General features: G+C 49.1%; 65 protein-coding genes and 2 tRNA genes (1 of these 67 running past the window's edge). 4 read left to right on the top strand and 63 right to left on the bottom strand.

Annotated features, from left to right (window positions below; all coding sequences use genetic code 11):
* Nucleotides 1-699 precede the first annotated feature (699 nt).
* The 42 genes from IPP75_00900 to IPP75_00695 all read right to left on the bottom strand — a co-directional run bounded on the left by IPP75_00900 (nucleotide 700) and on the right by IPP75_00695 (nucleotide 26,696).
* A tRNA-Tyr gene (locus IPP75_00900) sits at nucleotides 700-785 on the bottom strand.
* Nucleotides 748-1,164 carry a hypothetical protein gene (locus tag IPP75_00895; GenBank protein QQS69689.1) on the bottom strand — a complete coding sequence of 139 codons (417 nt, stop codon included), beginning with the start codon at nucleotides 1,162-1,164 and terminating at the stop codon, nucleotides 748-750. Before IPP75_00895 ends, IPP75_00900 begins: the two co-directional genes overlap by 38 nt.
* A gap of 49 nt (nucleotides 1,165-1,213) precedes the next feature.
* A tRNA-Thr gene (locus tag IPP75_00890) sits at nucleotides 1,214-1,290 on the bottom strand.
* A 55-nt stretch (nucleotides 1,291-1,345) separates the two neighbouring features.
* Nucleotides 1,346-1,999, bottom strand: coding sequence for a tetratricopeptide repeat protein (locus IPP75_00885; GenBank protein ID QQS69688.1), 654 nt, complete (start codon nucleotides 1,997-1,999; stop codon nucleotides 1,346-1,348).
* 23 nt (nucleotides 2,000-2,022) lie between these two features.
* Nucleotides 2,023-2,892, bottom strand: coding sequence for an AAA family ATPase (locus IPP75_00880; GenBank protein QQS69687.1), 870 nt, complete (start codon nucleotides 2,890-2,892; stop codon nucleotides 2,023-2,025).
* A complete protein-coding gene (locus IPP75_00875) occupies nucleotides 2,889-3,797 on the bottom strand; it encodes an RluA family pseudouridine synthase (GenBank protein QQS69686.1) in 909 nt (302 codons plus the stop codon). The genes IPP75_00880 and IPP75_00875 overlap by 4 nt, the downstream gene beginning before the upstream one ends.
* A gap of 31 nt (nucleotides 3,798-3,828) precedes the next feature.
* Complete coding sequence (locus IPP75_00870; protein ID QQS69685.1) at nucleotides 3,829-4,143, bottom strand: GIY-YIG nuclease family protein; 315 nt, start codon at nucleotides 4,141-4,143, stop codon at nucleotides 3,829-3,831.
* A 23-nt stretch (nucleotides 4,144-4,166) separates the two neighbouring features.
* Complete coding sequence (locus tag IPP75_00865) at nucleotides 4,167-5,270, bottom strand: tryptophan--tRNA ligase (protein ID QQS69684.1); 1,104 nt, start codon at nucleotides 5,268-5,270, stop codon at nucleotides 4,167-4,169.
* Nucleotides 5,271-5,284: 14 nt separating this feature from the next.
* A complete protein-coding gene (locus IPP75_00860; GenBank protein ID QQS69683.1) occupies nucleotides 5,285-5,956 on the bottom strand; it encodes a hypothetical protein in 672 nt (223 codons plus the stop codon).
* Complete coding sequence (locus IPP75_00855) at nucleotides 5,953-6,126, bottom strand: hypothetical protein (protein QQS69682.1); 174 nt, start codon at nucleotides 6,124-6,126, stop codon at nucleotides 5,953-5,955. Before IPP75_00855 ends, IPP75_00860 begins: the two co-directional genes overlap by 4 nt.
* 171 nt (nucleotides 6,127-6,297) lie before the next feature.
* Nucleotides 6,298-6,987, bottom strand: coding sequence for a class I SAM-dependent methyltransferase (locus IPP75_00850; protein ID QQS69681.1), 690 nt, complete (start codon nucleotides 6,985-6,987; stop codon nucleotides 6,298-6,300).
* Nucleotides 6,988-7,002: 15 nt separating this feature from the next.
* Entirely contained in the window at nucleotides 7,003-7,599 is a 597-nt protein-coding gene (locus IPP75_00845) for a hypothetical protein (protein QQS69680.1), read from the bottom strand.
* Between the two features lie 57 nt (nucleotides 7,600-7,656).
* Nucleotides 7,657-8,085, bottom strand: coding sequence for a 30S ribosomal protein S9 (rpsI, locus tag IPP75_00840; GenBank protein ID QQS69679.1), 429 nt, complete (start codon nucleotides 8,083-8,085; stop codon nucleotides 7,657-7,659).
* On the bottom strand, nucleotides 8,085-8,525 hold the full coding sequence (gene rplM, locus IPP75_00835) for a 50S ribosomal protein L13 (GenBank protein QQS69678.1): 441 nt from the start codon (nucleotides 8,523-8,525) through the stop codon (nucleotides 8,085-8,087). Before rplM ends, rpsI begins: the two co-directional genes overlap by 1 nt.
* Before the next feature lies 1 nt (nucleotide 8,526).
* The gene (rplQ, locus tag IPP75_00830; GenBank protein QQS69677.1) at nucleotides 8,527-9,069 is read right to left on the bottom strand and encodes a 50S ribosomal protein L17; all 543 of its coding nucleotides are present in this window, start codon (nucleotides 9,067-9,069) and stop codon (nucleotides 8,527-8,529) included.
* 1 nt (nucleotide 9,070) lies between these two features.
* Nucleotides 9,071-10,009, bottom strand: a complete 939-nt coding sequence (locus IPP75_00825) for a DNA-directed RNA polymerase subunit alpha (GenBank protein ID QQS69676.1) — start codon at nucleotides 10,007-10,009, stop codon at nucleotides 9,071-9,073.
* A 20-nt stretch (nucleotides 10,010-10,029) separates the two neighbouring features.
* On the bottom strand, nucleotides 10,030-10,647 hold the full coding sequence (gene rpsD / locus IPP75_00820; protein ID QQS69675.1) for a 30S ribosomal protein S4: 618 nt from the start codon (nucleotides 10,645-10,647) through the stop codon (nucleotides 10,030-10,032).
* A gap of 3 nt (nucleotides 10,648-10,650) precedes the next feature.
* On the bottom strand, nucleotides 10,651-11,052 hold the full coding sequence (gene rpsK / locus IPP75_00815; protein QQS69674.1) for a 30S ribosomal protein S11: 402 nt from the start codon (nucleotides 11,050-11,052) through the stop codon (nucleotides 10,651-10,653).
* Nucleotides 11,053-11,060: 8 nt separating this feature from the next.
* Nucleotides 11,061-11,450 carry a 30S ribosomal protein S13 gene (rpsM, locus tag IPP75_00810; GenBank protein QQS69673.1) on the bottom strand — a complete coding sequence of 130 codons (390 nt, stop codon included), beginning with the start codon at nucleotides 11,448-11,450 and terminating at the stop codon, nucleotides 11,061-11,063.
* Nucleotides 11,451-11,453: 3 nt separating this feature from the next.
* Nucleotides 11,454-11,570 carry a 50S ribosomal protein L36 gene (gene rpmJ / locus IPP75_00805; protein QQS69672.1) on the bottom strand — a complete coding sequence of 39 codons (117 nt, stop codon included), beginning with the start codon at nucleotides 11,568-11,570 and terminating at the stop codon, nucleotides 11,454-11,456.
* A gap of 258 nt (nucleotides 11,571-11,828) precedes the next feature.
* Nucleotides 11,829-12,050: a translation initiation factor IF-1 gene (gene infA, locus IPP75_00800; GenBank protein QQS69671.1), complete on the bottom strand. Its 222-nt coding sequence runs from the start codon at nucleotides 12,048-12,050 to the stop codon at nucleotides 11,829-11,831.
* Nucleotides 12,051-12,114: 64 nt separating this feature from the next.
* The gene (secY, locus tag IPP75_00795) at nucleotides 12,115-13,653 is read right to left on the bottom strand and encodes a preprotein translocase subunit SecY (GenBank protein ID QQS69670.1); all 1,539 of its coding nucleotides are present in this window, start codon (nucleotides 13,651-13,653) and stop codon (nucleotides 12,115-12,117) included.
* A gap of 114 nt (nucleotides 13,654-13,767) precedes the next feature.
* A complete protein-coding gene (gene rplO / locus IPP75_00790; GenBank protein QQS69669.1) occupies nucleotides 13,768-14,235 on the bottom strand; it encodes a 50S ribosomal protein L15 in 468 nt (155 codons plus the stop codon).
* A gap of 106 nt (nucleotides 14,236-14,341) precedes the next feature.
* Nucleotides 14,342-15,127, bottom strand: a complete 786-nt coding sequence (rpsE, locus tag IPP75_00785; protein QQS69668.1) for a 30S ribosomal protein S5 — start codon at nucleotides 15,125-15,127, stop codon at nucleotides 14,342-14,344.
* A gap of 122 nt (nucleotides 15,128-15,249) precedes the next feature.
* Entirely contained in the window at nucleotides 15,250-15,603 is a 354-nt protein-coding gene (locus IPP75_00780) for a 50S ribosomal protein L18 (protein ID QQS69667.1), read from the bottom strand.
* Nucleotides 15,604-15,739: 136 nt separating this feature from the next.
* The gene (rplF, locus tag IPP75_00775) at nucleotides 15,740-16,279 is read right to left on the bottom strand and encodes a 50S ribosomal protein L6 (GenBank protein ID QQS69666.1); all 540 of its coding nucleotides are present in this window, start codon (nucleotides 16,277-16,279) and stop codon (nucleotides 15,740-15,742) included.
* A 17-nt stretch (nucleotides 16,280-16,296) separates the two neighbouring features.
* Nucleotides 16,297-16,698 carry a 30S ribosomal protein S8 gene (gene rpsH / locus IPP75_00770; GenBank protein QQS69665.1) on the bottom strand — a complete coding sequence of 134 codons (402 nt, stop codon included), beginning with the start codon at nucleotides 16,696-16,698 and terminating at the stop codon, nucleotides 16,297-16,299.
* A gap of 157 nt (nucleotides 16,699-16,855) precedes the next feature.
* A complete protein-coding gene (gene rpsN, locus IPP75_00765; protein ID QQS69664.1) occupies nucleotides 16,856-17,125 on the bottom strand; it encodes a 30S ribosomal protein S14 in 270 nt (89 codons plus the stop codon).
* Between the two features lie 142 nt (nucleotides 17,126-17,267).
* Nucleotides 17,268-17,870, bottom strand: a complete 603-nt coding sequence (rplE, locus tag IPP75_00760) for a 50S ribosomal protein L5 (protein ID QQS69663.1) — start codon at nucleotides 17,868-17,870, stop codon at nucleotides 17,268-17,270.
* 136 nt (nucleotides 17,871-18,006) lie between these two features.
* The gene (gene rplX, locus IPP75_00755; GenBank protein QQS70136.1) at nucleotides 18,007-18,369 is read right to left on the bottom strand and encodes a 50S ribosomal protein L24; all 363 of its coding nucleotides are present in this window, start codon (nucleotides 18,367-18,369) and stop codon (nucleotides 18,007-18,009) included.
* A 42-nt stretch (nucleotides 18,370-18,411) separates the two neighbouring features.
* The gene (gene rplN, locus IPP75_00750; protein ID QQS69662.1) at nucleotides 18,412-18,780 is read right to left on the bottom strand and encodes a 50S ribosomal protein L14; all 369 of its coding nucleotides are present in this window, start codon (nucleotides 18,778-18,780) and stop codon (nucleotides 18,412-18,414) included.
* A 106-nt stretch (nucleotides 18,781-18,886) separates the two neighbouring features.
* Entirely contained in the window at nucleotides 18,887-19,189 is a 303-nt protein-coding gene (gene rpsQ / locus IPP75_00745; protein ID QQS69661.1) for a 30S ribosomal protein S17, read from the bottom strand.
* 124 nt (nucleotides 19,190-19,313) lie between these two features.
* Complete coding sequence (gene rpmC, locus IPP75_00740) at nucleotides 19,314-19,514, bottom strand: 50S ribosomal protein L29 (GenBank protein QQS69660.1); 201 nt, start codon at nucleotides 19,512-19,514, stop codon at nucleotides 19,314-19,316.
* Nucleotides 19,515-19,623: 109 nt separating this feature from the next.
* Nucleotides 19,624-20,037 (bottom strand): 50S ribosomal protein L16, encoded by a 414-nt coding sequence (gene rplP, locus IPP75_00735; GenBank protein ID QQS69659.1) that lies wholly within the window; start codon nucleotides 20,035-20,037, stop codon nucleotides 19,624-19,626.
* Between the two features lie 147 nt (nucleotides 20,038-20,184).
* On the bottom strand, nucleotides 20,185-20,814 hold the full coding sequence (gene rpsC, locus IPP75_00730) for a 30S ribosomal protein S3 (GenBank protein ID QQS70135.1): 630 nt from the start codon (nucleotides 20,812-20,814) through the stop codon (nucleotides 20,185-20,187).
* Between the two features lie 136 nt (nucleotides 20,815-20,950).
* Nucleotides 20,951-21,331: a 50S ribosomal protein L22 gene (rplV, locus tag IPP75_00725; GenBank protein ID QQS69658.1), complete on the bottom strand. Its 381-nt coding sequence runs from the start codon at nucleotides 21,329-21,331 to the stop codon at nucleotides 20,951-20,953.
* 108 nt (nucleotides 21,332-21,439) lie between these two features.
* Nucleotides 21,440-21,712, bottom strand: a complete 273-nt coding sequence (gene rpsS / locus IPP75_00720) for a 30S ribosomal protein S19 (GenBank protein QQS69657.1) — start codon at nucleotides 21,710-21,712, stop codon at nucleotides 21,440-21,442.
* Nucleotides 21,713-22,060: 348 nt separating this feature from the next.
* A complete protein-coding gene (rplB, locus tag IPP75_00715) occupies nucleotides 22,061-22,891 on the bottom strand; it encodes a 50S ribosomal protein L2 (protein QQS69656.1) in 831 nt (276 codons plus the stop codon).
* A 114-nt stretch (nucleotides 22,892-23,005) separates the two neighbouring features.
* The gene (locus tag IPP75_00710) at nucleotides 23,006-23,419 is read right to left on the bottom strand and encodes a 50S ribosomal protein L23 (GenBank protein QQS69655.1); all 414 of its coding nucleotides are present in this window, start codon (nucleotides 23,417-23,419) and stop codon (nucleotides 23,006-23,008) included.
* Nucleotides 23,419-24,078, bottom strand: a complete 660-nt coding sequence (rplD, locus tag IPP75_00705) for a 50S ribosomal protein L4 (GenBank protein ID QQS69654.1) — start codon at nucleotides 24,076-24,078, stop codon at nucleotides 23,419-23,421. The genes IPP75_00710 and rplD overlap by 1 nt, the downstream gene beginning before the upstream one ends.
* Nucleotides 24,079-24,217: 139 nt before the next feature.
* Entirely contained in the window at nucleotides 24,218-24,838 is a 621-nt protein-coding gene (rplC, locus tag IPP75_00700) for a 50S ribosomal protein L3 (protein QQS70134.1), read from the bottom strand.
* Between the two features lie 256 nt (nucleotides 24,839-25,094).
* Complete coding sequence (locus IPP75_00695; GenBank protein QQS69653.1) at nucleotides 25,095-26,696, bottom strand: hypothetical protein; 1,602 nt, start codon at nucleotides 26,694-26,696, stop codon at nucleotides 25,095-25,097.
* A 59-nt stretch (nucleotides 26,697-26,755) separates the two neighbouring features.
* Between IPP75_00695 and IPP75_00690 the strand changes: the two genes are divergently transcribed.
* A complete protein-coding gene (locus IPP75_00690) occupies nucleotides 26,756-27,598 on the top strand; it encodes a hypothetical protein (GenBank protein ID QQS69652.1) in 843 nt (280 codons plus the stop codon).
* A 9-nt stretch (nucleotides 27,599-27,607) separates the two neighbouring features.
* Here the strand turns inward: IPP75_00690 and rpsJ are convergent, their stop codons facing one another.
* The 10 genes from rpsJ to rpsL form a co-directional block, all read right to left on the bottom strand.
* Nucleotides 27,608-27,940, bottom strand: a complete 333-nt coding sequence (rpsJ, locus tag IPP75_00685; protein QQS69651.1) for a 30S ribosomal protein S10 — start codon at nucleotides 27,938-27,940, stop codon at nucleotides 27,608-27,610.
* Between the two features lie 221 nt (nucleotides 27,941-28,161).
* Entirely contained in the window at nucleotides 28,162-28,674 is a 513-nt protein-coding gene (locus tag IPP75_00680) for a hypothetical protein (protein ID QQS69650.1), read from the bottom strand.
* A 75-nt stretch (nucleotides 28,675-28,749) separates the two neighbouring features.
* The gene (locus IPP75_00675; protein ID QQS69649.1) at nucleotides 28,750-29,163 is read right to left on the bottom strand and encodes a DnaJ domain-containing protein; all 414 of its coding nucleotides are present in this window, start codon (nucleotides 29,161-29,163) and stop codon (nucleotides 28,750-28,752) included.
* A 68-nt stretch (nucleotides 29,164-29,231) separates the two neighbouring features.
* Nucleotides 29,232-29,489 carry a hypothetical protein gene (locus IPP75_00670; protein QQS69648.1) on the bottom strand — a complete coding sequence of 86 codons (258 nt, stop codon included), beginning with the start codon at nucleotides 29,487-29,489 and terminating at the stop codon, nucleotides 29,232-29,234.
* An 85-nt stretch (nucleotides 29,490-29,574) separates the two neighbouring features.
* Nucleotides 29,575-30,759 carry an elongation factor Tu gene (gene tuf / locus IPP75_00665; protein ID QQS69647.1) on the bottom strand — a complete coding sequence of 395 codons (1,185 nt, stop codon included), beginning with the start codon at nucleotides 30,757-30,759 and terminating at the stop codon, nucleotides 29,575-29,577.
* A 256-nt stretch (nucleotides 30,760-31,015) separates the two neighbouring features.
* Nucleotides 31,016-31,432, bottom strand: a complete 417-nt coding sequence (locus tag IPP75_00660; protein ID QQS69646.1) for a hypothetical protein — start codon at nucleotides 31,430-31,432, stop codon at nucleotides 31,016-31,018.
* An 18-nt stretch (nucleotides 31,433-31,450) separates the two neighbouring features.
* Nucleotides 31,451-33,538, bottom strand: coding sequence for an elongation factor G (gene fusA / locus IPP75_00655; protein QQS69645.1), 2,088 nt, complete (start codon nucleotides 33,536-33,538; stop codon nucleotides 31,451-31,453).
* A 37-nt stretch (nucleotides 33,539-33,575) separates the two neighbouring features.
* Complete coding sequence (locus IPP75_00650) at nucleotides 33,576-33,941, bottom strand: four helix bundle protein (GenBank protein QQS69644.1); 366 nt, start codon at nucleotides 33,939-33,941, stop codon at nucleotides 33,576-33,578.
* A gap of 40 nt (nucleotides 33,942-33,981) precedes the next feature.
* On the bottom strand, nucleotides 33,982-34,461 hold the full coding sequence (gene rpsG, locus IPP75_00645) for a 30S ribosomal protein S7 (protein QQS69643.1): 480 nt from the start codon (nucleotides 34,459-34,461) through the stop codon (nucleotides 33,982-33,984).
* Between the two features lie 154 nt (nucleotides 34,462-34,615).
* Nucleotides 34,616-35,029, bottom strand: coding sequence for a 30S ribosomal protein S12 (rpsL, locus tag IPP75_00640; GenBank protein ID QQS70133.1), 414 nt, complete (start codon nucleotides 35,027-35,029; stop codon nucleotides 34,616-34,618).
* 416 nt (nucleotides 35,030-35,445) lie between these two features.
* On the opposite strand from rpsL, the gene IPP75_00635 reads away from it, so the two are divergent.
* The 3 genes from IPP75_00635 (at nucleotide 35,446) to IPP75_00625 (ending at nucleotide 39,432) form a co-directional block, all read left to right on the top strand.
* A complete protein-coding gene (locus IPP75_00635) occupies nucleotides 35,446-36,432 on the top strand; it encodes a hypothetical protein (GenBank protein QQS69642.1) in 987 nt (328 codons plus the stop codon).
* A 50-nt stretch (nucleotides 36,433-36,482) separates the two neighbouring features.
* Nucleotides 36,483-37,790, top strand: a complete 1,308-nt coding sequence (locus tag IPP75_00630; GenBank protein ID QQS69641.1) for a nucleotide sugar dehydrogenase — start codon at nucleotides 36,483-36,485, stop codon at nucleotides 37,788-37,790.
* A 121-nt stretch (nucleotides 37,791-37,911) separates the two neighbouring features.
* Entirely contained in the window at nucleotides 37,912-39,432 is a 1,521-nt protein-coding gene (locus IPP75_00625; protein ID QQS69640.1) for a hypothetical protein, read from the top strand.
* Nucleotides 39,433-39,666: 234 nt separating this feature from the next.
* Here IPP75_00625 and rpoC read toward each other — a convergent pair whose 3' ends face one another.
* From rpoC to IPP75_00570, 11 genes are all read right to left on the bottom strand, one after another.
* A complete protein-coding gene (rpoC, locus tag IPP75_00620) occupies nucleotides 39,667-43,524 on the bottom strand; it encodes a DNA-directed RNA polymerase subunit beta' (GenBank protein ID QQS69639.1) in 3,858 nt (1,285 codons plus the stop codon).
* A gap of 157 nt (nucleotides 43,525-43,681) precedes the next feature.
* Entirely contained in the window at nucleotides 43,682-47,104 is a 3,423-nt protein-coding gene (locus IPP75_00615) for a DNA-directed RNA polymerase subunit beta (protein QQS69638.1), read from the bottom strand.
* Between the two features lie 495 nt (nucleotides 47,105-47,599).
* Nucleotides 47,600-47,794: a hypothetical protein gene (locus IPP75_00610; protein QQS69637.1), complete on the bottom strand. Its 195-nt coding sequence runs from the start codon at nucleotides 47,792-47,794 to the stop codon at nucleotides 47,600-47,602.
* A gap of 27 nt (nucleotides 47,795-47,821) precedes the next feature.
* Nucleotides 47,822-48,706 carry an EamA family transporter gene (locus tag IPP75_00605; protein QQS69636.1) on the bottom strand — a complete coding sequence of 295 codons (885 nt, stop codon included), beginning with the start codon at nucleotides 48,704-48,706 and terminating at the stop codon, nucleotides 47,822-47,824.
* 33 nt (nucleotides 48,707-48,739) lie between these two features.
* A complete protein-coding gene (locus IPP75_00600; GenBank protein QQS69635.1) occupies nucleotides 48,740-49,333 on the bottom strand; it encodes an ATP-dependent Clp protease proteolytic subunit in 594 nt (197 codons plus the stop codon).
* A 607-nt stretch (nucleotides 49,334-49,940) separates the two neighbouring features.
* Nucleotides 49,941-51,230, bottom strand: coding sequence for a trigger factor (gene tig / locus IPP75_00595; protein ID QQS69634.1), 1,290 nt, complete (start codon nucleotides 51,228-51,230; stop codon nucleotides 49,941-49,943).
* A gap of 38 nt (nucleotides 51,231-51,268) precedes the next feature.
* Nucleotides 51,269-51,733 (bottom strand): hypothetical protein, encoded by a 465-nt coding sequence (locus IPP75_00590; GenBank protein QQS69633.1) that lies wholly within the window; start codon nucleotides 51,731-51,733, stop codon nucleotides 51,269-51,271.
* Nucleotides 51,730-53,094, bottom strand: coding sequence for a histidine--tRNA ligase (locus IPP75_00585; GenBank protein QQS69632.1), 1,365 nt, complete (start codon nucleotides 53,092-53,094; stop codon nucleotides 51,730-51,732). Before IPP75_00585 ends, IPP75_00590 begins: the two co-directional genes overlap by 4 nt.
* A gap of 107 nt (nucleotides 53,095-53,201) precedes the next feature.
* Nucleotides 53,202-54,479, bottom strand: a complete 1,278-nt coding sequence (gene hisD, locus IPP75_00580) for a histidinol dehydrogenase (GenBank protein QQS69631.1) — start codon at nucleotides 54,477-54,479, stop codon at nucleotides 53,202-53,204.
* Entirely contained in the window at nucleotides 54,451-55,098 is a 648-nt protein-coding gene (locus tag IPP75_00575; GenBank protein ID QQS69630.1) for a hypothetical protein, read from the bottom strand. Before IPP75_00575 ends, hisD begins: the two co-directional genes overlap by 29 nt.
* Nucleotides 55,082-55,776, bottom strand: the 3' portion of a protein-coding gene (locus IPP75_00570) for a bifunctional phosphoribosyl-AMP cyclohydrolase/phosphoribosyl-ATP diphosphatase (protein ID QQS69629.1). It continues 79 nt past the right edge of the window; only the last 695 of its 774 coding nucleotides appear in the window; its start codon lies beyond the right edge, outside the window; its stop codon occupies nucleotides 55,082-55,084. The genes IPP75_00575 and IPP75_00570 overlap by 17 nt, the downstream gene beginning before the upstream one ends.

Raw genomic sequence — 55,776 nt, 5'->3', positions numbered from 1 at the left:
CCTAGGGTGTTGAGGAGGTTTTGGTAAACTTGTTCGCTAGTTTGGCTAACGATAGTTTACGGAGGTATGGCCAATTTGGTTTGCTTTTTTTCGCATTCCTCTTTGGTCAACAATTTGTAAGTGTTTCGGTTTTTTAACGCCGGAGCGCTTACTACAGGTACCATATCAAAGTGCTTGTGTTTTGTCAAGAGTTGTAATTCTGGAGCCCCAAACGGGATTCGAACCCGTGACCTCATCCTTCGCTTACACCTCATTTTTATGTATATATGAGGGCTAGACTGTATCTTAAGCATATTCGTGTTTTGTCGAATTTAGCTTCCCTTGTCAGTCGTTCGGGCCTTCTCAAAAAGAATGCCACGGTCTTGTCCCCGTAGGGATATTAACCGTTATTCGGGATTCACTTGCACAGTTTCCTGCAAAGTGGGCAAAACCATACGCGGTTCACCATGGATGCGCTCTACCAACTGAGCTATCGGGGCATATGTACCTATTATAATTTGTTTTTTAATGAGCTCGAAGACTTTTTTGGCATAGCCAACTCTGTACTGAACCAGATGTCCTCAGCCTCGCAGTGGTACGTGACTTTATTGTACTCTACAAACTCACTACCGACTTTAAAGTTGTTTGTGATTTCCCAGCGTACCTTACGCATATGTTTTTTACACATCGGGCATTCCATAACAAACCCTTTGTGATTAATGGTGCAGGGTGTAGGATTCGAACCTACGAAGGCATAAGCCAATAGATTTACAGTCTATCGTGTTTGACCGCTTCACTAACCCTGCTCGAGTTTATGAGGTACTTATTATACTTTTTATGTTCAATGGATAACTCATTCCTAGCAGTTATCTCTGACCAGTTTACGACAAATTCCTGTTCTTTTGCAGTGTATACAAAAAGAAGTTCGAATGCGTCGTCTCTATACTTTTTACTATAATGAAACGATTGATTACCTCCCGTGATACGAAGAGCCACCTTACAACTTTTTTGTCCAGGGTAAAGTCCAGCATACTTCACCTGTACTCTTTGCAGCTTCCCTTCTTTTTCAACAACCAAATCGTAATCTCGTTTATCACCTATAGGTAAACACACTTCAAAATTACAACTCATGAAATAATTAATAGCTTTAGCAATTGCAATATCACCCTTCTCTTTAGGTCGCATGTCCGCTATTATAACAGAGTATAGTACCGATTGTTAATGTACCGTTTACTGGAGCCACCTGAGGGATTCGAACCCACGACCCGCTGTTTACAAAACAGCCGCTCTGGCCAACTGAGCTAAGGTGGCAATATCAACGAATAGTGTACCAAAACAGGGGTTGTATGGCAACCTACCAGTCTTACTAAATAACCACTTTTCGGGGGCGAAGGATACGGCGCGGTTTGCCTGAAGGCACAATAAGTGTCTTTAGTTTTTCGGTCACAGCATCTGCTTCAGCGTCCATGCCATGCTCTGCGTATGCACGTTGCAACAGTGAGTAGGTTTCTTGGTTTGGCTCAAGTTCCACCGCCCGTAGCAAAGATGCAAACATAAGCTTTTCGTTTCCTAACTTTTCGTTCACTTTTGCGTATGCTACATGGCGAGCGGCCAAATCTTCTTCAAGCTTCAGGGCTTGCTCAAACGCTATGCCTGCTTTTTCATAGTTTTCCGTTTCGTAGTAAATGAGCCCCAGGTTATGGAGGCTCGAGGGTGTTGCTTCTATGCTGCTTGCAATCTCAAAACAATCAATCGCGTCGCGGTATTCTTTTTGCTTGGCGTAGAGTATGCCGAGGCGGTTATAGGCAGCGGCGTTTTTCTCATCTATTTTTAAGATGGTAAGAAGGGCTTTTTCGGCACGAAGAAACCGGTTTTCTCGCATGCCCTGGTGAGCTATATCCCATAGCTTCCCTATGCGGTCACCAACCTTCCGCGAAATATCCGACTCTTCGTCGGAGCGCTTCCGCGTGTGTAGCAACCCCATAAACCCAAAGGCACTGACAACCAATAGTTCGTACATATAGTCTCAGTAGTATATCACAGCTAAAGTGCCAGCATAAGCTCAGTCAGTACAAGTTTTTGGTTTCCGCTATGCCTAAGAGCTCGGGATGCCACTTCACTGGCTGCCAGAATCGATTGCCACCGAAGAATGGCTGCTACGTCGCCTCTTTCGGATACCCTAAAAACGCTACTAGAAGCAACGGTCGAAAGCGTACTCACAAAATCTCGGGCAAGTGTCTTGTCTTTGAGCTCTCTCTCTACCATAAGTAGCCGTTCAAACGGTTCGGCGGCCAAAGCTTGCTTCACGATATTCACGGTTTGACCCGCCAGCTCATTTCCAAGCTCAAGCTGGCGAATAGTTTCGGCTATGTTTTGACCAGTTGCGAGCAAGAGTTGGGCAATAGATTTTTGTTCGTAACCTCTCTGTTCCAAATATTTTATAACTTCTGACTCCTCAGGTCGACTAATGTGCAGCTGTTGGACCCGAGATAAAATGGTCGGTAAGAGCAGTCGAGGACGTGAAGCAACAAGAAGTAGTATTGTCTGCTTCGGCGGCTCTTCTAGTAGCTTCAGGAGTGCATTTTGTGCCTCTCTAGTCATAGCGTGTGCATCATCTATGAGTATAACTCGCCCAATTTGTCGTTTAGATGGAATTTGCAGGCTTACAAACTGCTGTAAATCGCGTATATTCGTAATGCTGATTTTATCGTTCTCTGGTGAAATGAGGCGCACATACGGTTGTTCCGATAGCTTCTGTGCGTCCACACCAAGCATGCTGGCGGCCATGCTGTGCGCCAAGGTTGTCAACCCTGACCCAGCAGCACCAGTTACGAGAACCGATTGCGCTGGGTGCGTCAAATACCGGTCTACCGCTTCTTTCGTGCTTTGGCGTAACACCAAATTTGGGTTCATGTATTGGCAAACTCCTGAAACTCAGGTGGCACGGCAGCGCGAAACACTTTCCGCTCATGTCCTGCCAATATGGTGAGCTCAAGCTCTGCCGCGTGCAGATACAAGCGGTCGGCGGGCTGGCCACCGTAAAATGTATCGCCGACAATAGGGTGCCCCTGATGTGCCAGATGAACACGAAGCTGATGTGTCCGGCCAGTTTCCGGCTTTAACTCCACCAGACTATGCGTTTTACCACTTACAAGCGTTCGATAGGTTGTTTTGGCCGGCTTTCCCTGCTCACCTACCCGAAACGTCGCTGGCGCCTTTGGGTTTCGCTCTATGGGCATATCAATAATTGCTGCCTCTGGGTTCATACTCCCTTTCACGACAGCCATATACGTTTTTTTTGTACGACGCTGCGCAAACTGTTTTTGCAGCCAGCTCAGTGCTTCTGTGTTCTTGGCGCATATCATAACCCCACTTGTTGCCCTGTCGAGCCTATGCACAATCCCTGCCCGCTCTCCCCCGTGAAAGGTCGGAGCTTTCACGGCCGTCCCGCGTGAAAGGTCGGAGCTTTCACGCTTCAGGCGAGAACGTAACCAGGTGGCAACAGTCGCTTCGGGGTTATATGCCCCCTTGCTGTGCGTAAGTATCCCAACGGGCTTGTATATAACCACGCAGTCATTGTCTTCGTACAAGACCTCGAGTTCTATGTCGGGAATGTGCTCTTCTTCCGCTTCATCGTATTCAATAGTGACCTCGTCATCTGGCCGCAGCTTGTAGCCTGGTTTCACCTGGGATTGACCATTTACAGAGACGCGTTTCGTTTCAATGAGTTTTGCAGCATAGGCACGACTAAGCTGTGGCAACATAGCCACTACCCGTTGGTCTAACCGCTCCGCCCGACTCACTTCAAGATTTGCCATAGGTATATTCTAACAGAGGTAGCACCATACGTCATGCTGAACTTGTTTCAGCATCTATACCATAACGAATACTCAGATTATCCCAGCCAGGGTTTACAGACTCAATGAGATTAATTTTCCACTGTCTATGCCAATTCTTAAGCTGTTTTTCTCTAACTATAGCCTGTTCTATAGAATCGCACTTTTCAAAATATACGAGCCGTTTAACGTTATATTTCTGAGTAAAGCTTTCGCCATTTAGGCCCATCGAATGTTCAAAATACCTTCGCTCAAAGCTATTGGTAACACCGATATACAAAGTTCCACGAGCTTTTGAGGCTAGTATGTACACATATGATTCTTTCATAATGTTTGGATCCTGAAACAAGTTCAGGATGACACAGGACGGAGGCCGACGGCTTTTTGGACACGCAGCAGTGTTTGGTTGGCAATTTCGTTCATTTTAACTTCATCTGCACGAAGTTTCTCTGTCAGCTTAGTTTCATCTACTGCAGCAAGTCGGTCCTGAAATGCATGGAGAAACTCAGAAATCGCCACTGCAGCGTCGATTTTGAGGGGGCCATACTGGGTTTGACCAGTGTAGTTAGTCTTTATCTCTTCATACGAGTTGCCGGTCGCAAGTGCTAAGATTTGCATGAGGTTTACAATGCCCGGCTGGTCTTGATTATCTACGTCTATGCGCCCAAAACTATCAGTAGCAGCGCTATGAATCTTTTTCGCAGCCGCTTCCGGTGAGTCACCGAGGAAAATGATGCCCTTGCCACTTTCGTCACTCTTGCTCATCTTTTTGGTTGGGTCTTGCAAGTCCTTTATGCGCAGCCCCTGGCCTGCCGGCCGTAGCCTTGGCGAAGGCTGGTCTTTGCCGCCTTCTGCGCTAAAGCTATGAATGCCATGAAAAAACTCGTGCTGTTTAGTAACTGGCTCCGGCACCGTAAACAGTTCTCGCGCAAACTTACTGTTCATCCGCTCGGCAATGTCCCTTGCAAACTCAAGGTGCTGGCTTTGGTCATCACCCACAGGAACATACTTTGCGCCGTAAAGTAAGATATCTGCTGCCATTAGCACTGGGTAGTCAAACAGCCCCACGCTAATAGAATCTACCCCGAGTTTGCCAGATTTATCCTTAAACTGTGTCATGCGCTCCATCTGACCCATTCCTGTGAATGAGTTGAGGATGACAGTTAGCTCAGAGTGAGCCGGAACGAAACTTTGGCGGTAAATGCGCACGCTTGGGTTGTCCAGGGGCAAACCGGCAGCTGCATACAGGCGAAGATTGTGCATAATCTGGTCTTGCAGCTGGCTATAGTCTATGGGGGTTGTAAAACTGTGCAGGTCAGGCACAAACAAATGCACATCGTACTCGTCTGACCGCGTTTTTGCCATATCTATTAGCGGCAGCAGTGCGCCAAAATAATTGCCAATGTGCAGGTCGTTATTTGCCCGTAGGCCAGTTAATATTACTTGTTTCGTCATAGTAGTAGTATACCTCACGCAACGTTTAGATATCTTTGAAAAATTTCTTCTATCCTTTTAGATGCAAATAGTTGAGATAGCTCAGGGTTTCGGAGCACTGAATTTTTGGTGGCATCGGTCCAGTTCATAGCACGTTCTTCGAGAACCTTTAATAGCCACTCGCCAGATGGTGTCAGATCTTCTTCATGGACACCCTGTAGCTCGCCAAGCAATAATTCACATAAAACCATTGCAGCCCCCTGCGTAAGTGCCGCATTCTTATCGTGTTCGTGAATAGTTTTTGGCCGAACATTTAGCCCAATCTGACCAAGGTGGGTCTTGACTGCTTCCGAAACGTGTCCCGTTGCAGCATTTACCGTGTCATGTCTGTTCATCAAACAATGAACGATGTTGAAGCCTACCTTAGGTAGCCTTTGACCATGATTTACCAGCGCATCATATGAGAGGTGCATGACACTGCTATGAAGTACTAATTGCCGCCTCTCGGCAGGGCTACCAAGCAAATTTAGTGCATCAAGCGGCGCACACCAGTGAGTTATTTCCGAATCTGCAACAACATCACCGACAGATTTATGGCTATTGTTGCTGCCCCAGGCGTCAAAAGTAGCTACCTCTATTCCGCGCTCTTGCATCCGATTTAGTAGTTGACTTCCTAAATCACCGGCCGAGCCAACAATCCCAATCATTGTGTTTCCTCGTTCCTATGCGGCGTTGCTGAGGGTGGGTCACCAAAACCTTCTAGCCCAGCTAGCTGAGCAGCTTTTCGAATTTGATCTTCACTCAGGTTGGGTCTGCGGTTTGGTAACACCGTTTCTGTTCCGATGCCAGATGGTCTTAGTATTTCATCAACGTTCATATTTCTCCCTTTTCATTACTAAAAAACCGCCATGGTGGCGGTCTACTTTATGGGTTCAAATGTGTTTCAGCGCACAGAACAGACCGCCACAGAAGTGTCGGTATACCAATACAAATTGGTTTGTACTGTTTTCATAACGGTTATAGTACTACAACAAAACATACATTGCAACTATTTTTTCTGTATGACAAGCCAGAAATTAGTAGCCGTACCATTTCGGCCGAGCTTGTGTGCTGGCTTCTGAATAGTCTTTAGTTCATGAACGGTAAACAATTCATAAAACTCCCGCAGCTCTTCTTCACTATAATCTTTCTGAAACTTCCCGTTAGACGGCCAAATAGTGCTGTTTGGTTCTGGACCAGGATGGTTTGCCAGTAGCTCGCGCTCCCATTCATCATCCACCGAACACACGGTAACAAGTGCATAGCCTCCGTGTTTCAGGGTGCGGTACATTTCGTCACGGCAATGTTTACGACCTTCCAATGTTTCGACATCAATAGATGCAAATGAGTCAATGGCCACATCAAACACATTGTCTTCATAGGGCCACCTTCCGTCAATTTCTACATCCTTACTGTGCACTTTCGTTTCGAGGCCCTTTGCTTTCGCCAGTGTTTTGGTGTGCTGCCGAGCAATTGCGATGTATTCCAGCGCATCAACAACATACCCCTGCTGCGCAAGATAAATTGCATTTCTCCCTTTGCCACTACCGATGTCTACAGCATGCCCAGGCTTTGCGGCATACTCCTTCAGCCACTGCACAAAAGCCACGACGCCACTCGCGGGCTCTTCGCCAGCCATTTTCGTCAACGAGGCCGAAGTTGCATGCTCTGCTGCCCAGATTTGCTGCTGTTTACGCATACGAAAAGTATAGCACTAGGATGCTCTCGATGCGGTAATGCCTTCTAGGACTTCTGTTACGTGACCTAACGGATCATCCGGAACACAGATTCCGGCAGTTGCAACGTACTGGTTGCGTGGAATGACTGTTACGGTTGAAATAGGCGATGAGTTCTGTTGATCAAATCCTTGTACCCGAATAAGTGTTCCGACAAAACTAGAAACATCTGTTGAGCCAATCTTGCCGCGAGCATGATAGTCTACAGCCAAAACTCGAGTGTTTTCTATGCCTTCAGCAAGTGCGCCTGGAACGTCTGAAGTAAACAGTCGTCTTGGTACTTCAAAGTCATGGAGAGACAGCAGCCCTCCTACAGAACGACCGAATAGGCCAAAGACAGGCATATTGTTTATTTTTCGAAGGCCTTCAAGCGCAACGTGCCCAGCCCCTACTCGACCAATACCAACCATCTCGCATTCTGCCAGAACTGCAGTAATAAGTTCTTGTAGATTAATCTGCCCCTGAGGAATACCCACGAAGCCTAGGCGCGCTTCACCACTTGCTAATAGCTTGTTCGTAAGCCCAATAACATGCTCGTATCTGTTCCAATCGGCTTCAGGATGTTGTTTCGCCATAACCTTCATTTATAGACAAAAGACCCCTCTCGGGGTCTTTGAGTGGTCTTCGTATACCTAGCGCTTGGTGAACTGGCGCTGTTTGCGGGCGCCTTTGAGGCCAAACTTCTTGCGTTCGCGTTCACGGCTGTCGCGACCGAGCAGTTCTGCGCGGCGCAAAGTCGCTTTGTACTCTTCGTTCTTCTCAACGAGAGCTTTTGCAATCCCAAGGCGGATTGCATCGGCCTGACCAGCATGTCCGCCACCACTCACAACAACGCTAACGTCGTAATCTTTAAGTGGCAGTTCAAGAGCCGTAAATGGCTTTTGGATTTCGCCGAGCAGTAATTTGCTTTCAGCAAAGTACTCAGCCACTGGCTTGTCGTTAATAACCACATTTCCCTTGCCATTCATGAGGCGCACGCGCGCCGTGGCGCTTTTGCGGCGACCAAGAGCATAGTAATAGTGACCCTTAGTAGCTTTGGTAGTAGCTTTAGCTTCAGCCATTATTTTGCTCCTTTCAGGCTAAGTACTTCTGGTTTTTGTGCGGCGTGGTTGTGTTCGGCACCGCCGTAGATTTTCAGGCGTGCGAGACGTCCATCGCGCAATTTGTTGCCGGGAAGCATCCCGCGCACAGCTTGTAATATGACTTCGGTGCTGTCTTTTTCAACAACGTCCTTGAGCTGTCGCTCACGAAGACCACCAGGGTAGCCACTGTGGTTGTAGTACATTTTGTCGGTCATTTTTGCACCGGTAACCTGAAGTTTATCGGCATTAATCACCACCACAAAGTCACCGCAGTCAATGTGACTGGTGAACATTGGCTTACCCTTGCCGGTGAGCAGCGTTGCAACCTGCGTCGCAACACGACCGAGCGTAGTTTCAGATGCGTCCACGACATACCACTTGCGGGTAACATCGCTTGGTTTTGCAGAATATGTATTCATACTATCTTTCCCCGCTCTTTCTCACCTGGACGGCTGGTTTGTGACTCAGGTGCTTGTCGGCTGCCTTGGCAACGCGAGTTCCACTTGGGACTGCCTTTTTGACAGGGGTGGACTTCACTTCATCTTGTTCGTGACGCTGTTTCACTGGGGCTTTAGTAGCAGCCTTTGCCACTGGTGCCGACTTGAGGTCGTCAACAAAGCTCACGCGTGCCATTTCAGCATTGTCACCGCGCCGACTATCGGTGCGTTCGACCCGCAAGTGCCCACTGTTGCGGCTGGTGAGTTTTGGTGCGATTTCGTCAACCAAGCGGTGCGCTGTCGAGACAGTCTGCAATGCGGCTAATACCTGACGGCGGTTGTGCAAATCACCCTTCTTTGCTTTAGTTATGAGTCGTTCGACGTAGGGCACAACTGTTTTCGCCTTTGGCAGCGTGGTAACAATTGAGCCGTTTATGATGAGCGCTTCTGCAAGGCTCTTTACCAGAGCCTCTCGCTGGTCACGCTCACGACCAAATTTGGTTCCTTTATATCCGTGACGGTGCATACTACAACTCCAATTCCGCCAGTTTATCTTTTACTTCGTCAAGAGCTTTGCTGCCAAAGCCTTTCAGGTCACGAAGCTCCGCGTCACTCAAGGCAAACAAGTCCTGAATGGTGTGGATGTCGTTGTTCACCAGTGCGTTCGTGGTGCGGGCGGTTAGATTAAGGTCTTCGATGCTTGTGTTCAGCATGGAGCCGTCTTCTACGCTTGTCTCACCGGCCTCGTGTACTGCAGCGCTGGTCTCTTGCGCAGGAAGACGAGTCTTTCCAGCAAGTGCAGCGTACTGATTTACCAATATAGCTGCCGCCTCTTCAAAGGCATCGCGAGGGCTAATAGTGCCATCGGTATCGACGGTAAGGCTAAGTTTGTCTAGGTCAATCATTTGGCCAACGCGGGTTTTGTCAACCTTGTAACGGCAACGAACTACGGGGCTAAAGATGGTGTCGAGCGCTACGAAATCGCTTTGTTTCTTGACGGTGCTTTCTTCTATAGTACGGTAGCCGCGGCCCGTTTCTACCACTAGGTCGATAACGAGGCTCGCCTTGTCATCGTCTATGGTAGCAATCACTTGGTCTGTGTTTACAACCTCGATGTCTGCGTTTCCTTGGATATCTTTACCGGTAACAACACCTTTACCCTTTTTGGTAATACGCACTGTTTGTGCGTCTTCTCCGTAAACACGGAAGCGGAGTTGTTTGAGGTTGAGCATAATAGCAACAACATCTTCTTTTACGCCCTTAATGGTTGTAAATTCGTGCGTCGCGCCATCTATTTTAAAGCTGGTAACACCAGCACCGCTGATGCTAGAAAGCAATACACGGCGGAGGCTGTTGCCAAGCGTCATGCCATAGCCAGTTTGCAGTGGTTCTATAACAAATGTACTGCTCGTGGCGCTGTGGTCATCGACGGCGACAAGTCCTGGGGTATGAATCATTTTTGACATATCTTTGAAATGTCCTTTCCTTAGCGTGAGTAGTACTCAACGATTAGTTGTTCGTTAATATCCTGTTCAGCATCTTCACGCAGCGGCATGCCGGTAATTTTGAGCTGGACTTTCTTTCGGTCAACGCTTTCCCAGTTTGGTGTTGCGCTTGGGGCTGGGCTCGTTTCATCGAGTTTCTTAAAATATTCGCTCGACTTGCTATGTTCACGAAGTTCGATTTCGTCACCAACGCGCAGTCGAATCGATGGAATATCAACACGGCGGCCGTTCAACATGAAATGCCCGTGGGTTACGAGCTGACGAGCTGCGCGGCGTGATGGCGCAAACCCAGCGCGGTAAACGGCATTGTCAAGCCGTCGCTCGAGGTACTGAAGGAGTGTTGCACCAGACTGACCAGGAGTACGGGATGCTTCTGCCATAAGGTTTGAAAATTGCTTTTCGAGCAGGCCATACAGCCGCTTAACCTTCTGCTTTTCGCGCAGCTGCAAAGAATATTGGCTTGGCTTGTTGCGTACCCGTGCATTCGCTGCTTGACCCGGCATGTTTGTACGCTTTGCGAGCGCCTTGTGTGCTTTCGGGTGTAGTGCGTAGCCTTCGCGGCGCGACATTTTTACAATAGATTGAGTGTCACGTGCCATAGACTAGACCCTCCTTGCTTTCTTTGGGCGAACACCGCCGTGGGGAACACCGGTAACGTCAGTGATGCTTTCTATAGCAATTCCAACGGTTTGCATTGCACGGATTGCTGCGTCGCGCCCAAGGCCGACGCCTTTTACAAAAACGTTTACCTTGCTCAGGCCATAAGCCTGCTTTGCCAGATTGCCGGCTTTTTCAGCAGCAACTTGTGCGGCATAGGCCGTACCTTTTTTAGAGCCACGAAAGCCACAAGCGCCAGCGCTTGAAGCGGCGAGTGCGCCACCGCTGGCGTCTGTCAGTGTCACGATAGTATTGTTAAACGTAGCCTGAATATGAAGCTGGCCAGCTGAAACGCTGCGCTTTGCTTTCTTCTTCTTGGCTACAGATGTAGTAGGTGTATCTGCCATATTAGTCCTTAGGTCTTGCTTGCTACTTTCTTAGCCGTACCGCCGACAGTTACTTTCTTGCCCCGTCGGGTGCGCGCATTTGTTTTGGTGCGCTGTCCGCGTGATGGAAGGTTGCTTTTGTGCCGTAGGCCGCGGTAGCTACCGATGTCCTTGAGCCGCTTAATGTTGCCACTCACAATTCGCTGCAACTCACCCTCTACAGTAAGGTGCTCGTTGATATAATCTTGGATTCGACCAATTTCAGCGTCGGTCAAATCTTTAACCCGAACAGTCGGCTCAATTTTCGCTGACAAAAGGATGCCTTCTGCAGTTTTTGGCCCAATGCCATAAACATAGGTTAGTGCAACCCAAATCTGCTTTTCAGCGGGTATGGTTACACCAGATATTCGTGCTGCCATATACTACCCCTGCCTCTGCTTATGCTTTGGCTTAAACTTGTTAATTACGTAAAGACGGCCCTTGCGACGAACAATCTTATCGTCGGGGCTAATCTTTTTTACACTTGCACGTACTTTCATGTACGGATCATCTCCTTTCAGGACGGTGACTCACTGCATTAATTGATATACTTGGCCGAACTTTCGAAGGATTGATCCGTACATCGACCAGTCGGCTGACTGGTCAGTCCGGATGAACCAATCCCTAGAAAGTTCAGCTAGCTGGCCTTTTACGTATTGTGCCATCGGTGATGCAGGATGAGCACCGAAGCGCAGTGTACGTAAGAGTACATGAGCATCGGAGCGCAATCATGCGCAGAGGGTACTGTATGTAAATGGTCAGCCCTTTCGGTAGGTTATTCTACCTTTGGTCAGATCGTAGGGCGTCAACTCTACGGTGACCGCGTCGCCAGGTACAATACGGATAAAATGCTTCCGCATCTTCCCGGCAACATGCGCAATAATCTGATGGCCGTTTTCAAGTTCGACACGAAACTGAGTACCCGGCAGGGTCTCGACAATTACGCCGTTCAGTTCGATGACTTCCTTATTACTCGCCATAGGTTTTTACGTCTAACTAGTATAGCATTTTTTACGACGAGCTGTAAAGTGTTTTACGAATTTTTTACTTCTTGTTTTTGCTCGAGATTTTCGCTGGGATTCGGCGCAGCGCATTTGGAACGTAGCGAAGTGCTTTTGCGCCCCGATTTGCAGCAACCGAACCATTTCCTCCCTGAGAGTCGTAGAAAAAGTCATCGCGACTATATTGGTCATAGGTAATCATGAGCGCACGCGACTCTACCGCGCGAAGCGTTTCGAGCGAAACGGCTACAAGTATCAAAACGCTTGTGCCACCCAGAGCAAGTGCAAGGTTTTCTGGAACAAACATTTGCGCCACTATGGGCATAATTGCCAAAATACCCAGGCATATCGCCCCAAACAGTGTAATTTTATTGACCGTTTTTGCTAGATACCGTTCAGTTTGCGTACCAGAACGAACGCCTTCAATAAAACCGCCCTGCTTCTGTAGGTTTTCGGCTATCTCCTTGCTGTTGAACGTAATGCTCGTATAAAAGAATGTGAAAAGGAAAACTAGCAAGAAATACGTTACCGGGTATATATAGGCTTGCAGCCCACCTGCAGCCAGTGTTTGCGCCGTAGGGTTTTGGAACCACGTGACAAGGTTTTGACCAAGCTCAGCCCATTTCGGGTTACTACTAGAGGTCATTAGCTGCCCAGCAAAGCTAGGGACGCTTAAGAAAGCAATAGCAAAGATTATTGGTACAACACCCGCGGTTATAAGCTTTACCGGAAGTGTCGTGGTGACGCCACCGTACGCCCGGTTTCCCTGCACTCGTTTCGCGTAGTTTATGGTTAGTCGTCTGGCTGCTTCGTTCAGCATAACTACAATCCATGTCACCAAAATTACGACCGCAAGAATTGCCAGTGCATACCAGAACGCCCGAGCGTTAATAGGCAGTTCACGTCCAAAAATCTCCCATTTGTTTGTTTTGTCGTATATAGATGAAGCAACCTGACTAATGGTTCCTGGCAAGGCGCTTACGATGCCCACGGTAATGAGCAGTGAAATACCATTACCAACTGACTTCTCGGTAACAAGCTCTCCCATCCACATCAAAAGCATTGACCCACCTGTGAGTGCCGCGACCATTAGAGCCCACTGCCATAAAGAAGTGTTTGCCGTAATATCACCTATGCCACCGACTTGCTGCGCATACTGACGAACAAGATAAATTGAACCTATAGCCTGGATAATTGCCAAGGGGAACGTCAGGAGTCGGGTGTACTGGTTTATGCGTTTCTGCCCCGATTCGCCGTCTTTACGCATATTCTCAAGCTTGGGGATTGCCTTCGTAAGCAGTTGCATAATAATGCTGGCATTAATGTATGGACCAAGCCCCGCAATCATAATAGAAAAGTTAGCCAGCGCACCACCACTTAAAACGTTTATAAAACTGAGTAGCTGCGGTGTATCTTGTGACGAAAATAGGTTTGTCAGTACTTGTTTAAGGGTTTGCGGGTCAGCCAGTGGCACCGGTATGTGCGCCAAAATGCGAAAAATCAATAATATACCAAGTACCCCAAAAATGCGCTTTCGCATATCGCCTTGTTTAAATGATGCGCCAATAATCTTCCAGTTCACGAAAACCCCTCTTATACACTATATTTCTTCAGTCCCAGTATAACAGCCTCTTTGCTGTAATAAAACAAAAAAGCGCTTTCGAAAGCGCCTTTTTGCTGCTTAAGACAGTTTGCTCTATTTCTCTGCTTCTTTTTTAGCAGGACGCATGCGTCTTGGAACGGGTGTAAAGCTACCCCCCGCTTTTTGTAACGCTTCCATAGCATTGAGGCTAGCTGCTTGAAGCTGTACATCAACTTTCTTGCTGACTTCACCTCGGAAAAGTAGCTTGACGCGAACATATTCGCTGCTGACAAGCCCAGAAGCAGCGAGAACTTTGTTGTCTACCTTAGAGCCGAGCGTATCGAGCTGTTCAGTATATACGTTTTCTGCCTTTACTCGAAAGCTACGGAAGCCCCGTAGTTTTGGCAAACGCTGCATAAGTGGGTTTTGGCCACCTTCGAAGCCCGGCTTCTTGCTGGAACCGGTACGTGCACCTTGTCCTTTGGTACCACGACCAGCCGTTTTACCCTGGCCAGCTGCAATACCGCGACCAACACGCTTGCCTGATTTTTTCGGCGTCGAAGTAAGTTCATGATATTTCATTATAGGGCTCCTTTTAGTCGCTGAGTCATGAAGTATGAGTCATGAGTCATGACAGTCGCTTTGCGACTGATAACTAATTCTTGTCTCTTGTCTCTTGTCTCTTGTCTCATTTTGATTCCTTTTTCGCAGCAGGCTTTTTAGCCGACACTGCCTTTTTTACCTCGGATGTCTTTTTAACAGGGGCAGTTTTCACCTGGGAATCTTTTTGCGGGGATTCCTCGGCTTTGCTCGGAATGACAGCTGTAATCTGAGTTTTTTTGTCTTGACTCTTGACTCTTGACTCTTGACTCTTGTGTTTTGTAGTTACCCAGTTCTTGCTTGGCTCAAGGCTTTCAAGAGCGGCAATGGTAGCGTAGGCAATGTTCGTTTTGTTACTACTGCCAAGTGATTTACTAAGCGCATTGCTCACACCGGCAACTTCAAGAACGGTGCGAACAACACCACCGGCAATAAGCCCGGTACCCGGTGCAGCTGGCATAATTAAAATACGCGCGCCGGCAACCTTACCATTGACTTCATGTGGAATGGTTCCCTTATATAGCACAACTGGCGTAAAGTGCTTTTTAGCAACTTCAGTCGCCTTACTCACGGCAGCTGTTACATCTGCGCCCTTCGCGCTTCCAATACCTACCTTGCCTTTGCGGTCACCCACAACGACGAGGGCTCGGAAACGAAAGCGACGTCCACCCTTCACAACGCGGGCAACACGGTCAATGTGCACAACGCGTTCATCGAATTGTTTTTCTTCGGGTGCTTCGCTGCGGCTACGTGCCGGTCGGCCACCATCACGACGGCCGCCGCGGTTCCCTTGGCCTCCACGGTGTGGAGCAGATTGTGGACCTGCCTGCGCGGCTTGTTCGACTGCGGCTTGTTGTATTGCTTCTTCGGCCATTATGCGTTCCTCCCTTCGGTCAGAACAGGGCTGAGGGCTGAGGGCTGAGGGCTGAGTTCATTAGAGCTAACTTTGCCCTTTGCCCTTTGCCCTTTGCCCTCAGAAAATACGAAGTATTTCATTTAGAACTCCAATCCTTTCTCCCGTGCCGCATCGGCGAGGGCTTTTACGCGGCCATGGTACTGCTTGCCGCTCCTGTCAAATACTACTTGGGATATATTTGCCTTTTTAGCCGCAAGAGCAATTTCATTGCCAACCCATACAGCTTTTTCGGTCAGGGTGCCTTTGGCGGCCTTGTTGTTTGCGGTAGTCACTGAAGCAAGCGTGTGGTGTTTGCTGTCATCAATAACTTGTGCGCTTACATTTGCATTGCTAATGTGGATGCTCAGTCGAGGCCGTTCGGTGGTGCCAATCACTGTCGCACGTATGCGATTTTTGCGCTGGGCACGCTGGACAAGTTTGGTAGATAGGCTCATAGGGAGCTCCTTTCGTCGCAGATTAGCGTGTCACGTGTGACATGTAACATTGATGTACCGTGTGACATGTAACCATTGTGACAGGTGACAGGGTAATGCAAGGTGACAGGTGACAGGGTAATGGATAATTTTTTCATTACTTGTCCTTTCCTGACTTACCCGACTTGCGCAAAATACGTTCGCCTTCGTACTTTATACCTTTGCCCTTGTACGGCTCTGGCTTCTTAAGAGCGCGGATTTCAGCGGCTACCTGGCCAACTTGCTGTTTGTTTATGCCGCTCACCGTCATGGTGTTTTGTTCGACGGCTACTTGCACGCCGCTCGGCACTTTGTATATAACATCGTGGCTAAAACCAATATTGAGTTTGAGGTCGGTGCCTTGCATGGCAACACGGTAGCCAACACCGTTTAACTCTAACTTTTTGCTAAAGCCCTGGCTAACACCTTGCACCATATTGTTTATGAGTGCGCGCATAAGGCCATGAGCAGCGCGAATCTTCGGCATATCATTTGCACGGGATACAGTGAGGACGCCGTCCTCAACACTAACAGTAATTCCCTCTAACTGAGGTGTTTCAAGATTCCCTTTGGCCCCAGACACCTTCACAGCGTCTGAGTCGACAGTGATTGTCACACCGCTTGGAACTTGGATGGGTAGTTTTCCTACTCGACTCATTTCTTTCCTTTCTTAGACTAATAAACCTGGCAGATTAGTTCTCCGCCAACTCCTTGTTGCTTGGCCTCTTCGCCGGTCATAAGACCTTTTGAAGTCGAAATGATGAGCACGCCGCGACCGCGTTTTACCTGAGGCACTTCGCGGGCGTTCGTGTAAGAACGACGACCCGGCTTGCTAAGACGCTTAATCTCAGTAATTTTAGCGTTTTCACCTTCTAGGTTGATGGTAATGTGCAAACGCTTACCAACGGTGAGGTCCTCGGTGCTAACATCATGTAAGAAGCCGTTATTGCGCAGGCTAATGGCGACATTTTCTTTGATTTTGCTATGTGGCAAGCTAACTTCGGTCTTTCCAACTGCAATCGCGTTGCGAATTCGAGTTAGCATGTCGGAGATAGGATCAGTAGTAGTTGTACTCATGCGTTGCCTCCTTTCGAAAAAATTAGCGATTGGCTATGGGCAATTCGCGATGAATTGGCGATTGGCAATGTGCGATTTGTAGTTACATTGTTAATGGCCAATCGATAATTCTTTGTTAATTGAAAATTGCTAAATGAAAATTGAAGCGAAGCGTCCATTACCAGCTCGCTTTCGTTACACCAGGTATTTCACCCTTGCTTGCATGCTCGCGAAAAGACAGACGACTCAAGCCAAATTGTCTCATGTAGGCATGTGGCCGCCCTGTTTCGACACAGCGATTTTTACGGCGAGTCGGAGAGCTGTTGCGAGGTAGTTTTGCGAGACCGTCAAAATCACCAAGCTCTTTTAGCTCTTTGCGCTTTGCAGCGTATTTGTCTATCATCTTGATGCGCTTTTTATCACGCGCGAGGTTCGATTTTCTGGCCATTACAGGGCTCCTTCCAGTCGCAGAGTCAAGAGACGTGAGTCATGAGACAAGACTCCATCGTCTCGGCTCCGCCGAGTTATTATTGACAGCAACTCCGTTGCTGGTATTTTCCACTCATGACTCATGATTCTTGACTCATGACTCATTTTGAATTCTCCTTTTCAAACGGCATACCAAATTTGCTCAGCAGTGCTTTAGCGTGTGCTTTTTCCTCGGCGCGTATAACAAAAACTGCTTGTAACCCGTGAGGAGTGGTAGTTTCTTCAAACGAAAGCTCCGGGAACACACTCTGGTCGGTTAGCCCGAGACTAAAGTTGCCCTGTTTATCAAATGCCTTGTTGCTGACACCATGGAAGTCACGCAAACGCGGCAGCACAATATTAATGAGTCTATCCATAAACTCATACATGCGTTCACCACGAAGCGTCAGTTTTAAGCCTATCATGTTGCCTTCACGGAGTTTGAAGCCTGCAATTGAGTTCTTCGCAACAGTCTCGACTGGTTCTTGGCCAGTGACTTTGCGAAGCGTATTTTTAGCCGCTTCAATCGTCTTTTTGTCTTCCTTGGCCTTGCCAAGTCCGACGTTGACAACGATTTTCTCAAGCCGTGGTACCTGATGTGCATTGGTAAGCCCAAGTTCCTTCATGAGCTCTGTAGCATACTGGTTATTGTACTCGGTCTTTAGACGAGCTACGTATGGCGCAGCTGTCTTTGGAGCTTTCTTAGTTGTAGTCGCTTCTGCCATTAGAAGCTCCTTTCGTCGCTGATTAGCGTGTGACGTGTGACGTGTGACATTGGTGTAGCATGTGACGTGTCGCAATTGTTACAGGTAACAGGGTAATCCATGGTGACAGGTGACAGGTTCATTGGTAATCTTGTCTTCATAGTACCTTCGCTTCTTTCTTGGTCTCAGCCTTCTTGGGGGCTGTTTCTATCTTCACTTCTTTGCCGCTCGACTTATATATACGAGTCTTGCTACCATCTTTGTTCATCTTGTACCCAATACGAGTCGGTTTCTTTGTGGTCGGGTCAACTATGCCAACCTTACCGACGGCAATTGGTTTGGTTATTTCAAGAATGCCTCCTTGCGGGTGCGCCTGGTTTGGCTTCTGGTGCTTCTTGACAATATTCACGCCTTCTACGGTAACTTTGTTTTCTGTAGCGTGCGTGCGAACAACTTTGCCCTGCTTGCCTTTGTACTTTCCGCTTAGCACCTGCACAAGGTCACCTTTTTTCAATCTAATCTTAAACACCTTACTACTTACTACTTTCTGCTTACTACTCATTTATAGTACCTCCGGCGCCAAGCTGATAATTTTGGCGTAGCCCATATCACGAAGTTCTCGTGGCACAGGGCCAAATATGCGTGTGCCTTTCGGGTTTTTGTCGTCGCCGATAATCACCGCCGCATTGTCATCAAACTTAATCGTGCTGCCGTCTTTGCGCTTCAGCTCTTTCTGTGTACGGACAACAACCGCCCGTACCACCGATTTCTTCTTTACGTTCCCGGTTGGGCTTGCTTGCTTTACCGTGGCGGTAATAATATCACCTACCTTGGCATAGCGGCGCCGAGTACCACCGAGCACTCGGATGCAGAGAATTTCCTTTGCACCGCTGTTATCGCAGACGACGAGACGAGTTTCTTGCTGTACCATCAGAGTGCTCCTTTCAGTCGCAGAAGTATGGAGTATGAAGAATGAAGAATGTCAGCCGAGCTGTGACTGATAGCTCCAGATTTCTTCATGATTCTTGATTCATACTTCATGATTCATGTTCCTTATCGGTTACACCCGGAACTTCAACGGCTGCTTCAACATGCTTTACTTCGGCTTTCTCGATAATACTACCGAGGGTAAAACTCTTTCGTCTGCTAATTGGTCGGGTCTCGACAATAACGACTTTGTCACCCACATTTGCTTCGTTCTTTTCGTCGTGCGCCATAAACTTGGTCGTTGTGGTGTACTGCTTCCGGTACAACGGGTGCGTTTTTCGTTCTCGCACAGTGACGACAATGGTCTTGTCGGCCTTATTGCTCGTGACGACACCAGTAATAGTTTTGGCCATAACTACAGACTCCTTTCAGGAGCTGTAAGCTCCAAGTTCCAAGTTCCAAGTTCCAAATGAGCTTCGTTGGAATTTGAGTGCTGGAATTTGTTTGGAGTTTGGAATTTGGAATTTGGATTTTCCATTATTTCGTCTCCTTAACTAAATTTTCGCTTAAAACGGTGAGCATACGAGCAAGGTCTTTGCGCTTGTTACGTACATCTCGTACGTTTTGGTTATCACCCATGTATATATGACGACGCAGTTCGGCAATTTCATCTTTTAGCTTTACTGTTTCTTTGGTCAATTCTGCCGTAGTAAGCTTACGAATATCGGCTATTTTCATACGTTCCTCCCTTCGGGCATCACTTCAGAAGTAGTAAGTAGTAAGTAGTAAGTAGTAAGGGTTCTAGACGAAAACCCCTTACCCCTTTCCGCTGAATGCTTATACCTCATTACACGCCCTCCTTCACGACAAATTTTGTCTTGACTGGCAGCTTGTGACCAGCGAGGCGCATAGCTTCTCTTGCAGTTTCCTCACTGACACCCTGCATTTCAAACATAATGGTGCCCGGGCGAACTTTGGCAACAAAAAACTCAGGCGAACCCTTGCCACTACCCATTTTGACGTCCAGTGGCTTGCGGGTAACGGGCGTATGCGGGAAAATGCGAATCCAGATTTTTCCACCGCGCTTAATGTACCTTGTCATCGCCTGACGGCTGGCCTCAATTTGTCGGCTCGTTATACGTTCGTGACCTTGTGCTTGCAAAGCGTATTCGCCGTAGGCAATGTAATTGCCAGCTGTGGCAACACCGCGAATCTTGCCCTTGCGGACTTTGCGGAATTTAGTTCTTTTTGGGAGCAACATTAAAAGCTCCTTTCAGTCGCGATTAACATGTCACCTGTAACCTGTGACATTGGCGTGACATGTGACATGTAACAATTGGTAATTGCGACAGGATAATCCAATGTGACAGGTGACAGGCCAAAGGATAATTGAAATGATGAAATCATTTTATTTGTCCCCCTTGTATATCCAAACTTTGATACCAATAATGCCTGCGCCGGGCCAGTTTGCTCGGGCAGAGGCAAAGTCAATATCTGCACGGATGGTATGTAGTGGCACTGAACCAACAGCTTCTTTTTCGCGGCGGCTCATTTCAGCACCGTTCAGGCGGCCGGCAACTTCTATTCGGACACCTTTTGCTCCGGCACGCATACTGGCGGCACTCGCGCTTTTAATAGCGCGGCGGAAGCTCATACGTCGCTCTAGCTGATGTGCAATGTTCTCGGCAACTAGCTTCGCGTACAGGTCAGGTTTTTTTACTTCCTCAATATTTACACGTGCCGGTACGCCATATACCTTTTCTATGGCGGCCTTCAGTTCTTGGGCGCCTTGACCACCACGACCAATGACCACGCCAGCTTTTGCTGTGGCGATTGTAACGGTAACGAGGTTAGGCGAACGCTCTATGTCGACTTTATTAATAGCACCGCGTGAGCCAAACTTATCCTGAATGAGCTTGCGGACCTGCAGATCCTGGGCAAGATAATCGGCGTATTGTCGTTTGCCGACAAACCATTTGCTCCGCCAATCTTTATTGGCTTGCAGGCGCATGCTAATGGGGTTAACTTTCTGACCCATCATGCACTCCTTTCTGGAGTAAATCCAAAATTCGAATTTCTAAATGCTAAACAATGAACAAGTTCCAAAATTTGAAAATTTGAAACATTAGAATATTTGAATTTGTTTAGAATTTCGTGCTTAGTGCTTAGGATTTTCATGACTTAGTCTCCTTCGCTACAGGTTTAACAGCTTTGGTTGGACGTTGTTCACCATCGACGAGAACTCGTATGTGGCTGCTCCGCTTCATGTATGGCAGCGCGCGCCCCATGGCAGCAGGTCGAAATCGTTTCATACGTGGGCCATGATTGACCGTAATTTCAGTAATGACTAGGGTATCGGCTTTGTAGTTGTGGTTGTGGGCGGCATTTGCTTGAGCACTCTTGATTGTCTTAAGCACAGAAAGAGCTGCCCGGCGGGGTGTATGTTCAAGAATGACAATAGCATCGGCTACAGTGCGACCTCGTACAAGCGTCGCAACAGCGGCAACCTTACGAGGGCTCAAGCGTACGCCTTTAGATTCTGCTTTTACAGACATATATCCTCCGGCTTCTGAATCATGAAGTATGAAGTATGAATCATGCCAGCAGCTTCGCTGCTGATAATTTCCTTAACATGATTCATGATTCTTGATTCTTTATTCATCCTATTTACCTTTGGCTAGCTTTCCGCCATGAGACCTAAACTTTCTCGTTGGGCTAAATTCACCGAGCTTGTGGCCAACCATATTTTCGGTAACAAAAACCGGTACGTGGACTTTGCCATTGTGTACGGCAAATGTTTTACCAACAAACTCTGGGGCAATTGTGCTAGCACGGGCCCATGTTTTGATAATGGTGCGATCCTCTGGGCCAAGCGCCACGACTTTTTTCGCGAGCTTCGGATCGATAAACGGCCCCTTCTTTAATGAACGACTCATTTAAAAACTCCCTTCTGGCTGCCATTGACCGCACCAGTCACTGTTCTCTTTCCGAAGAGCAATGTTTGTTAAGTGACATACAACCTGAGAGCGCGTCGCGGCTAGTAGACCAGCGCATGGTCCGCAGCTAGCGTTCTTTGGGTATCTATCTAGCCATACCCCTTCTAGACCAGGGACACTCCATCCCAAACTAATGATGTTTGTGTTGTCAACGTTACAATTTATAGCGTCCGTTGAATCAAATTGTGGAACACGTTTGTAATTGCCGCATGTGAAAAAAGTATCGATTTGTGGTTCGCCGAGAGCACAGGTTCCACATGTTTTATTGGGGTTAGGACTTGCCATCGCTTATTTCCTCTTGGCCGCGTGGCGGCTTCTTACGATCATATTGCTAGTATCTTTACGGCGGCGAGTTTTGTAGCCAAGTGTCTTTTGACCCCATGGCGTACGAGGCGCCTTCGCCATACGGTGACGACCACCGTCACCACCACCGTGCGGGTGGTCAACAGCGTTCATCACAACGCCACGGACACTTGGGCGCTTGCCAAGGTGACGACTACGGCCAGCTTTGCCGATTTTTACATTCTGGTGTTGTTCGTTACCGACCACACCAATGCTGGCAGTACATACGAGGAGGAACTTGCGAACCTCACCACTTGGCATACGAACCTGTGCATAATCGCCTTCTTTGGCCATGAGCATAGCGCTGTTGCCAGCACTGCGAACTGCTTGTGCGCCGCGCCCTGGCTTCATTTCTAAAGCATGAATTGTGGTACCAACCGGAATGTTTGCTAGCGGCAACCGATTGCCCATTTCTATAGCTGCTTCGGCATCGGCGCTCAGTTTCTGGCCTTGCTTCATACCGCTCGCAGCGAGTACATAGTGGTATGCACCTTTGGCGTCTTTAATACGTGCAATTCGTGCGCTCCGGTTTGGGTCGTACTCTATGTGCTCAACAACACCTTCACCCTTGAAGTCAAAGTTTACCAAGCGATAGTGCTTGCGTGCGCCGCCGCCCTGATGACGAGTCGTTATGCGACCTTGGTTATTGCGGCCATTGCCTCGGCGCTTGGTAACAACCAGTGAGCGAAGTGGCTTACGTGTAGTCACCGCGTCAAAGTCTTGGCTAGACATACCGCGACGACCAGGCGTCGTCGGATTGTATTGTTTAATTGCCATTATGCAGCTCCTTTCAGTCGCGGAAGCATGAAGTATGTAGTATGAATCATGCCTGCCGCCTTGCGGCCGATAACTTCCCATGCTAGATTCATGATTCGTGATTCATGATTCATATTACTTTGCCTCCTTCTTGCCGACAAGCTTCTTAAGGCCGCCGGCTTTCTTAGCAGGAGCAGCGTCTTTTTTAGCGGCTTTGGCTTTATCGGCTGCAGCCTTCGCAATTTCTTCTTCGGCAGCGGCAAAGAATGGCAGGTGACTGCCCGCTTTGAGCGTGACATACGCCTTCTTTACATCGCCCTGAACACCCTTTCGGTTACTACTACGCTTGCCAGTCGTGTTCATAACACGCTTGACTTTACCCTTGCGGTTCACCAGTCGAACAGACTTAATCTCTACATCAAATTGCTTCTTAACAACAGCGGCAACTTCGTACTTGTTGAGCTCGCTTGGAACATCAATAGCAAACGTGTTCGTTGTCTGGCTAAGACCAAATGCCTTTTCACTCAAACGTGGTTTTAAAACGTGCATTATTTGGCCTCCTTCGCGGTCTTAGCAACTGGCTTCAGCCATTCTTCGACGACCTTGAGGGCGTCGCTCGTCATAACGATATGGTCGGCATTCATAATGTCGAACACATTGAGGTACTTTGCGCTTACCAGCATGACATTCTGTAAGTTCGCGGTAGCGTTCACGAGCTCGGCATTCTTACTAGCAACAACAACGAGTGCGCTTCTAGTAACACCGACTTTTGTGAGTAATTTCGCCATTTCGGCTGTTTTGCCTTCACGGCTGGCAAGCTTTTCAAGAACAATGAGCTTCCCGCCAGCATTTGCAAGGCTTAAGGCCTGCCGCAGTGCAACGCGCTTGCTGGTCGTAGAAATTTTCTTGGTATAGTTTTCTTCGCCAGTAGGGCCAAAGACAATGCCACCGCCGCGCCAAATTGGGTTGCGAGAGCTACCAAAACGAGCTCGGCCGGTACCCTTCTGTTTCCATGGCTTGCGACCACCACCACTCACGAGTCCCCGAGTTTTCGTGACGGCTAGGTTGTCTCGGCCATTTGCGAGATATGCCTCATACGCTTGCTTCAGTAATTGGTGGTTTTTTACTTCCACTGCAAAGATTTCTTTACTGAGTTTTGCGGGAGTTGTGGCTTTTACGCCAGCACCAGTATAGGTTGGTACGGCCATTAGAAGCTCCTTTCATCGCTGATTAGCGTGTCACGTGTGACGTGTGACGTAGGTGTAACCTGTGACGTATAACCATGGTGACAGGCTACAGGATAATCCAAGGTGACAGGTGACAGGGTAATGGGTAATCTATTCATTTTCATAATTCGTCTCCGCGAATTATAACAATACCTTTGCGCGGACCAGGTACAGCTCCCACAACACCGATATACCCCTTTTCAGCGTCGACAAGTGCAATTTTGAGATTGCGTACAGTGACTTGGTCGTGACCGAGGTGTCCGGCCATCTTTTTGCCGGGCAAAATGTGTTGAGGGTACATAGAACCTATAGAACCAACGCGGCGGTAGCTACGGCCACCATGCGTCTTGCGGCCGCGGTGGAAGTTGTGGCGGCGAATAGTACCAGCCCAACCCTTACCCTTGCTCGTGCCAGTTACATGCACCGTGTCACCAACTGAAAAGACCTCGGCGTTGAGTGTTTCTCCAACTTTGAGGTCTTCGGTGACTTCCGCTACACGGAACTCGCGCATAATACGCACAATTTGTTTGGCTGGCTTGAGATGACCGGCCTGTGGTTTTGCTACTTTGTGTTCTTTGACTTCCTCGCAGCCGATTTGTACAGCGGTATACCCGTCTGTTTCATCGGTTTTCACCTGTGTAATCACACAGGGACTAGCGGAAAGCAGGGTTACAGCCTGAGTCGTACCATCTTCAGCGATGGTACTGGTCATGCCAACCTTTCTCGTTATGAGTGCCTTCATAGTTATGTTGCGTAGGTTCACATGAACCCACACGCTCCTTTTTTATAAGAGTTATTGATATTGATACTCACCCATCCGCGGTTAATGTCTTGTACAGTGACATTAAGAAAATGGCGGTCGGGGGTTCCTCGCCTCTGGCGGGGCCTACCTCACATCACCATGCGGAAATGTTTGTATGTACCCAACAGGGTATCACAAAACCCAAACCCCTGTCAACCCGTTGCACATAATACTACGAGTGATTTTTGGTAAACCTTTAAACAATGCCGTAGTTTACCGGTGGTATGCCTCTCTGAGCGGCGCTTGACATAAATCTTCTGGTACTATCGGCACTTGCCTTCGTGAGCTCCATGGTGCCTAATTCAGCCCTTCTACTATGGAGTTGTGTTATAAAATGCTGGTTTAACTCTCTGACGCCGCTTTTATGAAAACCATGTGCGCCCGCTCCAATACGAGAACGCTCACGTGCCCATTCTGTCTGGCACTGCACTTCAAGCGGCAAAGCATGAAACGTAAATGTCGCTTTTGCGGTTTGATGAAGGTTATTTTCGTCGTTCTTGGTATCTATTTCTACCGGGCTGAGACTAAGCAATGTACAGGCATCCTCAGTGAATTGCTCGCTTACCACTTTAGAAATCAATTCCACATACAACTCGTCACCCCGAACATGATAGGCGCTCTTCTTGCTTGGGGCGACAGTCGTCTTAATGGCTTGTGATGATTCTACGCTCAAAACTAGCATGGGATAAAGGCTATTCAGCTGTTCAGGGTCGTCAGTGATGAGCGTTACACCGATAACATCTTGCGGCGTCGCAGTTGATTTCCCTTCTTTACTGTACCGATACAATTTCATTGCAAGCGAGCCAACTGATTTTACGCGCCACACCGCACGAGCATTCGCATAACATTCACTCCAGCGAAATGCAGATTCACCTACGGCTATACCGTGTTGGGTTTTGTTGCTAATAACATGCTCTACAACGCTGTCGCCTCCAAAAAGCTCCCCGTAAAGTTTTTCGATTTGGCCGGCAATATATTCTCTATCGGTATATTGCTCGAGCATGTTCTTTGCCCTGTCGACAAAGGCTACGTTCCCGGTTTTTTGTAGACGAACTATATTCGCATGGCTTCTGAGCGCCATTGCCATGCCATCATGCCCAATAATCTCCAGGAACGGCCCCAAAATGACATCTACATCTCTGATTCTGCGCATGAGAACTTCGTCATCGGGCATCCTTACGCCGTCTACCGCTCCGGTAGCGACCATGAGATCATCCAGCACCTCGGCGCTGTAGTGTACCATTGCTTCAAGGTTTATGGCCCGTTTATTGGTATCGAGAAGCTCTTGGAGCTCGCCAGCATTTGCGTTAGAATCGCGCAACCACCGTTGGTCTTGGTGCGCCCGGCGCTCTTTTTTGCTCAGTACTCGTGTAATACCGCTAAAGACCATACCAGCAACAGAACAGGTCCGTGCCTCCTGTTCGAACATCTCGCGACTAAAATCGTCAATTCGCTTAACGTCTCGAGCAATCGCCAGCTTATACGTTTGGGTTTCTTCAGTATCAAAGGTATTAGTGCGGTACGTATTCAGCGCCCAGGTGGCATTACGTGCCAGCAAGGAATCTTCGACGCCGGAGCAAATATCCCTTAAGAAAACTGCGCTTTTTGCTGCCGAATTCATTCTGGGACCAGAAAAATCTTCTAATAAGGTAACTACTCGCTCCACGCGCTGCGGGTCTATAGCGTGCGTGTGCTTAAAGTAAAAGTTAGCTGCATCTAGTTCAGCACCAAAGCCCTCAAAGGGTTTTTCAGCACCCTCCATCATTGCAGCTGTCTCGACCTTAGGAGCAACCGTCATGCTTCCTATTATAGCACATATTATTTACTTTGTCTATATTTTATGATATACTATATACTATGCAGAGACATACTGGGACGGCTCAAGATGTATTTAGATACCGTGTAGACACAGAACCGTCCAGCATTTACTTACAGAATCTGCGTACGGTTATAGATGGACATTCGGCAATACCCCTTGCCGTCAATGCATGTACCGCACGGCTCACTACATACCGTAAGAACTCAGGTATAGCGAGTGATCGAGTACGTACCGACCGAACCGGCTCGCAATTAGCTCGTGCTCACGGAATTTCCCTAGCAGCACTAACAAACTTCGCCGAAGGCAAAACAGTTATCGACATTGGCGCAGGAAGATCCGATTTTTTATCTTGGTTCAGAAATAGCCGTAGAATAGCCCTTGAACAAGATGACTTAAACGCACAGTATCAAGCTAGCGCAGGAAACGACGTTATAGCTGGACTGGCCTTAGATGGTCTTCGAACACTTAAAGACGCAACTGCTCATGTCATACACGATTCATACGCATCTTACTGGACACCTTCGCAGGATGAGGCTCTGGCTTTAGCAGATGAAATGAAGCGTGTCCTTGCGGTTGGCGGGGTGATACTGTCAGGCTCTGTGTTTGATGAAGAGTATCATGGCTTTTGTGAGAGCGCACTTCGTTTATCTTCTAAACTTGGCGGCTCTTTTATGCCACCCTATCGGGTCGGCAACAGAACATTGGACGAAGACACCTTATCTTCCATACGAATGGATTTTTATAACCGCTTGGTGAGCGACCCTAATTATTCTACAGTATGTACGCGGGCAGTTAATGGCGCATCGCCAGACTCTCCTCGTCAAATAGAGCTTACTTTTCAGCTTCCAAATTACATTGCAGCAATTAAACAGGCTGGCTAGACCAATAAGTTACATCTTGATTTCGACGTCGCAGCCAGCGGGGAGAGAGAGGTTCATGAGGCTATCGATAGTCTTTGGGGTCGGTTCGAAGACGTCTATCAGGCGCTTATGTACACGCATTTCAAACTGTTCGCGTCCTTTTTTGTACACGTGAGGGCTCTTTACCACTGTAAACGTGCTCTTGCGCGTTGGCAGTGGGATTGGCCCAGCCAGGCTCGCGCCGGTGCGAAGCGCCGTATCTACAATTTGCTTAGCGGCTTGGTCAATGATTTTGTGGTCGTAGGCCTTCAGGCGAATACGAATTCGCTGCTTGCCCGGTACTGGTTGTTTGGCTTCTGCCATGGTTAAAATCCTCCGGATTTTAGGTTAGTAGTAAGTAGTAAGGTGTGAGTAGTAAGGAAAATCCACACTACATTCCTTGCTGCAAACCGCCGGCTTCACCCGGTTTGGCCTTGTAACACCTTACGAATTCACCTGGGAACGCGCACGGCTTTTAGTCAAAGCTGTTAGTTTACCGCTAAATCATACCATGTATGCGCATTTGTGCCAAGCAGCGTTCTTTGTTATGACGGTTCGCTATGTTTTCGCTGTTGGCGTACCTGTTTTAGACGCGTAAATGCCGCTGTTGCGGCTGCGCCAACTATGAGAGATCCGCCTATGATTCTGGCTTTTGGTGATTCGAGCGCAGTTTTGACTACTGATTTGCTTTGCTCGAGACTAGTGATATTAAACGGCCGAGTAGGCGGTAGCGCAAAACTTACGTGCTTTCCGCCGCTCGAAAATTCAAGCGTTCCCTTTGGGTGCCCGCTCATGCCCTGTACGAGTCGCAAAAGACCAAGCACTCCAACTAGACCTTCGGGGACATTGGAATCTGGTTCTAGTAACTTTTGCAGGGTTTCGTTTTCGACTACCTCACCCGGTCTGTGTAAAAATGCGGCAAAAACACGCTCCTGCCGCTCGCTAGTTCCCATAATTTCTTCGCCCACAAACACATCTAGCAACGGGCCAAAATGTAATTGTTTTCCTCCCCAAACCTCATCCGGGCCACCCGGATTATCCCCAATTATTTCTGGCATATCAGCAGTATAGGTCACCAGCAGGTAATGACAGTAAGATACCTTACAGCCTGTCACAGATAAGTTGTGTCGGGCTTAGGTTTTTCTGCGGTAGAAGCGGAGAGCGGAGGCGGCCTTTTTATGAAAGGGTTTTTTCGACGGTTTTGCGGCGTATTCGGCAAAGATTTCGTTAATAAAATCGTCTATTTCATCGTCTTCGGCGTTTGGTTTTGCGGCGTGGCCGCTCATTGGCATATCTCTATAATGCAATTCGCTTGTACCTGTTTGAAAGCTATGCATCATGTCGTATGCTCGCCGCGTTTGAGGATTTTTAAGCGTCATGTAGGCGAGGTTGAGCTGCTGCATATCTTCAAGGGAACCGCCAGTGTCAGGGTGTTGCAGCTTGGCAAGCCGAACAAACGCAGTACGTATATCTTCGTTCATTGCATCTGGTTGAACACCAAGCAGCTGGTAATAGTCGACAAATGCTTTGCTAGTTTCGTGCGTCATAGCGTGCTACACAGTATACCGAAAGTTTTTGTATACAAGAAAAGCGCCCCAGGTGGAGCGCCATGTGATCAAAAGATACTTTCTGCCTCTAATACTGCAGCTGGACCCCTGTTACTTGAGCAACCTGTTGAATCCATCTCTCCAATCGGTCTACTTTGCTGCTCAACGCCAGTAGTTCTGCGATAATCCCGCAGATGTCCACCAAGCTCAGCTACAGCAGCAATGGTTTCATCTTGCTTACGAGTATTTGCCTCAAACTGTTGACTGACTTCCGTTCGAAACCCTTCGATATACTGAAACAGCTTTTTAAACTCGTCTTGACTCATAGCAGTATTGTAGCACGATAAAGAAGCACGAGAAAAGCGCCCCAAGTGGAGCGCTTCTCTGTTGGGCAAGTAATCCCAGGTGAAATTACTTGGTAATCTTGGTTACCACGCCGGCACCAACGGTGCGGCCGCCTTCGCGAATAGCGAAGCGCAGACCCTGCTCCATAGCAATAGGTGCAAGCAGTTTTACCTTGAAGGTTACAGTGTCACCAGGCATAACCATTTCTTTTTCTGCTGGTAGCTCAACCTCACCAGTTACGTCCGTGGTACGGAAGTAGAACTGTGGCTTGTAGCCCTTGAAGAATGGTGTGTGTCGGCCACCCTCTTCTTTGCTGAGGATGTAGACTTCGGCGTCAAACTCGGTGTGAGGGGTAATAGTACCTGGCTTTGCAAGCACCTGACCACGCTCGATGTCGTCGCGTTCGATACCGCGAAGTAGCACACCAGCGTTGTCGCCAGCCTGACCTTGGTCTAGGCTCTTTTTGAATGCCTCAATACCAGTTACAACGCTCTTCTGGGTTGCACGAATACCGACAATTTCAACTTCGTCGTTGATTTTGACAATACCCTGTTCAACGCGACCGGTTGCAACAGTACCACGACCCTTAATGGAGAATACGTCTTCAATAGGCATGATGAATGGCTTGTCGAGGTCGCGAACTGGCTCTGGCAAGTAGTCGTCCATAGCCTTCACAAGCTCCATGACAGCATCTTCGTTGGCGGCATCGCCCTCTACAGCCTTGGCTGCAGAACCCTTGATGATTGGACAGTCGCGGTCGAAACCGTTCTTTTCGAGAAGTTCGCGGATTTCTTCCTCGACTAGTTCGACGAGGTCGGCATCGGCGAGGTCCATCTTGTTCATGAAAACAAGAATCTTTGGTACACCCACTTGACGAGCAAGTAGAACGTGCTCGCGAGTTTGCGGCATAGGACCGTCGGCAGCAGACACCACCAAGATAGCACCGTCAACCTGAGCTGCACCGGTAATCATGTTCTTAACGTAGTCGGCGTGACCTGGCATGTCGACGTGCGCGTAGTGACGCTTTTCGCTCTCGTACTCTTGGTGAGAAGTAGCAATGGTTATACCACGAGCTTTTTCTTCTGGTGCGTTGTCGATTTGGTCATAAGCGACTGGCTTGTTGACATCGCTTGGAAGTTTTTTGGCTAGCACCATGGTGATAGCTGCAGTAAGGGTTGTTTTGCCGTGGTCGACGTGGCCCATAGTACCAACGTTGACGTGAGGCTTGGTTCGGTCAAATACTCCTGCCATAAATTGACGCTTCGCTGTAATGAGACAAAACCTACGGTTTTTTCTCATCGCTCCGGGTAAAAAATGTGATTTTTGCTCGGGCTGCTCTTTTTCCCTTATCGGGGAGCCAGCGAATCCTTTCTTTATTATATTAGGTTATTAAATTGATAGGTGTTCACGCGGTCCATATTGCTGTAACGTACTACAGCAACGCCCTCACGCGAGATACTCTGTAATTGTACCGTACACTATGAGCTAAAATCAAGTAAAACGATGCCTATTCGTAATTCAGTTTTAGGTCAAGTTTATCGGCAATTTGGAAAATCCACTTTTCCATGCGCGCTTGTTGCGCGTCGCGGGCTACATTGTCAGCCACGATATCCTCAATCCGCTTCATGTGACTGTCTAGCACACTGTAGAGATGGTCGATACGTTCATTGATTTTTGCGAATTGTACGTCATGCTCCAGTAGCTTCTGCTCAACGCTAAACAGGCGCATATCGATGCTGTTGATGCGTTCATCCATTTTGTCGAAGCGCTCGTCCATTTTGTCGAAGCGCTGATCCATTTTGTCGAAGCGTTCATCCATTTTGTCGAAGCGCTGATCCATTTTATCGAAGCGCGTCGAAAACAACTCGGTCAAATCCGAGATAACGTTCACCACATCATCTAGATCAGTCGGTTTTTTACTCATCGTAGCTTTAGTTTACACCTATTTGCTGTTCTTGGCGATGATAGCATCGGCGACGTTGTTTGGAACGTCGGCGTAATGGTCGAGTTCCATGCTACTGCTAGCGCGGCCCTGGCTCATGCTACGCAAGTTTGTGGTATAGCCAAACATCTCTCCAAGTGGAACGAACGCTGTTATTTCCTTAATCCCAGACGAAAGGTCTTCCATAGACTCAATCCGACCACGCTTGCTGTTTAGATCGCCTATGACGTCACCCATGAATTCCTCGGGCGTGACGACAACAACCTTCATGACAGGCTCGAGCAGTACCGGACCGGCCTTTTTAAAGCCGTCTTGGAAGCCCATGGAACCGGCAATACTAAAGGCCATTTCGTTGGAGTCAACTTCGTGGTAACTGCCGTCGTACAGCTCAACTTTTACGTCTACCACTGGGTAACCGGCAATCACGCCGTTGCTCATGGCTTCTTCTATGCCCTTGCGGACTGCGGGGATGTACTCGCTTGGAACCACACCACCCTTGATAGAGTTGATGAACTCAAAGCCGGCACCTTGTTCATTTTGGCTAAGACGCAACCAGACGTCACCGTACTGACCGCGGCCACCACTTTGGCGAACAAACTTGCCCTGTGCTTCAACCGCGTCTTTACGAATGGTTTCACGGTAGGCAACCTGAGGTTGACCGATGTTTGCTTCGACGTTAAACTCGCGTTTCATGCGGTCAACCAAGATTTCGAGGTGCAGCTCGCCCATACCAGAGATGATGGTCTGACCCGTTTCGTCATCTACCCGCACACGGAAGGTTGGGTCTTCTTCGGCCAGTCTTTGGAGCGCTAGGCTCATTTTTTCTTGGTCGGCCTTGGTCTTTGGCTCGATAGCGATAGACACCGGCGGTTCTGGGAAGGTAATGTTTTCGAGCTGGATGGGATGCGCTGGGTCACACAACGTGTTACCAGTGGTTGTGCCTTTCAGGCCAACAATTGCGGCAATATCACCCGCTACCACTTCGGTGACGTCTTCGCGTTTGTCTGCCTGCATACGCACAATACGGCCAACCCGCTCTTTTTCACCGGTTGAACTATTTAGCACATACGAACCAGCCTGCAACGTACCCGAGTACACACGGAAGTACGCCAGCTTGCCCACAAATGGATCGGTCGTAATTTTGAATGCGAGGCCAGCCAGCGGCTCGCTGGTGTCGTGCTTGCGCTCGATTTCGTCACCCGTCTTCGGGTGAACGCCCCAAGCATTGCTACGGTCGTCTGGTGCGGGCAGGTAGTCATTTACCATGTCGAGCACTTTTTCTACAATAACACCGCGGCCATCACCACCGGTCACCGCGTAGAACTTACCGCTTAACACGGCGCTACGAATGGCTTGCTTGATTTCCTCAACGCTTAGCCCGTCTTCACCCACTTCGAAATACTTTTCGAGCATGGCTTCGTCTTCGGCCACGGCGTTTTCTATGAGCAGGCTGCGGTATTTCTTTACCTGGTCGAGCATATCGGCTGGGACTTCGCCCTCGGTGAGTTCGTGGTCATGAAACTCGGTGTAGGTATATGACTTCATGGCCACTAGGTCGACCACACCGTTAATGCTCTGCTCAAACCCAATTGGCAGGTGTACCGGAAAAGCACGCTTACTCAGGCGGTGATGAATACTATCGAGACTCTTGTAGAAGTCGCCACCGGTTTGGTTGATTTTGTTGATGAAGCAAATGCGCGGTACGCCATATTTGTCGGCCTGGCGCCACACGGTTTCACTCTGGCTTTCCACGCCCATTTTGCCGTCGAACACCACACACGCACCGTCGAGCACGCGGAGTGAACGCTCCACCTCGGCAGTGAAGTCGATGTGACCGGGCGTATCGATAATGTTGATTTGCTTGCCCTTCCAGAAACAAGTCACCGCAGCGGAAACAATGGTAATGCCACGTTCGCGCTCTTGCGCCATCCAGTCGGTGGTGGTTTCACCTTCATGAACGGCACCGATTTTGTGCTTGAGACCAGTGCGGTACAAAATACCTTCGGTCGTAGTAGTTTTACCCGCATCTATGTGAGCAATAATGCCCATATTGCGGATGTCTTTCATTAAAACTTTTTTATCAGCCATATAAACTCCTTAGAGTTAAGAGGTAAGAGATAAGATCTTATTTCGTACCATTTGTTTTATTAATTAAGCCTGTCAATATTTTATGGCATTCTATGCTGAATGTATCGATTTTCTCATGTACAGTGTCTTGCATGAAGCCAACATCACGCGCAACCATAAGCTGAGCTTGAACTTCATGCAATGATGCTCGTGCCATATCGTAAAAGTGCGTTCTATCTGCTACAGTCCGACGGCCAAAACCTTCGGCAATATTTGACACAATCGAGACCGCTGCTCTACGAAGTTGATTCGTTAAGCCAAATTGCTCCGACTTTGGAAAAGTGCTTGTTATTGTATATATTTCTAGCACCAGGAGATGAGATTTTTGCCAAGCAATTAAGTCTTTGAAATTATTGACAGCCATTTCTTAACTCTTATCTCTTACTCCTTATCTCTTTTGCTGTTTAGCCGCGGGCGAAGTGCGCGAATGCGCGGTTAGCTTCGGCCATACGGTGCGTATCTTCACGCTTCTTTACGGCGGCACCTTGGTTGTTGTAGGCATCCATAAGCTCGGCCGCAATACGGTCGGCCATGCTCATACCTTTGCGAGCGCGGGCAGCTTGTACAAACCACATGGTGGTCAGGTGGTTTTGGCGCTGCCCTTTCACTTCAAACGGAATCTGGTAGTTGGCACCACCCACGCGGCGAGAACGAGTCTCCACATTGGGGCGGATATTAGCAAAGGCTTGCTCGAAAACTTCGAGCGGGTTATCTACCGTAAGTTTCTTGGCAGCAGTTTCCATGCCGGTGTACACCAGGCGTTCGGCAACTTGCTTTTTGCCGTCGCGCATAACGCGGTTTATGAGTCGCTGTACCGGTACGCTAGCGTACATGCGGTCAGCCGGTATGTCTCGAACAAGTGAGGCGGTAACTTTACGTGGCACTACAGGCTCCTTTCAGTCGTGATTACCGATTTTCGATTATCGATTATCGATGGAATGGCGATTAGCGATTGGCGATTCTGCTTTTCATTGGTAATTGCTAATTGATCATTCATTGAAAATTGTAAATTGCTAATTGATAATTGGAGCATAGCGACTACTTGCTCTCCTTCTTCGCGCCGTACTTACTGCGGCCTTGTTTGCGGTTTTGGACGCCCTGAAGGTCGAGTGTGCCGCGCACAATGTGGTAGCGCACACCAGGAAGATCCTTCACGCGACCACCACGAATCATAACGACGGCGTGTTCTTGCAGGTTGTGGCCTTCACCACCAATGTAGGCCCACACTTCGTAGCCGTTACCAAGGCGCACGCGGGCAACCTTGCGGAGGGCTGAGTTTGGTTTCTTTGGTGTTTTGGTGGTAACTTTTACGCACACGCCGCGCTTGAACGGCGCAGCTTTTTCATAACTCTTCGTTTTGAGGTTGTTGGTAACGCGCTGCAGCGCCGGTGACTTGGTCTTGGTTGTCACCTTTACGCGTGGCTTGCGTACCAGTTGGTTAATGGTAGGCAAAATATGCCCCTTTCTCCAGGACTTCACCTGGGATGTATATATTACCGAAGAGAGTTTCACCTGGGATAACCTGTGCCCAAGCAAAACATATCTCCTCTCCCGCCAAACCCGCTTGAACAGCGGAGGCTCGAATTTGATATAACTCTTGCATTGTAACAGATAGAAACGTGTAATTCAACCTGACCCATGTACACTTTTTATTCATTGTCATCCCGACCCCCGTATCAAGTACGGGGTAAATTACGTGGAGGGATTCCGTTAGGTGTAAATACGATGAGATCTTTCGACGGAGTTTACACTGAATTCATTTCGGTGCTCAAGATGACACCCAAAAAGTTCGTGTGGATCGGGTAGTTCAACTCTATACGGCACATAAACAGGTGTATACTTAGCACAATCAGCATAGGAGGAGCAATATGTCAGACGATACCAATAAAACGCAATCTCATGAATTGCCTTCGGAACCAAATGTCTCGGCCACAGCTCAAAGTCCACTAAATACTCATTCTGAAATTGTCGTATCGCAAGCAAGCCGACATTCCCCATGGTTGTTATGGGTTTTGTTAGCGGGGTTCCTTATTGGTGGCGGTACGGTCGCATACTGGTTTACAAAGCCCGAAAAGAAACCACAGGCAACGGTCTCACAGAATACTAAGCAATCTTCGCAAAAAACTTCGCAAAAAAAGACCACTTCCACAGACCTGAAAGCGTTTATGCAATCCGTAAAAAAGCATATGGGAGGGGGTGATGCAGCTGCAGAGTATGCTGCCCCTGATTATAAAGTTAAGGGATACGATTTTTACGCAGTAGGCGTTCTCGACCTGTCAACAAGCTGGGAGGATACGTTGCCGGAGGCACAAATTAAGCCAGCCGCAGCTAAGTTAGAGGCATTTCTATACGAAAATAATTTCAAAAAGTCAGAACAACAGGTCAAGGCGGGGTACTACCCGTTAGTAAAATATGAGAGCAGTGACACGCTCTGTGGCATAAATTATTACCTCGACACTGCAGATACAAATAAGCCAGTTTTCTTAACCTGCGCACTCAAAGCCAGCTATGAGCCAACCGCGAAGGCGGTCGAACCGCTGTATGCTGTTTACCGGCAAGCAAATAAAGATAGCCAATATTTGACGGAAGATAGCCGCTTAGGACTGCCGAAAATTACATCTAGCCAATCTACTGGGTATAAAACAGCCGAAGCCGCTATATACGGTGAGGCGAGTCCAACGGGCGCAGTTGGACTCTTCTACCAAACACCCGATGGCGTGTGGCATTATTTCACTGGTACGCAAAGTGTCCTACCGTGCAATAGGTTTGATACCCTAGACCTCAAGAAAGCATATTTAGGGCAAAAATGTTACTTGCTCGATGAGGCAGGCACCGAATCTACGGTAGAGCTATAGCTGCGACTGTCCCTGATTTTATGCTACACTTGGGTTATTAAGGAGTTTCCATGAAGACACTTGCTGTAGTGGGTCTTGGGTATGTTGGGCTACCCTTGGCGGTTGAAGCAGCCAATAAAGGGTATTCTGTTACTGGTATAGATATTAACACCAGGCTCTTGAAGCTCATAGACAGCCGGACTTCTCCGTACGCAAATGATGCACGGTTTGAGGCAGCAATTAAAAAAGTTCCAGCTAAGCAACTGCACACATCGACCGACTACCAAACCCTGAAGGACGTAGAAACTATCATCATATGCGTGCCGACTCCAACTGAGCACAACATTCCAGACTTGAGCCTTGTTGAGGCCGCAACCAGCAGCGTCGCCAAAAACCTGCGTCCCGGCCAGCTCGTAGTGCTGGAAAGCACCGTAAACCCAGGCGTAACCCGCGACGTAGTACTCCCAATACTTGAGCGACAATCTGGCATGAAAGCAGGGGTAGATTTTTATCTGGCACATTGTCCTGAAAGAATTGACCCCGGCAACCCGAAGCTATACGTTGGTAACCTAAACCGTGTAGTCGGCGGGATTACCGAAAAATGCACCAAGAAAGCTGTGGCGTTTTATAAAAGCATTATCGATGCGCGAATTATTCCCCTTGGCTCTACCGAAGAAGCAGAGTTTGTTAAGTCGTGGGAAAATACCCAGCGGAACGTCATGATTGCCATGGCAAATAGCGCCGCGATTATCTGCGACGGCGTGGGGATGGATATTGGTCGCGTTATGGAAGGTTTGCAGTCCAAGGTAGACCAGTTTGGACTCAGGCTGGCGCAACCCGGAATAGGGCCCGGTGGCCACTGTATACCAGAGGACATTCACTACGTCATAAAGCGCGCCCGTGAAAGCGGCATAGACACGCGCTTTTTAGACGATGCCGCCGAGCTAAACGACCGGATGCCAAAGTACGCCGTACGACGCCTGAGCGGACTCATAAAAAACCACGGCGAAAACCTGCGGGACCTCCGTGTCGCCATACTTGGTCTCGCCTATAAACCAGACATAGCAGATACGCGAAAATCTGCCGCCATAGAAGCTGGCTATGTACTCTTACGCTACGCTGGTTCGGTCACTGCGTATGACCCCTATGTATCGGACGAAAAACTAGCTCGACCGTTTCATCTCTCTCGCTCGCTCGAAAGTGCCCTGCGCACTTCAGATGCAATCTTCATCGCCACCGCGCACAGCGATTTTGTAAAGCAACTTACACCAGCGCTATTGAAAAAACACCATATTCGCTACGTACTAGACGGTCGCAACATGTTAGACAAAGCTGCTATAGAAAAAGCCGGCATCCACTACCGCGGCATCGGTAGATAGCGGTGCGTTAATTACTAAGAATGCCCCACCTAATGTGGAGTTCATATACCCCAGAGCTCCATAAAACTCTTCCTATACAATATTGCTACTGGCGCCATTAAGTTTTATAATGTAATTAGTTATGTCTGAGCTGAATGTTAGACTAGTTGAGCAATGTGACGACATTGCGGTTCAGCTGCATCCAGATGATGCGGTCTGGTTTAGCGCGCTTGCAAATAGGGCTATTATAGAAGAGGAGATCACTGCTCTAAACCCCTTAATCATAGAGGCATCGTGCGTTATGAATCCACATAGCCAACCAACGCTCATCGCTAAGACCGTCGAAGCGCGCCGCATTTTTTTTGGTGAGAGTCTTGGCTGGAGTTGCTCTGACCACCCCATGCACAGCACATACATAAAGATACTCGACCGCTATCCGACCCTTTTCCCCTCAGGCACCACTATAGAAGCTTTACGTGAGATGACGGCTGCGGGGCTTGATGTAACGAGTATCGTTCAAGGCCTTCCTTCAGCGCTTGGCTTTTCAGGCAAAAACATCAGAATAAAAATTGAAAATCTGCATTCCCTTGGTATGGATGAACGAGAAATTATACATAAATACCCCATTGTACTTGGTTTAGCGCCGGAAGAGATACAAAAAAAATTTGATAATATCTCAGCCCTAGGCCTAGATGCACATACGGTTATCGCCAAAGTGCCGACAGCCCTAGGGTATTCAACCGAAAACATAAGAACAAAGGTTGAAAGCATGACAGCACTTGGCATCAACGCTGTAGCAATTATTAATACCTATCCGACTGCGATTTGCCTATCTGTAGACACTGTTAAGTATAAAGTAGAGAATCTAACTAATTTAGGATTTGATGCATTAAAACTTATACATAAAGACCCTATTGTCATTGGCAGGTCTGTTAGGGCTATCAGTGAAATGTATAATGCCTTGATCTCACTGGGGATTAACCCTGTCAAGACAATCAATTTTCTTCCCTCAGTGCTTGGCATGTCGATTGAGAATATACAAGCAAAATTTGATAATGCAACAGCCTTGGGGTTAAACGCTAGGCGAATTTTTACTGTAAATCCGCGTAGCTTAGGCAACTCGACCGAACATGTTAAGTTAAAGTTTCAAACAATCCGAGATTTAGGGTTTGAACCTGCTACTCTTATCAACTCTAGCCCCTCCATACTTAGTATTAGTCCAGAGAGTCTCAAGGCTCGTATGGCTTTTATGGCTGCTTTGGGGTTAGACCCCGTCAGGATTGTAAATATCATGCCTACCGCACTCGGTCTTGCGCCTGAAAACGTCCGTGCTAAAACAATAAGTCTTCATTCGTCAGGTCTACTTAATCTACGCAACATGAGAAGTGAAGACTATAAAGTCCTTGCTCAGATACTCATTTTACCGACAGAGTTGCTGCACCTGGTCCTTGCCCAGGAAAGAGATCAAATCGACAGCTTTGCCATGCTGCCAGCACAGATGAAACGTTACGCACGAAAACACGGCTTACAATCGGCGGGCAGTAGGAAAGAAGCATACTCGCATGCATTGCCTGATTTACGCAATGCAATTGGATATATCGCGGTAGACCATGCATCTCGACGGGGTATATCTATTAGAAGTATCGACCTTCTTACTCTGTAGAATGACGTTCACCATAGATACACCTAGGCCACAATACAATGTCCCGTCTTTTCTTGGGGTATTTCACTTGGGACAACGATTTCCCAGATAGCACTTCACCTCATTTAATGAGAGAGTGAATCGAAATAGCGTAAGAGAGCTAATGTTTACCCAACATACTCGTTATAGCAAAAAGCAGAGGCGCCCTAGAACGAGCGAACTCTGCCCTCTGCCCTACTTACTTTGCTCTACCAACTACCCTTCGTTGCGGAAGATTTGGTCGTTGTGATATTCTTCAACCAACTCTACGTCATCACCTTCATCGAGTGCGTTGCTTGCACCATAGCCAGTGCCAACTGGAATCTTGCGACCCAAGATGACGTTCTCTTTAAGGCCAAACAGCTTGTCGATACGACCGCTGGTGGCAGCACCAATGAGGACGCGAGTAGTGTCCTGGAAGCTGGCAGCACTCAGGAACGAATCGGTTGAAAGTGATGCTTTGGTAATACCGAGCAGTAGCTGGTTAACCTTGGCGGGCTGTTTACCGGCCGAAACAAGTGCTTCGTTGGCTTCGGCAACAGCAAGCTTACTCACAACGTCACCAGTTACAAATTCGCTATCGCCGGCATCTTCTATTTGAACGCGGCTGAACATTTGACGCACAATGATTTCAAGATGCTTGTCACTAATGTTCTGCCCCTGCCCAGCAAAGATACCGAGGATTTCGTTCATGATGTAACGCTGCGTCGGCTCAACACCTTGCAGACGCATGAGGTCGTGCAGGTTGATGGAACCGTTGGTCAGACGCTGGCCTGCCACCACGACATCACCGTCTTGGACAAGCAGCTGTTTAAAGCCTGGGATTTCGTAGCGAACAACACTCTTGCTGGTCGGGGTGATGATGACTGATTTATCGGTCAGTTCAGCCTTGCCCGCCATAGGCGACACAAGCGGCTCAGCGCCATCTTCACGGCTGGCGAGAACATCACCAATGGCGACATCACTACCGCTCGCAATCTTGGCCGTGCGACCTTCAAGTACTATTTCCAGTACTTCGCGGTCATTTGCGGTGACTTGCACAATGTAGCGCTCACCCTCTTCCCATGCGTTTACGACACCATTGATATCAGCCAAATATGCCTGACCCTTCGGTGAGCGAGCTTCAAAAAGCTCCTCAACACGACTCAAGCCTTGAGCGGTGTCATCGGCCACGACGGCACCAGAACGGTGCTTACTGTCGAGGCTTAGCTGCGTACCCGGCTCGCCAATACTCTGGGCAGCAATAACACCTATTGGGTTATGGCTGGTAACCAAATGGCCCGTCGCTGGGTCAACTCCGTAGCTCTTTTGCGGAACGCCATGAACCGATGTGGCACTCAGCGCGCTTCGTATTTTGACGCCGTCGAGTTTTTCATCGGCGTCGATAGCTTCGGCAACTTCTTTCGTAAACAACTCTCCGGCCTTGACATAGCCCTTGAGGTCTTCGGCGGCAAAACGGCCTTCGAGCCGTGAGGCGTAGGTAACACCTATGGCAGCAGCGTCGGCGCGAAGCAAGGCAAACCCTGGGTCGGACGCATCATCGCTGTCGTCGTCTATGGTAAAGACATCTTGGGACACGTCGACAAGGCGACGAGTTAGGTAACCAGCGTCGGCAGTCTTGAGGGCAATGTCAATAACCGCCTTACGGGTACCACGCGTACCGGTAAAGTACTCAAGCGGCGTTAGGCCTTGTATGTACCCGGCTTTCACGGGAAGCTCAATGACGTTACCAGCCGCATCTTGGAACACGCCAAGCATACCGACTGACATTTTCATCTGAGAAACGTTACCGCGCGCACCAGAAGTAATAGCAATAGCCATAGAACCGTCTTGATCTTTCATCTGCTCTGACAACATGTTTTGCACACGTGTGTCAATCTTGGTCCAGTTTTCTACGGTGAGACGATGTCGCTCATCGTCGGTAATGAAGCCTTGGTCGTACTGGGTTGAAATGCCAGCGCTCTTTGTTTCGCCTTCTTTCAAAACGTCTTCGAGCCCGGTAATTGGTTCGAAGTCGTCCATGCCCATGCTTAGGCCAGACATGGTTGCGTAGCGGAAGCCAAGGTCTTTGAGGTTGTCGGCAATTTCTGCCGTTTTTTCCTGGCCATACTGCGCGTAAACCGCGCCCATAACTTTTTGCAAACGCTTTTTCGTCATGGCTTCATCTTGGAATGCAAAGTCTTCGGGGAAAATTTCGTTGAAAGACAGGCGCCCTAGGGTCGTCACGCGCATCTCACCCCGGAACGAAACAAGGACACGGCTTTGGAGCTTTATGACTCCAGCGTCAAATGCCATAGAGGCTTCGTTGAGGCTCGAAAATGCTCGTGGAGCTACTTCTTTACCTGGGCGTTCATAGGTGAGGTAGTAACACCCAAGGACAATATCTTGCTCAATGTGCAAAATAGGAGAACCGTCGGCAGGCTTCAGGAGGTTACGGTTTGCCGACATGATGTCACGCGCTTCTGCCTGTGCCGCATCGGATAACGGCAAGTGGACAGCCATTTGGTCACCGTCGAAGTCTGCGTTAAACCCTTTACATACAAGCGGGTGAAGCTGAATAGCACGACCCTCAATCAGTACCGGTTGGAAAGCCTGAATGCTCAGACGGTGCAGTGACGGGGCACGGTTAAGCAAGACGTATTTGCCAGTAATGACTTCGTCAAGTGCGTCCCATACTTCTGTCTCGCCAGTTTCTATCATGCGCGTGGCGCTCCGGATGTTATGTGCCTGTTCTCGGAAAATGAGTTCGCCAATAACAAAGGGCTTGAAAAGCTCAAGGGCCATCATCTTTGGCAGACCACACTGGTTGATTTTAAGCTCTGGACCGGCAACAATAACCGAACGACCAGAGTAGTCTACGCGTTTACCAAGTAGGTTCTGGCGGAAACGACCCTGCTTGCCTTTCAGCATATCGCTTAGGCTCTTCAGTCGACGGCGTTGACCAGTCGCTGCTACAGCACGGCCACTGCGAGCATTGTTGTTGTCTATGAGCGCATCGACCGCTTCCTGTAGCATTCGCTGTTCGTTGCGACGAATAACCTCTGGGGCATTCAACTCAATAAGTTTCTTCAAACGATTGTTGCGGTTGATGACACGGCGGTACAAATCGTTGAGGTCACTGGTGGCAAACCGTCCACCCGTGAGCTGTACCATTGGACGAAGGTCCGGAGGTATCACCGGTAGAACCGACAGGCAGGTGCTTTCTGGCTTTATGCCTGCTCGCTCCATGCTTTCGAGCAAACGGAGTCGTTTCATTAGCTTCTTCTTGCGCTGACCCTTGGCTTCTTCGGCTTCAGTGGTCAAATCGGCTATCAGCTTCACGAGGTCAATACCTTCAAGCAGCTCGCGCAGCGCGGCGCCGCCCATACCAACGGTAATCATATCGCGTAGCTCACGGGGTAGCGCACGGTAGTCGCCCTCATTCATAAGACTGAATGCGACTAAGCTGTCGAGCTGGTTGCGAAGCAGTTCCCATTCTTTGTCAAACTGTTCGAGTTCTTTGGTCTGGGCTTCAGCAAGCGCCTTCACGTCGGCGCCTTCGGTTTCTGCTTCTTTCTCGTAGCGAAGTTTGATTGCCTGCTGTCCGGCTTGCCACTGCGCTTCTTGGTCGGCTCGATATTGGTCACGAGCAGCAACATTAACGCTTTTTACGACATAGGCGGCAAAATATGCGACACGCTCGAGACTCTTTACTGTCATGCCGAGCAACAGCCCCATGGCACTTGGGGTTCCCCGCAAGAACCAAATGTGAGCCACCGGCACGGCCAGGTTAATATGACCCATGCGTTCACGGCGCACGATGCTCCTCGTAACAAGTTCACCGTTTTTATCAACGGCAGCTTCGCGAGAGCGAACTCCCTTGTATTTCGCGTCGTGCGGGTTTATGTCTTTTACTGGGCCAAATATACGCTCGCAAAACAGCCCGTCGCGTTCCGGTTTTTGAGTTCGGTAGTTTATGGTCTCTGGTTTCAGGACCTCGCCGTAGCTCCAATCTTCTATATCTTTGCTGCTGGCAACAGCAAGACGCACTGCGTCAAAATCTGCAATATTCGTGCCGTATGAATAGCGTCGCATTAGACACTCCTTTCAGTCGCTGCAATTTGCAGTTTACAATTTTCAATTTTCAATACATTAGCTTGTAGCGATGTGGCATTTGCAGCTTCATTGGTAACTGAAAATTGATAATTCATTGGTAATTGGTAATTGGTAATTGGTAATTGGAGCATAGCGACTAAGCCTCCTCCCCTTCTTCGTCGGTAATATCATCGTCTGTCGTGGCTGCAACGAGGCTTGTATTTTCCTCGTCAAAGTCGGTCACAATGGGATTGCCGTCGCCATCTTCAAACTCAAAGCCTTGTGATGCAGCTTCTTCGCTGGTGACATCCACGTCAGATATGAGTGATGTCGGCGCCTCAACCTTTGCGGGGTGCGTTGCTTCTTCGTGGATGTTTGTAGCCAGTACCGCTTCGGCGTCAATTACTTGGTCAGAAGCAACGAGGTCAACCTTTAGACCAAGACCCTGTAGCTCTTTCACGAGCACGTTAAAGCTTTCTGGAACCTTTGGCCCAACAATCTCGGTCTTTTTGATGATAGCTTCGTAGGCTTTGCTACGACCATAGACATCATCGGACTTAATGGTAAGCATTTCCTGCAGTGTATTGGCTGCGCCGTACGCCTCCAGTGCCCACACCTCCATTTCGCCAAAGCGCTGACCGCCATTCTGAGCCTTACCACCGAGTGGTTGCTGCGTAACCATAGTGTATGGTCCGGTCGAGCGAGCGTGAATTTTATCTGCAACCATATGATTGAGCTTAATCATGTACATGCTACCGACCGTGGTGCGTTCTTTGTAGGCGCCGCCGGTGCGGCCATCATACAGCTGTTGCTTGCCATCTTCCGGGAAGCCAGCTTCTTTCAGCATGTCTCGGATTTTACTCATTGGCACACCGTTAAAGCTTGGGCTAGCGACTTTCATGCCAAGAGCACGAGCAGCCATACCAAGGTGTGTTTCAAACAGCTGTCCAATGTTCATACGACTCGGCACACCGAGCGGGTTCAGTACAATATCTACCGGCGTTCCGTCTTCCATGAACGGCATGTCTTCGACGGGCAGAATACGGGCAATTACACCCTTGTTTCCGTGCCGACCTCCGAGTTTGTCGCCAACGCTAATCTTACGCATTTGGGCAACAAAAACTTGAATCTGCATCAGCACACCAGCCTTCAGCTCGTGACCGTTTTCACGGCTAAACACTTTCACGCCCACGACCTTACCGTGTTTTCCGTTGCTCATGCGCTGTGACGTATCGCGAACTTCTTTGGCTTTTTCACCGAAGATAGCCCGTAGTAGGCGTTCTTCACTGCTCAGCTCTTGTTCGCCTTTTGGCGTAATTTTACCGACGAGGATATCACCCGGGTGGACCTCGGCGCCTATACGCACAATACCGTCATCGTCGAGGTGCCGAAGGGCATCTTCTGAAACATTTGGAATATCACGGGTGACAATCTCTGGACCAAGCTTGGTTTCACGAACTTCAATCATGTAGTCCACGATGTGTACGCTTGTAAGCGTGTCGTCTTCAACCAGTTTGCGGCTAATGATGATAGCGTCTTCGAAGTTGTAGCCAGCCCATGGCATAAATGCGACGAGCAGGTCTTTGCCAAGCGCGAGTTCGCCGCCCTGGATGCTCATGCCCTCTATGAGTGCATCGCCGGCTTTTACTTTGTCTCCTGTAGAAACAACCACGTGTTGGTTTATGCTGGTGCCTTCGTTGCTGCGAACAAAGTGAAGCGCGTCGTAGGTGACATTGCCGTCCTTGTATTTCACAACCACTTGGTCGGCATTTGCTTTCACGACTTCACCGGCCGCCTCGGCGACCACGAGCTGTCCTGTGTTTGCAGCAGCAGCTGCTTCAACGCCCGTTCCAACAACAGGGCTCTGCGGGGCAATTAGTGGTACCGCCTGACGCTGTTGGTTACTACCCATGAGTGCCCGGTACACGTAGTTTTTCTCTATGAATGGAATAAGCCCGGCACTAGAGCCAATAATCTGGTTCTGCGCGGCATCGACGTGAGTGACATCGTTGCGGTCGACAGTTGCTGACTTCAGGCCAGCGCGAGCGCTGACGCGTGCTTCTACAAATGTGCCATTTTTATCGGTTGGCACACCGGCGCCAGCAATAACTGCATGTTCTTCGGCTGCGGCGTCCAGGTAGACAATTTCGTCGGTGACTTTCCCCTTAACCACCTTGCGGTACGGAGTTTCTATGAAACCATAGTCGTTTATACGGGCAAAATTCGCGAGGTTAAGCACCAGGCCCACGTTGGCACCTTCTGGTGTTTCTACAGCACAAATGCGCCCGTAGTGGGTTGCGTGTGCGTCGCGCACCTCAAAACCAGCGCGCTCTCGGCTGAGTCCACCCGGACCCATCGAACTGAGGCGTCGTTTGTGCGCCAGCTCACTGAGCGGGTTAATCTGGTCCATAAACTGACTGAGCTGTGAGCTTGCGAAGAACTCGCGTACGGCGGCTACTACTGGCCGTGCATTTATAAGCTGACCCGGCTGTACGGTTTCAATTTCGCTCATAGACATGCGGTCTTGGGTGTTGCGAACCATACGAAGAAGGCCAATGCGGAATTGGCGCTGCACCAGCTCGCCTACCATCTTTATTCGGCGGTTGCTAAGGGAGTCTATGTCATCACCCGGTTCTTGGGTTACATTCATGCGGATGAGTTCCGCGACTATGGCAACGAGGTCTTCGAGGCGCATAATCCGGTTCTCGGCCGTGTTTGCCACATCAAGCCCGAGCCGCTGGTTAATTTTGTAGCGACCAACGCGCGAAAAGTCAAAACGCTTGAAGTTGTAGAACATGTTTTCGAGCAAACTGCGTGCGTTATCTACCGTAGCGAGGTCGCCCGGTCGGAGACGGCGATACACTTCTATGAGTGCTTCAGCGTGGCCTTTGCTTGGGTCTTTGTCGAGCGTCGACTGCAAGAAACTGTCCTTAGCTTGGTCAACGTGTTTGAATGCCTCTTTCATGCTGGCCTCGGTCATACCAAGTGCACGTAGCAGCGTGGTAACCGGAATTTTGCGCTTGCGGTCAATTTTGACGTACAGGGCACCATTGGCTGCCGTCTCAAATTCGAGCCATGCACCACGACCAGGAATAACCTTTGCGCTGTACAGGCTGCGTGTACCATGGAGTTCAGCGGTATAAAAAACACCAGCTGAGCGAATCAGCTGGCTCACTACAACACGTTCTGCACCGTTGATAATGAACGTTCCGCGGCGCGTCATCCATGGGTAGTCACCAAGGTAAATTTCTTGTTCTTTAACTTCGCCGGTGACTTTGTTTGTTAGCTCCACAGTGGCCTTCAGGGGAGCTTCGTAGCTCACGTTGTTTTCCCGGGCTTCGGCTTCCGTTAGCTTTGGGTCTTCAAAATGGTACTGCTTGAAAACAAGGCTCAACTTTGTACCAGTATAGTCATCAACCGGGCTGATTTCGGCCAGTAGTTCACCGAGCCCCTCGTCTACCAGCCACTGAAATGATTTATTTTGGTGGTCTACCAGGTTTGGCAGCGAAAGACCGGTGTCGTGGCTGCCATCTGTGAGGTAGACGCGTGTTGTTTTGGTAGCAGTTAATGCTTTTGCCATACGCGCGTGAGCTCCTTTAAGGGTTGTCGTTAGTGGCTCGTAGTTGGCTATAGGGGTGGCCAACTCCGAGTATTAGTAATAACAGTGCGACGTCACTTCGCACATATACGACGTTTTCATTGGCTACTACCGTCCACAGCCCTACCTGTTGACTACTACCAACCAACTACTTTTCGTGAAGCTACCTAAGTGGGAGGTTTTGGTGCTTAACTGGTTTGGCGCCTAAGCCAGCACAGCCCATCTTACACTACTTCTTACCATATAGCGTACAGAGTTGTCCGCTTAGAGTCAATAGTTTGCAGTGATAAACCTCACAGATTTTCGAGTGGGATACCGGTCTTTGCTGAAACCTTGCGAGCCCATTCTAGTAATCGCTCAACTGAATCTCAAAACCTCCAAAGTGTCATTCCCGCGAAGGCGGGAATCCAGTATATATTTCTGGATCCCAGCCTGCGCTGGGATGACAGCACGGTATAGCAGGAAGGGTTTTGAGATTCAGGTTCGCTCAAATTGACTATCGCGCGCCGCCATATTTGTGTCATGGCTATCAAGACGTTTTATGAAACTATCGATTGCATTTGTGAGTGAATCAAGACTATGCTGCGATGCTTTCTCGTCAAGCTTGCGATTGACGGTCTCAAATTGTTCACTAACATACCGAAATAGTTTTGAGAATTCGTCTTCGCTCATACACTGAATTATACTCCAACCAAGCCATTACCCAAAACTCAGTAGCGGCAAACCGACACTGATGAGTCCAACCCCATACCACTGCTTACGGCTGACTTTTTCGCGGAATAGCCATGCGCCTATGAGCATCATTGGTACTACCTGAGCGCTTTTTACCGAAGTAACATAGCCTACCGTAGGAGCTAGTAGTTTTGCCTGGTACGTTGCAGTTAGGTTCACCGTGTAGGTTAGTCCGACAAAAAGTAGCGGCCAGAGGTACAATTTAATATTTTTATAGGTCGCCTTCCAGTATGTTTTTGCTGTCCGGGCTTTCAATAGTACTGCGAGCATGAGCAGCAACGGTACCGTTAGTAGCGAAGAATACAGATTAAACGTCGTCGCATTCGCCTCCCGAAGCGGGAAAAGTTCTGTATTGCCATAAATTGCTCGCAGGACAACCACACCCAGTATGAGCCACAATGCCACGGTATTTTGACGTCGAACTTGGGTATGTTTTTGTTTATCCCTATGAACAACCGTCGCACCAATAACTATCAGCACGGCGCCCGTTATGCCGACTATAGTAGGCTGCTGGTGCAGTATAACCACCGAGCCAGCAATCACGCCTATACCGGTCAGCGAAATGAGCGGAGCAACATGAGATACATCGGCAAGGCTGAGCGCTTTAAAGTACAAAAATAAATCCAACGCCCCGCACACCGCATATAGACTAGTCCAAAACCAAAAATGCCCAGAAAGCTCCTGCGGCCAGTAAAATGGCATGAGCACAAGACTTACAGCAATAAACGGTAACGCAAAAGCCTGCTGCATCCACGTCAGAGCCAAGCTATCGATGTTCTTGGTAAGCCCCTTTTCCACCGAACGCCGAACGACCAACATGCACAGCGCTAAGAGCGCCAAAGCAAACCACATGCCCAGCATTATACGTTGTAATTTCTCTGGTGGCTATTGTTTTGGAATGACCGCAAGAACCGTGTCGACCAGACCGTATTTGGCAGCTTCATTGGCGGTCATCCAGCGGTCGCGCTCCATGTCTTCGTGGATTTTTTCTAGCTTTTGGCCGGTGTTATTGGCCATTATCTCTTCAAGTAGTTTTTTCACACGGAGCGATTCGCGGAGGTCAATTTCTTGGTCGGTTACCTTACCGCGCGTACCGCTCGATGGCTGATGAATCATGACAGTGGCGTTTGGTAGCAAGAAACGCTTGCCTTTTGTACCGCTGCTCAGAAGAAACGCAGCCGCAGAAGCTTGTACACCAATGCCAAACGTCTGCACGTCGTTGGCTATGTAGTGCATAGTGTCGTATATGGCTAGGGCGTCATACACGCTGCCACCCGGGCTGTTTATGTAGAGGAATATGTCTTTCTTAGCATCTTCCGCTTGTAGGAAAAGCAGTTGCGCCACAATCAGATTTGCCGTCGTTTCGTTTATTTCGCTGCCAATGAATATAATTCTATCTTTCAGTAGCCGGCTATATATATCGTAAGCCCGCTCATACCGGCCCTCACTTTCAATAACTGTTGGGACTAGCACGCTCATGTTTCACCTCATTTCATACTGTGACCCCAGATTAATTTCACCTGGGATTAATCGTTACCTGTTAAGTATAGCCAAATTAGCACTCTCAAGTCAAGAGTGCCAACTTATCGTTTATGTAATCTCTACCCTGGACTCAGCCGGTAAAGAGCCGTACGTATTACTATCGCCTGTGGGGACGCAATCAGGCCATTTTAGTTCGTAACCTTTGAGCATAGAAGTTAAGACACTACCTACAAATCCCCTTAATACATCATGTGTTCTGACTATACCACTCAAACTTTTTTCGACGCCTATATCCATATTATGATTATAACATACTTGCTTTCTTTAGTCCATACCTTTATGCCCATGGTTTCTGCGGGGATAAGTCAATACATAATTTCAATTGCCCTTGTGTTATGAGGTCTAAGACTGGGGAACAGTTTCAGAAGATGGATTAGTCGTATCAGGGGCAAAACCTGCGACATTACCGTAATCCACAAATCCAGATAGACCCTTAATCCATGGAAATCCCCGAATACAATCCCTTACCTTCCTGATGGCCGTTGGAATGAGCTCGTGACTTGTATCTATGGGTGGCACGGGTAACTGTTCGTGAAATGAAATGTTAATTCTTCTTTACCGTGTAGCTCACAAGGGTGGCGATGGTTTTTTCGGTGAGCATGCGGCTCAATATATCTCGTTTGTTTTCGGGTTTTTCAAGCTCGGTGAGCATTTGCTGGTCGGTGTATTGCTTTTTGAGCTCGCTCAGGCGGGCATCAAACTCCTCTTGGCTTACCCGTACACCTTCCTTTTCGGCAACTTCGCCGAGCGCAATGCCGGTTTTTACCCGCAGTGCGGCTTGTTCGCGGTGGCTTTCACGGTGTTCTTCTTCGGTTTTACCCTCGGCCTTCAAGTGTTCTTGCCATGTCTGGCCACGGTACATGAGGTTGCGCTTTTCTTCCTCATCCATTCGGTCAATTTCTTGTTCGACAAGACTATCTGGCATAGCGATCTGGGCTTTTTGCCCAAGCTGTTCAAGCACATCGCTCTCGAGCTTCGCCTGCGCTTCTCGTTCCTTTTCGGCACCCATTTGCTTCCGAATATCGGTTCGCAGTTCGGCAACACTCTTAAATGGCCCGACACTTGCCGCAAACGCCGCATCTAGTTTGGGCAAAACGCGTTCTTTTACGAGTTTTACGGTGACAGTAAAGGTTACTTTTTTATTTTGAAGCTGCGCTGCACCGTAATCTTTTGGAAACGTTACGTCAAATGTTTTAGCATCACCAGCCTTGAGACCGAGCAGCTCTGGTTCAAAGCCCGGTATAAAGGTGTTGCTCCCGAGCACAAGCGGATAGTCTTCGCCCTTGGCACCCTCAATTTCTTCCTGAGATTTCGCATCCACGCCTGCAAAGTCTATAGTAACTTCATCGCCGTCTGCGGCTGCGCGTTTTACTTCATTTTTCGTCGCACTGCGTGCCAACAAGTCATCGACTACGGCCTCTATTTCTGCGTCCGTTACCGCTGCAACCTTTTTCTCGACCTTAAATTTCTTATAGTCGGGTAATTTCACCTCACCCACTACCTCAACAGTCGCGTTCATCTCTAAGGTAGTAAATGGTACAAACTTCGTCAGGCTTACCTCGGGTTGGGCAACTGGTCGCAGTTTTTCCTGCTCCAACCCGGCAGTGTAGAGTTCATTCACCACATGGTCAATCACCTTGTTTTGCAACAACTGCTGGTCAACAACCTTTTCGACCATGGCAGCCGGTGCGTGTCCTTTGCGGAAGCCCGCGAGTTTGACTTCTTTGGCTAGCTCGGTCAGCACCACTTGTTTGGCAGGGGCAAGTTCATCGCTCCCTGCGGTTATCGTTAGCTGTACAGTAGTTGGGTTGAGTTGTTTTTTCGTAATTTGCATAGTAAGTTACTGTACCAGATACCACCGAAGATTACCAGCTACCGCAGGAACCGTACGAACAGGCTCAGTACGGTAATAAGCCAAGCCAGTTCTATCCAAGCACCCCAGATTCGCTCTGTCTGGATGCCCCTATGAAACCGCCGAAACGCGTTCCACTGCGTTTTTTTCGAACTCCAACCATTTACCTCAATAAACCGTGGCAAGGAATATAGGTCAGGTGACGCCGCTACGAATGCGCAAACCGCCCCAAGCAACCAATATTCTGGCCGTATCAGCCACAGGGTAAGCACGACTCCAAAACACAGGAGTGCTTCGACACTTAGCAATGCCTTAAACGCAGGACGCCAAAGCAATTCTTCGTCAGACAGCTTCCCCTTAAACCCGAAGTGCGGCACCGCATCAAGCACAAAGTGAGACACAAAGGCAGCCGGCAGCGCCAGCCAGGGGTTACCTATGCTAAGGCCAATAAGGGCGCCTGTTAGCGCATGGTTCGTTGCGGTCATACGTCGAAGTCGTCTGCGTCGGTCTCTGCTGGCGCCACTTTTGGTACGGCGTGCTTACGGCGTCGGTCGCGCAGCATGGCCACAATACGCTCGCTACCGTGCGTTTCCTCTGCGCCCGTTTCGAGGTTTTTCAGCTTATAACGGTCGTCGGCCACTTCTGCATCGCCAATGAAAATAATGTGGTCTATGCCTTTTTTCACCGCCGTCTTTATTTGTTTTTCCAGTTTGCGTCCCGTGGTATCCACCGCTATACGGAGGCCGTCCTCCCGGAAACGCGCCAGCACGCCCTGGGCTTTTTCGTACATGTTTTCACCCAGCAGCACCACGTAGGCATCTGTTTCGGGCGCAAGCACAGGAATAAGCTCGTGTCCTTCCAGGAAATTCTGTAATGTCACGTCGCCCATACCGAAGCCCACCGTTGGCACTGGCTCAACGCCAAACATGCCAACCAGCCCATCGTATCGACCGCCGCCAAACATGCTGCGGTTATTTTCGGGGTGTTCGTCGAACACCTCAAACACTATGTCGGTGTAGTAATCAAAGCCTCGCATGAGCGTGATGTCAAAGCGAACGTTCGTCACCTTAGACTCGGCGAGCAAATCGCTCAGCTGCTTTAGTGCTAACACTGATGGCAAAGATTCGACACCTGGCGGCAAATCGTTCAGTTTTTTTGCCTTGAGGAGCTCGGTTAGTTTCGTCAGTACACCGTTTTCCCGTTGCGTGGGCGTCAAAATAGCATCGGCCTGTGCGTAAAAGCTTTCGTCTTCCATTTTGTGCATGCGGTCTATGAGTCGCACCAGCATTTCTTGTTGCGTATCGCTCATACCTAGATAGTCACGGAACAGGTAGTTGATGAGCTTGCGGCTGTTTACCTTTATGGTGTACATCTCCGGCTTAGCCCCGTAGCTCCGCATAATCCGGTCGGCGAGCACAATGATTTCGTGCTCCGCCTCTATACCCTCTACCCCAAAGATGTCGACGTTGAGCTGCCAGAACTCGCGCAAGCGCCCCCGCTGCATCCGCTCGTAGCGCCAGACGTTTGGTATGGAGTACCAGCGCGCTGGGTACGCCAGTTCTTGACGACGCCCGGCAACCATACGGCTGACCGTCGGCGTCATCTCGGTTCGAATGGTCACGCTGCGGCCGCCGCGGTCCAAGAACGTGTAGGTTTGCTCGTCTATAATTTCTTGGTTACCCTTTGCCAAAAACAGGTCCGTCGGCTCAAGCACCGGCGCGTCGTACTCTTCGTAGCCAAAGGTTTCACACACCTCGCGCATCTTCGCGAACATGTATTTTTGCAAACGCTTTTCTTCGGGGTAAAAATCCCGCGCACCCTTATATGGTTGTACCGATAGTATCATATGCCTCCTAGTATACAGAGTTAAGAGTTAAGAGTTAAGAGTTAAGAGTTAAGAGTTAAGAGCTTCTCTGCGTCAAGGACGGACCCTGACGCAGTGCTGGGCCGTGCTCATTCGAGACGGATTGAGACTGCACGAGCGTGGGCAGTCAGACCTTCGGCGCTCGCAAGCGGCAAAATAGCTGGCGCCAGCGTGCGCAAGCCTAAAGGCGAAATCGACTGAAAACTAATGGTTTTTTGAAACGATGCAACCGAAACGCCACTGTTTGTTTTCGCCCATCCGGCTGTGGGCAAGGTGTGGTTTGTACCGCTCGCGTAGTCGCCCGCGCTTTCTGGCGAATATGAACCAATGAAGAGCGAACCGGCATTTTGCACGCGGCTTGCCCAATCCTCAGCCTCAGCAACTTGCATAATCCAGTGCTCGGGCGCGTAGGTGTTTGCAAAGGCAACAGCTTGTTCTATGTCGGGAAACCAGACACTCAGCGACTGCTTGAGGGCTTGGGCAGCAATTTCACTTCGTTCGAGTAAGCGTATCTGGCGAAAAAGCTCTTTCTTCACTTCATTTTGCAAACGACGCGACGTTGTGACCAGTACAACTTGGCTGTCTGAGCCGTGTTCGGCCTGGCTAAGGAGGTCGGCCGCCACAAAGTCAGGTCGGGCGGTTTCGTCTGCTAGCACAAGGACCTCAGACGGCCCGGCCGGCATGTCCTTGGCCACACCGTAACGCTCAGCGTAGTTTTTTGCCGCGGTCACGTACTGATTGCCCGGCCCGAACAGTTTATTGACACGCGGCACTGTTTCTGTACCAAGTGTCATGGCTGCAATGGCTTGTGCACCGCCGGCCGTATACAACTGGTTTACACCGCACTTTGCCGCTGCATAGCGGATTGCTTGGTCGATTTTTCCAGATTTGTTCGGCGGCGTACACACCACAACCTCACGGCAGCCCGCAATCTGCGCCGGCACGCCGAGCATCAGCATAGTCGACACCAGGGGAGCTGAACCACAAGGCACATACAACCCAACTCGCTCAATCGCACGCGGCTCTTGCCAGCACACGACGCCAGGCTGCGTTTCGACCCGGCGTATATCGTGTTCAGCTTGGAGCGTGTGAAATTTCCAAATATTTTGGTAGGCCATATCGATAGCCTGTTTTAGGTCACTGTCTAAGCTGCTGCTTTCCTCGGCTTCACCGCGGAGGGGCACTTTCACATCGGTGAGTTTCACCCCATCGTACAATTCGGTGAGTGCGTACAGGGCACTGTCACCGCCCTGTTTCACCTGCTCAAACACCGCGCCAATGGTTTCATCCAGCACACCTCGTGCCAAAGACGGTCTTTGGCATAGTCGCTCCCATCCTTCACGCGGCGGGTTTATACGCGTCTGCATCTTGCCTCCTAAAAATGACTTCTGGGTAAATTTTGGCGAGTTCAAACACCTCCAGTGCCCCTAGCTTCCGAGCCGTTTCGCCGCTCACAACTCTATCTGCGACCGCTCCAATGCCACTATCTCGCATAGTGGCTTCGCCCTTGCCGCTTATGGAAATATCCCTCATTGGTACCAAAGGTAAATCTCGGCCAGCTGCAATCATGCCCAGATAGTTCGGGAATGACGCCGGTACATAACGGGGATTGCGAGCATAGCGTGACGTTCGCTCAAGAAATGCTCGCCAGTCCTCGGCACTCTCTTCGAGCGCTAAGATGCTGTAACGGCAGATACTTTTCCCGACGCGGATTGATTGGAGCGCATCAACCCCCGCCTCTGCGACAAGCTCTGTCGAACATATCGCTATATCACCCCATCCAGCAGCAATCTGACTTGACATGTCGCTGCCTGGCACCAGCCGGAAACTCCGACCGTTACTTCGCACATACTCTGTATCCCAAACGGTTAGTGGTACCTCAACTCCGGTTGTCTCAGTAAACGCAGCAACAGCGCTGAGCGCATCACGACTCTTTGGCACCAGTATTCGTTCAGCAGAAACGGCAATATCACGCAGCAGTTCCATCTTGGGCTCCTTTGCCGGGCAGATTGAAGCGCTCGTCGCTGCCCGCTCGTTTACCCTGATTGCGACCAATAAGAATCTCCGTTACACCGGTCAGAGAAATTTGTTTGCCTCGGCTCAGTGCCATGGTAATCGCCGCGAAAATAACATCTGCGAGCTCATTTTCAGCCAACGTGGCTTCCTGTTCTATTGCTGACTGCACAAATTCCATGACCTCTTCGCCGAGCTTCTTTGCGGCTTTATTTGGGTCACGAAGCAGATTAAGTGAGTAGCTCTGTTTTGAAGCGTCATCGAACTCTGCCATTCGTTCCTCAAAAGTTGCATCAATCTCCGCAATCATTGTGCCAATTTTCCACCGACGCCGGTACGTTTCTACATCGCCAACAATCTTTTTTCCCTCGCCATCGAAGCACGTCCGATTCCCCTCGCTACAAGTGGGACCGGCAGGTCGAGCGACCACAACAAGCGTGTCGCCACCTTCGCAATCTTTAGCCATGGCTTTCAGGCGTAAAAAGTTGCCAGATGTTTCACCTTTCGTCCAGAGCTCATCACGAGTTCGGCTCCAAAACGTCACATTGCCGGTTTCTAGTGTTTTTTCAAGGGATTCAGGGTTCATCCACCCCACCATCAGCACCCCTCCATCGGCTTCATCCTGCACAACCGCCGGCACCATGCCACCTT

It is taken from the genome of Candidatus Saccharibacteria bacterium (assembly GCA_016700375.1).
In the GTDB taxonomy this organism is placed as follows: domain Bacteria; phylum Patescibacteriota; class Saccharimonadia; order Saccharimonadales; family UBA4665; genus JAGXIT01.
The sequence above is the reverse complement of the archived record's forward strand: the minus strand, read 5'-3'. Positions and strand labels throughout refer to the sequence as shown.

Coding starts and splice junctions, on each gene's coding strand:
- IPP75_00895 (QQS69689.1), bottom strand. CDS start 1,164: ATGCGACCTAAAGAGAAGGGTGATATTGCAATTGCTAAAGCTATTAAT.
- IPP75_00885 (QQS69688.1), bottom strand. CDS start 1,999: ATGTACGAACTATTGGTTGTCAGTGCCTTTGGGTTTATGGGGTTGCTA.
- IPP75_00880 (QQS69687.1), bottom strand. CDS start 2,892: ATGAACCCAAATTTGGTGTTACGCCAAAGCACGAAAGAAGCGGTAGAC.
- IPP75_00875 (QQS69686.1), bottom strand. CDS start 3,797: ATGGCAAATCTTGAAGTGAGTCGGGCGGAGCGGTTAGACCAACGGGTA.
- IPP75_00870 (QQS69685.1), bottom strand. CDS start 4,143: ATGAAAGAATCATATGTGTACATACTAGCCTCAAAAGCTCGTGGAACT.
- IPP75_00865 (QQS69684.1), bottom strand. CDS start 5,270: ATGACGAAACAAGTAATATTAACTGGCCTACGGGCAAATAACGACCTG.
- IPP75_00860 (QQS69683.1), bottom strand. CDS start 5,956: ATGATTGGGATTGTTGGCTCGGCCGGTGATTTAGGAAGTCAACTACTA.
- IPP75_00855 (QQS69682.1), bottom strand. CDS start 6,126: ATGAACGTTGATGAAATACTAAGACCATCTGGCATCGGAACAGAAACG.
- IPP75_00850 (QQS69681.1), bottom strand. CDS start 6,987: ATGCGTAAACAGCAGCAAATCTGGGCAGCAGAGCATGCAACTTCGGCC.
- IPP75_00845 (QQS69680.1), bottom strand. CDS start 7,599: ATGGCGAAACAACATCCTGAAGCCGATTGGAACAGATACGAGCATGTT.
- rpsI (QQS69679.1), bottom strand. CDS start 8,085: ATGGCTGAAGCTAAAGCTACTACCAAAGCTACTAAGGGTCACTATTAC.
- rplM (QQS69678.1), bottom strand. CDS start 8,525: ATGAATACATATTCTGCAAAACCAAGCGATGTTACCCGCAAGTGGTAT.
- rplQ (QQS69677.1), bottom strand. CDS start 9,069: ATGCACCGTCACGGATATAAAGGAACCAAATTTGGTCGTGAGCGTGAC.
- IPP75_00825 (QQS69676.1), bottom strand. CDS start 10,009: ATGTCAAAAATGATTCATACCCCAGGACTTGTCGCCGTCGATGACCAC.
- rpsD (QQS69675.1), bottom strand. CDS start 10,647: ATGGCACGTGACACTCAATCTATTGTAAAAATGTCGCGCCGCGAAGGC.
- rpsK (QQS69674.1), bottom strand. CDS start 11,052: ATGGCAGATACACCTACTACATCTGTAGCCAAGAAGAAGAAAGCAAAG.
- rpsM (QQS69673.1), bottom strand. CDS start 11,450: ATGGCAGCACGAATATCTGGTGTAACCATACCCGCTGAAAAGCAGATT.
- rpmJ (QQS69672.1), bottom strand. CDS start 11,570: ATGAAAGTACGTGCAAGTGTAAAAAAGATTAGCCCCGACGATAAGATT.
- infA (QQS69671.1), bottom strand. CDS start 12,050: ATGGCGAGTAATAAGGAAGTCATCGAACTGAACGGCGTAATTGTCGAG.
- rplO (QQS69669.1), bottom strand. CDS start 14,235: ATGAAATATCATGAACTTACTTCGACGCCGAAAAAATCAGGCAAGCGT.
- rpsE (QQS69668.1), bottom strand. CDS start 15,127: ATGGCCGAAGAAGCAATACAACAAGCCGCAGTCGAACAAGCCGCGCAG.
- IPP75_00780 (QQS69667.1), bottom strand. CDS start 15,603: ATGAGCCTATCTACCAAACTTGTCCAGCGTGCCCAGCGCAAAAATCGC.
- rplF (QQS69666.1), bottom strand. CDS start 16,279: ATGAGTCGAGTAGGAAAACTACCCATCCAAGTTCCAAGCGGTGTGACA.
- rpsH (QQS69665.1), bottom strand. CDS start 16,698: ATGAGTACAACTACTACTGATCCTATCTCCGACATGCTAACTCGAATT.
- rpsN (QQS69664.1), bottom strand. CDS start 17,125: ATGGCCAGAAAATCGAACCTCGCGCGTGATAAAAAGCGCATCAAGATG.
- rplE (QQS69663.1), bottom strand. CDS start 17,870: ATGGCAGAAGCGACTACAACTAAGAAAGCTCCAAAGACAGCTGCGCCA.
- rplN (QQS69662.1), bottom strand. CDS start 18,780: ATGGTACAGCAAGAAACTCGTCTCGTCGTCTGCGATAACAGCGGTGCA.
- rpsQ (QQS69661.1), bottom strand. CDS start 19,189: ATGGCCAAAACTATTACTGGTGTCGTCACGAGCAATAAGGCCGACAAG.
- rpmC (QQS69660.1), bottom strand. CDS start 19,514: ATGAAAATAGCCGATATTCGTAAGCTTACTACGGCAGAATTGACCAAA.
- rplP (QQS69659.1), bottom strand. CDS start 20,037: ATGTTGCTCCCAAAAAGAACTAAATTCCGCAAAGTCCGCAAGGGCAAG.
- rpsC (QQS70135.1), bottom strand. CDS start 20,814: ATGGGTCAGAAAGTTAACCCCATTAGCATGCGCCTGCAAGCCAATAAA.
- rplV (QQS69658.1), bottom strand. CDS start 21,331: ATGTCTGTAAAAGCAGAATCTAAAGGCGTACGCTTGAGCCCTCGTAAG.
- rpsS (QQS69657.1), bottom strand. CDS start 21,712: ATGAGTCGTTCATTAAAGAAGGGGCCGTTTATCGATCCGAAGCTCGCG.
- rplB (QQS69656.1), bottom strand. CDS start 22,891: ATGGCAATTAAACAATACAATCCGACGACGCCTGGTCGTCGCGGTATG.
- IPP75_00710 (QQS69655.1), bottom strand. CDS start 23,419: ATGCACGTTTTAAAACCACGTTTGAGTGAAAAGGCATTTGGTCTTAGC.
- rplD (QQS69654.1), bottom strand. CDS start 24,078: ATGGCCGTACCAACCTATACTGGTGCTGGCGTAAAAGCCACAACTCCC.
- rplC (QQS70134.1), bottom strand. CDS start 24,838: ATGAAGGCACTCATAACGAGAAAGGTTGGCATGACCAGTACCATCGCT.
- IPP75_00695 (QQS69653.1), bottom strand. CDS start 26,696: ATGACGGTTGCTCCTAAGGTCGAGACAGCTGCAATGATGGAGGGTGCT.
- IPP75_00690 (QQS69652.1), top strand. CDS start 26,756: ATGCAGAGACATACTGGGACGGCTCAAGATGTATTTAGATACCGTGTA.
- rpsJ (QQS69651.1), bottom strand. CDS start 27,940: ATGGCAGAAGCCAAACAACCAGTACCGGGCAAGCAGCGAATTCGTATT.
- IPP75_00680 (QQS69650.1), bottom strand. CDS start 28,674: ATGCCAGAAATAATTGGGGATAATCCGGGTGGCCCGGATGAGGTTTGG.
- IPP75_00675 (QQS69649.1), bottom strand. CDS start 29,163: ATGACGCACGAAACTAGCAAAGCATTTGTCGACTATTACCAGCTGCTT.
- IPP75_00670 (QQS69648.1), bottom strand. CDS start 29,489: ATGAGTCAAGACGAGTTTAAAAAGCTGTTTCAGTATATCGAAGGGTTT.
- tuf (QQS69647.1), bottom strand. CDS start 30,759: ATGGCAGGAGTATTTGACCGAACCAAGCCTCACGTCAACGTTGGTACT.
- IPP75_00660 (QQS69646.1), bottom strand. CDS start 31,432: ATGAGTAAAAAACCGACTGATCTAGATGATGTGGTGAACGTTATCTCG.
- fusA (QQS69645.1), bottom strand. CDS start 33,538: ATGGCTGATAAAAAAGTTTTAATGAAAGACATCCGCAATATGGGCATT.
- IPP75_00650 (QQS69644.1), bottom strand. CDS start 33,941: ATGGCTGTCAATAATTTCAAAGACTTAATTGCTTGGCAAAAATCTCAT.
- IPP75_00635 (QQS69642.1), top strand. CDS start 35,446: ATGTCAGACGATACCAATAAAACGCAATCTCATGAATTGCCTTCGGAA.
- IPP75_00630 (QQS69641.1), top strand. CDS start 36,483: ATGAAGACACTTGCTGTAGTGGGTCTTGGGTATGTTGGGCTACCCTTG.
- IPP75_00625 (QQS69640.1), top strand. CDS start 37,912: ATGTCTGAGCTGAATGTTAGACTAGTTGAGCAATGTGACGACATTGCG.
- rpoC (QQS69639.1), bottom strand. CDS start 43,524: ATGCGACGCTATTCATACGGCACGAATATTGCAGATTTTGACGCAGTG.
- IPP75_00615 (QQS69638.1), bottom strand. CDS start 47,104: ATGGCAAAAGCATTAACTGCTACCAAAACAACACGCGTCTACCTCACA.
- IPP75_00610 (QQS69637.1), bottom strand. CDS start 47,794: ATGAGCGAAGACGAATTCTCAAAACTATTTCGGTATGTTAGTGAACAA.
- IPP75_00605 (QQS69636.1), bottom strand. CDS start 48,706: ATGTGGTTTGCTTTGGCGCTCTTAGCGCTGTGCATGTTGGTCGTTCGG.
- IPP75_00600 (QQS69635.1), bottom strand. CDS start 49,333: ATGAGCGTGCTAGTCCCAACAGTTATTGAAAGTGAGGGCCGGTATGAG.
- tig (QQS69634.1), bottom strand. CDS start 51,230: ATGCAAATTACGAAAAAACAACTCAACCCAACTACTGTACAGCTAACG.
- IPP75_00590 (QQS69633.1), bottom strand. CDS start 51,733: ATGACCGCAACGAACCATGCGCTAACAGGCGCCCTTATTGGCCTTAGC.
- IPP75_00585 (QQS69632.1), bottom strand. CDS start 53,094: ATGATACTATCGGTACAACCATATAAGGGTGCGCGGGATTTTTACCCC.
- hisD (QQS69631.1), bottom strand. CDS start 54,479: ATGCAGACGCGTATAAACCCGCCGCGTGAAGGATGGGAGCGACTATGC.
- IPP75_00575 (QQS69630.1), bottom strand. CDS start 55,098: ATGGAACTGCTGCGTGATATTGCCGTTTCTGCTGAACGAATACTGGTG.